We start from the raw sequence: 57,671 nt of genomic DNA on the forward strand, positions 1-57,671 counted from the left end.
CCGCGCGCCCGCACCGTCCTGTTCACCACGCTGGCCTGGGCACTCGCCGCGCTCTTCCTCCTGCCCTACGTCGAGATGCTGATCACCGCCGGCCGTCCGGCCGACCAGCTGCGCAACAACTCCTACCTGCCAACGGGCTTCGACTGGTCCTCGTTCACCAAGGTATGGACCGACACCACGCTCGGCCAGAACCTCCAGGTCACGCTGACGGTCGCCGGCGGCTCCACCCTGCTGGTGCTCCTGGTCGCCCTGCCCGCCGCGTACTACACCGCCCGGGTCCGGTTCCGTGGACGCAAGGCGTTCCTGCTGCTGGTACTGGTCACCCAGATGTTCCAGCCCACCGCCCTCCAGGTCGGCCTCTACCGCGAGTTCTACACGATGGACCTGCTGGACACCCCCATCGTCCTGGTGCTCGCGAACGCGGCCTTCAACCTGGCCTTCGCGATCTGGATCCTGAGCGCCTACATCGGCTCCATCCCGATGGAGTTGGAGGAGGCCGCCATGATCGACGGAAACAGCCGGATCGGCGCGCTCGTCCGGGTCACCCTGCCGCTCGCCCTGCCGGGCGTGGTCACCGCCGTGATCTTCACGTTCATCTCGACCTGGAACGAGTTCATCATGGGCCTGACCCTGACCAACTCGCCCGACCGGCAACCGCTCACCGTCGGCATCAACAACATGATCGGCGCCTACAGCGTGCAGTGGAACTACGTGTTCGCCGCCTCGCTGGTGGCCATCGTGCCGGTGGTCGTGCTCTTCGCGGTGATCGAACGCCACGTCGTCTCCGGCCTCACCGCCGGCTCCGTCAAGTAGCGCGGCGCGCCCGGCCCCTCGCACCACGCCCTCATCACCCGATGGGCGGGACGGCCTCCCCCGAGGGGCTCCCGCCCATCGGCGTCGCAGAAGGTGAACGATCACGCGGAAGCGGGCCGGCGAGCCCTTCGTCCACATGGACCATGACGTCCTCCTGGGGTGCGGTGCACGTTCGTGCGTCGGGTCGGAACGGATGGGGTGCCGGGCTCCCGGGGTGGCAGCCCCGGGAGCCCGGCGTCAGACCCGCCCCCCGGGCGGGCCGGTCAGGTGATCGACCACCGCTGCAGCGGCGAGCCGGTGTCCGGCTGCTGGGTCACCGGGGCGCCGTCGGTGGTCGAGGCGGTGGTGAGCGGCAGACCGCTGTGGGCCGAGGTGACGGCGTAGGAGCCGTCGGCCGTCAGTCGGACGTTCCAGTGCTGGTTGGCGGCGCCGGTGCACGGCCACTGGATCACCTCGGCGCCGGCGGCGGTGGAGCCGCCGCTGACGTCGGCGCACATCGACGAGAGGCCGTTGACCAGCTCGTACGAGCCGTCGGGCTGGAGGCGGAACTGCCAGAGCTGGTTGCTCGCGCCGGACGCGGCCCGGGTGACGAGCTGGTTGCCGGCGGTGGTGCTGCCGTCTGCGTCGTCGAGCGCCTTGCCGCCCGTGGTCAGCGTGCGGTTGCCGCTGAGGTCCGGCTCGACGGTCCAGGTGAAGGTGGCCGAGGCGCTCGCGCTACCGGAGGCGGCCGTGACGATGACGGTGGACAGGCCAGCGCCGCCCGGGGTGCCGGTGATCAGGCCCGAGGGGCTGACGGAGAGCCCGGCGGGCAGGCCGGTCGCCGCGAAGGCGAGCGGCTTTCCGGCGCTGTCGGTGGCGCCGAGCTGCACCGAGACGGCCCTGCCCACGGTGCCGGACTGGTCACCGGGAGCGGTGAGCAGGACGGTCTCGGGGGCCGTCCCGGTCGGGGCGAAGGCGAGGGCCTGCTCGGCCGCCGTGCGGCCGCCGCCGACCGTGCTGCCGGTGGCATCGCTCCAGGAGCGGGCGGGCACGGTCTCGGCGAGCCGGCCCGAGGCGCCGGACATGCCGACCACCAGGCCGCTGTAGCGGTTCACCAGCTGGAACCGGCCCTTCCCTGCCTTGCTGGGGAGGATGAACCACTGCTGCCCGACGGTGGCGTTCCCGCCGGCGGCGCCGGCGGCGGTCAGTCCGGAGCCCCAGGCCCGGCCGGCCGTCGAGGCGGAATCGACGCCCAGCAGCTGACCGGTGGCAGCGTTGGCGATCCGGTAGGAGCCGTCGCCTTCGGCCAGGAACCTCCAGGACGCCCGGGCGGAGCCGCCGGCCTTGGCCGTGGAGGTGACCGCGGAGGCGCCCGCGGCCTGGACGAGCACCCGGCCGTTTCCGCTCTGGATCCGGTAGGTCCTCGTCAGGTCGACCGGCGGGGCGGCCGGCGCGGAGGAGCCGATGGTGATGTCGGCGTACTCGCCGTCGGAGGTGGCGCAGGCGATGGAGCAGTAGGACCGGAAGGTCCTGCCGATGACGGTGCCGCCGGTGCGGCTGGCCGGGTCGAGGATCCAGCGGTACCAGGAGCCGGAGGTGTAGCCGCTGCCGCTGTCGCCGATCAGGCTCCACTGCTGGGTGGCAAGGTCCTTGGTGGCGTAGAACTGCTGCGGGGCGGTGCCGGAGACCACCTCGGGTTCGCCGATGTACAGGCCCAGGTACGCGTCGTAGGCGATGTTCATGATGAACAGCGGTGACTTGGGCGGGAGTTGGCCGGCCTTGACCTGCTGGTCCACCGAGCCGGGGGTGCTCGGGTGGTAGTCGTTCACGGGCGGGGTGTACCCGGTCGGCGCCGTCGGGGTGACCGGCACCATGTTGCTCTCCAGGCCGCCCTGCCCGGGCTGGGACCAGGTGCCGTCGTACCACTTCTGCCACGAGCCGGGCGCCATCTTCGCCGAGATCGGGGCGCGCGCGACGTGGGCCAGGCCGCCGTTGCCGCCGCCCACGCCGGCCTTGGGGACGATCCGGGAGCCGTAGTAGACGTAGAAGTAGCCCGAGGCGGTGTCGACGAACAGGCGGGGGTCGCCGTCGCCGTAGTCGTAGGTCTGGTTGGGGAAGGCGGTGTTGTCACCCCGGGCAGTGCTGTACGGGGAGCTGATGACGTGGTCCTTGATGGTCCAGGTCCGGCCCTGGTCGGTGGAGACGGCGTAGTCGATGGCGTCGTAGTGCAGGCCGTCGCCGAAGGGCTGCGGGGTGAACTCGTTGTGCACCAGCCCGTACCAGTCGCCGGTGTCCGGGTCGACCCAGACACCGACCAGGTCGCAGAAGTTGCGCTGGGAGTAGCCGGAGCCCTGCGGTGCGGCGGTGGACCGCACGCCGGTGACGCTGTTGTTGCACCGCGAGGTGGTGTCGTCGTTGCGGTCGTTCGGGTCGGCGGGGTCGACGGCGTCGCTGATCGGTGACCTGGTGGCGCTCTCGAAGTCCGCGCCGGTGTAGAAGCTCCACTGCCGGGAGTCCTTCGCGCCGTACAGCGAGTGCGACTGCTGGAAGTAGAAGGCGCCGTCCTTGTCGGTGTAGACACCGGCCGGGGTGTCGTCGGGGTAGGCGTACGAGCCGGTCCCGCCGATCGAGACCGTGTACGTGGCGGAGGCCGGTTTGCCGGGGGCCGGCTTGTCCGCGGCCGCAGGGGCGGCGGCCAGGGCGCCGGCGCCGAGCGCCGCCAGCACGGTGGCGGTGAGGGCTCGGGCCCATCGGGTGCGTAGAGGTGACACTGGTACTCCTCTTCCGTGACGGGGCGCACCGTTGCGCCCCTGCTGTGGGGGTGCGGAACGGGAGAGTGGTCCTGGAGGGGTGGCGGGCGGTCAGCCGTCCGCCATGCGGAAGTCGTACTGCGGGGGCACCGCGGTGCCGGGGTGGACGGCGAGCCAGAGGGTGTCCAGGGAGAGCTCGCCCTCGCGCATGGTGTCGACCTGGATGCCCTCGGCGAGCAGTCGCCGGACCCGGTCGTCGTCGCCGCAGGCGTACGCCGCCTCCGCCTCGGCCAGCCTGATCCGCCCGTGAGCCCGGTCGGCCGGGGACAGCTCCCCGATCAGCGCGAGCGCCTCAGCGGGACGCTCGGCGCGCCGCAGCGAATCCAGCGTCTCGATCGTCAACTCCCTGAGCTCCGGGCGGAGTCGGTGGGCAGAACGCATCAGGTCGGCGGCCTCCTGCGGGTCCGGGTCGAGGAAGGCGAGCGATCGCAGCGCCCAGGGCGAGGCCTGCGCGGCGACGGAGCGTTCGAAGGCCTCGCGGGCGGCCGCCCGCTGCCCGGCGGCCAGGCGCAGCAGGCCGAGCTGGTACAGGGCGTGCCAGTCGGCGGCGTTCCCTTCCAGCAGCAGCCGCCAGTGTGCCCCGGTGACCGGTTCGGCGGGTGGGTCGCACACCGGGAGGGTGCCGGTCTTCAGGAGTTGCAGCCACGGTTCCTGGGCGGCGGCGGGGTCGCCGAACGGCAGGGCGCGGGAGGCGGGCAGGGCGCCGGCCTCGATCTCCAGCGCGGCCCAGCCGCCGCCCTCGGCCAGCACCTCCTCGGGCTCGGCGAACCCGTCGGCGAGCGCGTCGGCCTGCTCCAGCGCCGACGGCGGGACCAGCCGGTCCAGCGCCGCCCCTGCGGCCGACCGGGCGTCGTCCCAACTCCCGTGCACGGCCTCGGGGTCGGCTTGCAGCAGCCCGTACGCCTCGGTCCAGGACCAGGTGGCGCCGGCGGGCAACGGCAGGTGCTCCAGCTGGGTGCGGGCCAGGCCCGCCTGGATCTCCAGGTAGGCGGCGTCGGGGCCGGAGAGCCACTCCTGCCAGTGCTTGCCGCCGGTGCCGGTGCCCCAGCAGAAGAGTTTGCGTCCGCGCAGCCGTGCGGTGGAGGTCTGGACGAGTCCGGTGCCGGCTCCGTCCAGGGCGGCGATCCAGGGGCGTTCGCCGGCCGGGAGGTCGAGGAAGTAGTCGGCGGCGCGCGGTGTCCGGCCGGGGTAGCTGCGGTCCGCGCCGTCGACCTGCGGGAAGGGGACGCGGCGCAGGTCGCTGACGTAGTCGCAGTGGAAGGCGTGGTCGGCCGGGCCGAGGACACGGACCTCCTCGTGTTCGGGCACGGCGATGTTGGACCACCAGTAGACCGGGGTCTCGGTCGGCGCGGGATTGTGCACCGCGATGTGGACGTACAGTACCGGGGAGCCCGCGGGCAGCCAGGCGTCCATCCGCAGGACCAGCCGCCGCAGCCGCTCGAAGGCGTACATCCGCAGCACCGGGGTGCCGTCCGGCGCGGTCAGCCGGGCGGCGTGCAGCGGCTCGCAGGTCAGCGGCCAGTGCCCAGTGGTGCCGAGGTTCCACTCCACGCCGCCGGCCACCCAGGCGTCGCGCAGGGCGAGGTTCGCGGGCTGCAGGATCCGGTTTCGGTGCAGCAGCTCCCGCCCGGTGGGGCGGTGGACGAGGGACCACAGCCGCCCGCCGAGGGAGGGCAGGAAGGTCGCGGTGAGGGTCTCGTTCTCCAGTACCGCGCAAGGGAGTTCGCGTTCGGTGCGGACGCGGCCGTAGTCGCCCTGCCGGGTGTACGGCAGCAGGGTGCCGGGCACCCCGTAGGCCAGGTTGCGGCGCATCTCGTCGTCGACGCCGGCGCCCGCGCCGGCTTGCCGGGGGAGGCCGTGCAGGATCGGCAGGGTGCCCCCGACCGGGTCGGGGGTGCCGTCGATTCGGAGCGGGCCGGTGCGAAGAGTCGAGGTCACGCGGGAAGACGTCACTTTCCGATCCCAACCGTCATGCCCTGGATGATCCGCGAGCCCATCCAGGAGAAGAGCGCGATCATCGGGGCGAGGATGATGCAGACCCCGGCGAACATCGTGCCGAAGTCCAGTCCGTTGAACTGCTGTGCCGCGACGAACGAGGAGAGCGCCACCGGGAGGGTGATCGTTCCCTGGCTGTTCGTCAGGACGAGGGCGAACAGGGTCTCGTTCCAGGCGGTGATGAACTGCAGGAGGAAGGCGGTGACCAGCCCGCCCCGGGCGACCGGGAGCACCACCTGGACGAAGGTGCGCACCGGGCCGGCGCCATCCAGGACGGCGGCCTCCTCCAGCACACCGGGGATGCCGCTGAAGAAGCCGGTCAGCAGGAAGACCGTGAAGGGCATGGCCAGGCCGACGTAGACCAGCCCGAGGCCGAGGTCGCTGTCCGTCAGGCTCACCCGGGACAGGCCGACGAACAGCGGCACCACCAGGACCTGGCCGGGCACGCCGAGGCCCATGGCGAAGGTCATCGTCAACGCCGAGGAGGTCCGCGAGCGGCGCCGGGCGAGGGCGTACGCGCAGGGCGCCGCGAGGACGACGGCCGCCACCGAGGAGAGGCCGGCGGTGAGCAGGCTGTTCAGGGCCGCCCGCGCGAAGCCGCCCTCGTCGAGCGCGGTGGTGTAGTTGTCGGTCTGCGGGCCGGTCGGCAGGCCGAAGGCGTGGTGCAGGATGTCGGGGCCGCTGCGCAGCGAGGTCAGGAGGATCCACAGGACCAGCAGCAGGTCCGCGGCGACGACGAGCCAGACGGCGCCCGTGCCGATCCTGCTCGCGAGTCCGGCGGCCGGGTTTCTGCGTCGCACGGGTGGTGACCTTTCCGGTTGCGGTGTGGGGGCCGGGGCGCGGCGGGTCAGTACTCGACCGGCTCGCGGCGCAGCAGGCGGCGCAGCACGACGGTGATCAGGGTGACCATGACCAGGCTGGCCATCGCGGCGGCGGTGGCCGTGCCCAGCCGGGGGACGGTGCCCTGCGGGAACGCCTCGGTGTACACGTACACGGCGGTGTTCCAACTGCTCACCGGCGGATAGGCGTTGGTACTGCCGCCGTAGAGCAGGATCAGCTCGAAGATCTTCACCGAGCTGACCGTCCAGAGCACCGCGCAGACCGCGATGACGTCCCAGGCGCACGGCAGGGTGATGTGGCGGAAGCGCTGGAAGGGGCCGGCACCGTCCAGTTCGGCCGCCTCGTAGAGGTAGTCGGGGATCTGGTCGACGGCCGCCATGATGATCGAGGTGTAGTAGCCGGTCGCCGTCCAGACCAGGGTGCCCAGGACCATCGGGAGCAGGTTGTCCGTCGACAGCCACTTGGGCGGCGTGGTCACCCCGAACAGCTTCAGCGCCTGGTTCACCGGGCCGGTGGGCGAGAACAGGAACCCGGCGGCGATGCCGAAGACCATGCCGTTGACGAGCGAGGGGAAGAACAGCACCGACCGGGCGAACAGCCTGGCCCGCATCTCGCGCAGCACCAGGGTCAGCGCGAAGCTGAGCACGAAGGTGATCGTGCCTCCGATGACCATCAGTTCGAGCGTGTTGACCAGGGAGGTGCGGAACCTCGGGTCGCGGAACAGCAGGATGTAGTTCTGCGGGCCGCGCCAGTCCATCGCGCCCATGCCGTCCCACTTGTACAGGCTGGTCCACAGGGCGTAGCCGACGGGTGCGATGAACAGCACGGCGTACACGGTCAGCGCGGGCGCGGTGAACGGCCAGAACATCCGGCGGCGTTGGCGCTCCAGCGGGCCGACGCCGGCCCGGGAGGCGGGCGCGGACCGGCCCCGGGGGGCGCCCGTCCGGAGCGGATCGTCGATCGTCGTCGCCACCGTCAGCCCTGGGTCTGCCAGTAGGAGACCTGGTCGGCCTTGCACTTGGCGACGAACTGGGCGGCCGTCGTCTTGCCGTGCCACAGGTCCAGGTAGTTCTCGTTCAGGACCTTGGGCAGCCAGCTGCCGGCCACCCCGTCGAAGCCGAGGCGGACAGCCGGGGCGTCGAGGGCCTTCTGGACGTCGGCCAGTTCGGCCGGCGCGGGGATGTCGGCCCGCGGCGTGAGGTTGAGCGCGGTGGTGGAGATCCCGGCCAGGTGCTTCTTCTGCAGGAAGAAGGCGATGAACTTCTGCGCGGCGGCGGCGTTCTTGGCGCGCTTGGGACTCGCGAAACCGATCAGGTTGGCGTCCGGGGTCTTCGCGGTGGGCGGCAGCATCGACGCCATCTTCCAGCCGGCCGGGACCTGCTTGGCGACCTCGGCGGTGACGTAGTTGCCGTCCATGTAGAAGGCGGCCTTGCCACTCGCCCAGTTGGTCTCCTGGGTCGGGTACTTGGTGGCGTCGTAGCCCTCGATCAGGTGGCCGCCCTTGACCAGTTGCTCCACCTGCTGCGCCGCGGTGAGGACGGCCGGGGCGTCCCAGGTCGCGCCGGACTTGTCGGCGGCGAGCTGCGAGACGTTCACGCCGGCCCCGTTGAGCAGGTAGTCGAAGTACAGCGCGTTGCTCCAGGGGTCCTCGCCCTCGGAGGCGATGCACGCCTTCCCGGCCGCCTTCAGGGCGTCGCAGACCTTGAGGAGACCGGCCCAGTCGGTGGGCGGGCTCGGCATCGCGGCGGCGATCGCGGGGTCGGCCGCGTTGTAGAACATGGCGTTGGTGACGATCTCGTACGGGATCACGTAGTGGTTGGAGCCGGACGGGTCCTTAGGCAGCATGTCGAAGTACTTGGCCGGGAGGACCTGGGAGACCGGGAAGTCCTCCCCCGGCACCTGCAGCTGGAGCACCGGCGAGAGGTCCAGCGCCTGATCGGCCGCGGCGGTGGTGCCGTAGACCTTGTCGTCGGACTCGTCCCACAGGTCCGGTGCCTGGTTCGCCGCGATCGCCGGGCCGATCTTCTTGGCGATGTCCCGGCCGGCCCAGGTGATGTTCACCTTGGCGCCGGTGGCGGCGGTGAAGTCGTCGATCGCGGCCTTCAGGACCTTGGCCTGCGGCTCGTCGGCGCGCCACATCGACCAGTAGGTGAAGCCGCCCGAGGCCTTCGCGCCGTCCCCGGAGCCCCCGCAGGCGCTCGCGCCGAGTGCGAGTGCGGCGGCGGTGGCCGCGCCGACGACGCGACGTGCGGACATGGTCGTTCTACCCATGGGTGGTTCCTCTCGGAGGCGCGAGATTCCGTGCGGACGGGTCGTCAGCCGGGGCCCGAAGGGCGGGGGGAGGCGCTGGATGGCTGGGACGATACGGGCGGGTTGACCGGTAAATCAAGAGCCCTTGCGAAATCCCGGTTCCTCGTGCGGCATGCGGTCACTGATCGCGCGACGTTTCCTCAAGTCACGAAACGGACATGGCATTTGACTTGGGCTTGACGCCCCCTCACCGGTGTCCTACGTTTCACCGGAAGCAACTTGACCGGTAAACTCGAAGGATCCAGTCATGGTGACGATGCAGGACGTGGCCGAGCGCGCCGGGGTCACGAAGCAGACCGTCTCCAACGTCATCCGGGGGCGGGGGGCCGTGAGCCTGCCGACCGCCGCCCGGGTGCGCGCCGCGATCGAGGAACTGGGGTACACCCCCAACCTGGTCGCGCGCTCCCTCGCCACCGGCGCCACCAGGACGGTGGGCCTGTTCGTCCCCACCGTGACTGGCTCCTTCTACGCCGACATCGTCGAGGAGGTCGAGGACGTCCTCGACGCGAACGGCTACCACCTGCTGCTCTGCACCACCCGGCTCGACGGCGAGCGCGCCAAGCGGCACCTGGCCGGGCTGACCAGCCGTTTGGTGGACGCGCTGCTGATCGCCGGGGACCGGGACCTGATCGACCATCTGCCACTGCTGGCGGAGGCCGCCTTCCCGGTGGCCCTGTGCGCCTGGGAGACCGACGCCCCCGACCGCTTCCCGGTCGTGACCATCGACTACGAGCGGGCGGGCTTCCTGGCCGGGCGCCACCTGCGCGAGCTCGGGCACGAACGCGTCGCCGTACTCGCCAGCCCCGACCACGCCCCCCGGGTGGCGGGCTTCCGGCGCGCCTTCACCGCCGACGGCCTCACCGTCCCCGACGGCGCCGTCCACCTGGCATCCGAGCCCACCCCCGCGGGCGGCTTCGCGGCGGCGACGGCGGCGCTGACGGCCGATCCGAGGACCACCGCGCTCTTCGCCACGCACGACGTCCTCGCCCTGGGCGCCCTGGAGGCCGCCCGGGCCGCCGGCCGCTCCGTCCCGTACGACCTGTCGATCGTCGGACACGACGACAACCCCGAGGTGGGCGTGGCCCGGCCGGCCCTCACCAGCGTCGCCATCCCCAAGCGGGAGATGGCCCGCGAGGCGGTCGAGCTGCTGCTGCGCGCCCTCACCAAGTCGGGGGTCCCGACCAACTCGATGCACCTGCTGCGCCCCGAGCTGGTCGTCCGGGACAGCACTGCGCCGGTCGGCTGCGCGCCGGCCGATGGGCCGTGACAGCCGGGCACGCTCCTCCCACTCCCCGAAAGGGCGATCCACGTGTCGACGGACTCAGTCTCCGGCTACGACCGCCTCCGCTACCGCGGGCCGGCCACCTCCTTCCTGGAGGCCCTGCCACTGGGCAACGGGCGCCTCGGCGCGCTGTTCCACGGCGGCACCGACCGGTCCGGTGCGGCGGAAACCATCCACCTCAACGCCGACACCCTGTGGTCCGGCGGCCCCGGCCCGCGCGACCGGAGCGGCGCGGCGGACCACCTCACGACGCTGCGCACCGCGGTCCTGAGCGATCGCGACTACGCCCGCGCGGAAGCGGTCGCCACCCGCATGCAGGGACCGTACTCGCAGGCCTACCAGCCGCTCGCCACGCTCCATCTGGAGCTCGGCGACGGGACGGTGGACGACTACCTGCGCACACTGGACCTCGACGAGGCGGTCCACCGGGTCTCGTACCGGACCGGCGACGCGGAGACACTGCGCGAGTCCTTCGTCTCCGCGCCGGCCGACGTCCTCGCCACCAGGATCACGTCCTCCGTACCCGGGCGGATCCACCTCACCGCCCGGTTCAGCACACCGCATCCCGACCCCCGCCACGACGGCGCGGACGCGGACGGACTGGTCGTCTCCGGCCGGGCCCCCGCCCACGTGGCGTTCGGGGAGGAGGACCCGGTGCGCTACCGGTCCGGCGAAGGCATGGGCTTCGCGGCCGGCCTGCGGGTGATCGCCACCGGCGGCCTCGTCGAACGGGACCAGGACGCGGTTCGGGTGACCGGCGCCGACGAAGTGCTGCTCCTGGTAGCCGTCGAGACCGGCTACCGCGGGCCGGCCGAGGTTCCCACCGGCCCCGACGACGGGCCGGTCGAGCGCCTCGGGAAGCGCCTGGACCTGGCCCGCACCCAGCCCTACGAGCAGCTGCTCGCCGATCACCTCGCCGACCATCGGCGGCTCTTCCGCACCACGGCGCTACGGCTCGGCGACGGCCCACCGAGCGGGCTGCCCACCGACGAACGGCTCGCCGCCGTACGGGCCGGTCACGCCGACCCAGGCCTGGCCGCCCTCCAATTCGCCTACGGCCGCTACCTCCTGATCGCCTCCTCACGCCCCGGAACCCAGCCGGCCACCCTGCAGGGGATCTGGAACACCGAGACCGCACCGCCGTGGAACTCGAACTGGACCACCAACATCAACCTGCAGATGAACTACTGGCACGCCGAGACCACCGGGCTCTCGCAGTGCCACGAACCGCTCTTCGACCTGATCGCCGACCTGGCCCGGACCGGCGCCCGGACCGCCGCCGCCTACTACGGCGCCGGCGGCTGGACCGTCCACCACAACGTCGACCTGTGGCGCTGCGCCAACCCCGTCTCAGGCTCGCCCTCCTGGGCGAACTGGCCGATGGCCGGCGCCTGGCTGTGCGCGCACCTGTGGGAACACCACCTCTTCACCGGGGACCGCGAGTTCCTGGCCGAACGCGCGTACCCGTTGATGCGCGGCGCCGCGCGCTTCCTGCTGGACTTCCTCACCGAGGACCGGGACGGACGACTGGTCACCTGCCCGTCCACCTCCCCCGAGCACCACTTTCGGCTGCCCGACGGCACTCTCGCCGCCGTCTCCGCCGCGGCCACCATGGACCACTGGCTGACCGCCGAGCTGTTCGCCGCCACCGCCCGCGCCGCCCGTCTCCTCGGGGTGGACGCAGGCCTGGCCGAGGAGTTGGACGCGGCCCGCGACCGGCTGCGTCCCCCGCCGACGGGCGAGGACGGGCGCCTGCTCGAATGGTGGGAGGACCTCCCCGAGGAGGACCCCGGCCACCGCCACCTGTCCCACCTCTACGGCCTCTACCCCGGCAGCGCCATCGACCCGCTCACCGACCCGCAGGCCGCCGAAGCGGCGCGACTCGCCCTGGCCCGCCGCCTCGACCACGGCGGCGGATCCACCGGCTGGAGCCTGGCCTGGGTGACCGCACTCGCCACCCGCCTCGGCGACGCCGACCTCGCCCACCGCGGCGTGCGTGGCCTGCTGACCGACTACTCCGCCCCCAACCTCCTCGGCCTGCACCCACCGGACCTCTTCCAGATCGACGGCAACTTCGGCGCCACCGCCGCCATCGCCGAGATGCTGCTGCAGAGCCACAACGGCGTGCTGCGCCTGCTCCCCGCCCTGCCCGAGGCCTGGCCCACCGGCCGGGTCCGGGGGCTGCGCGCACGCGGCGGGCTCACCGTCGACCTCCGCTGGGACCAGGGCCGCCTGACCGAGGCAGCCGTGCACAGCACCCGTCCGCAGACCCTCGACCTGCTCCTCCCCGCCGGCACGCCGGAGCCCACGGTGACCGACCCGGCCGGCAGACCCGCCGCCGCGACGCTCACCGTCACCCCCTCCGGACCACGCCTGGCCATCCGGCTCGGCCAGGAGGGAACTCACCGGATCCGCACACCCGGCTGAACGGGCCCCGGGTGCGTCCCCGTGCCCCGCACCCCGGCCGGACACCATCAGCGAGCGGCAACACCCGTGCGCGGCACACCCTCGGATGCTCAGCTGAGGGGCGGCGCCGGTCAGCTTGCGCCATTCGGAGGCGGTCGGGCTCCCCGGGAGCCGGGCCGCCTCCGCCCCGGTCGGCGGGGCCTGCCGACCGCGTCCCCCGCGCGGCGCCGATCCTCGCGCGTTCGGCCCACTGCGCGTGCCGGCGCGCACCAGCCGCGTCAGGCTGGCGCCAGATCTTGTTCAGCGGTCGGAAGGGAACGGCGATGACAGCAGCGCCGACGACGGGCGCCTTCGCGGCGCCCGTCGACCTCAACCACCCGGGTCACTACCTGCACTGGGGAGTGGTCCAGATCTCCGTGGCGAACCTGGTGGTCATGTGCCTGATGGTGACGCTCTTCGTCGCCGCACTGCTGCTGCCCTTCCCGCGGGGGCGGCGCGATGACGAGTAGCTGGACCGGGGCGGTGCGGCGGTATGCCCTGCGGAGGCTGCCGTCCGAGAAGCTCATCCCGGAGACCCAGCCGGTCTACATGGCGTCATGGATCTACGTCTTCGGTGTGCTCACCGTGTCGGCGCTGGTGGTGGTCCTGGTCTCCGGCGGTGTGCTCGCGCTGATGGGCCCCGGCTGGTGGCACGTCTCGGGTGTCGGTAGGTACGTCAACAGCGTCCACTTGTGGAGCGTGCAGCTGTTCATGGCCGTCATGGTGATCCACCTGTGGGGCAAGTTCTTCATGGCCGCCTGGCGCGGCCGTCGGGTCCTGACCTGGATGACCGGCGCCGTGGCCTTCCTGGTCTCGCTCGCCACCGCTTTCACCGGCTACCTGGTCCAGCAGAACTTCGACTCCCAGTGGATCTCCGGGCAGGCCAAGGACGCGCTCAACGCGACCGGCATCGGCGCCTGGTTCAACGTCTTCGACTTCGGCCAGATGCTGATGTGGCACGTCCTCCTGCTCCCGCTCGCGATCGGGCTGCTGTCCGTCTGGCACATCCTGCTGGTCCGCGTCCGCGGCATCGTGCCGCCGATCGGCGCCACCGCACCCGGGGACGGGCGGTGAAGTCCGCCCAGGTGCCCGAGTCGGACGCCTTCCCCACCCGCCGCTACGACCTTGTCAAGGAGTTCACGATCGCGTTGGCGGTCACCGTCCTGCTCAGCGCGGGACTGGCCGGCCTGTTCTCCTCCCCGAACGTGCCACCGACCACCCTGGCGTCCTGGTCCACCGCTGCCCCGAACGACTTCACCGCGACGGCTGTGGCCGAACTCGCCGGCACCAGCACCTCCGCGCAGTACGGCCCGCCCTACAACCACGTCCCGGGGGCCGGCCAGAAGATCGGTCCGCTCGGCCTGCAGCGGGCCGCCGGCGTCCGCATCCCCGTCGACCCGGCCGAGGACTTCGTGCTGCGCCCCCTGCGACAGGCCCCGGAGCAGCCGGAGGTCACGGCCGCGCTCGCCCAGTGGAACGCCGCGTCCGCCGACCAGCAGCAGTCCTGGAGCTCGGCCTACGCGGACGCCCTGAACAAGGCACCCGACGGCGATCCGGCCAAGGCGGCCCCTGGCGACTACGGCCCGGTGCCGGTACTGACCGCCCGCCTGCTGACGCTCGCCCGGGCGGGCTCACTCGACGGGCAGTTGCTGTCACCCGGCCGCTTCTACCAGACTGCCTACACCAAGCCGATGCTCTTCCTCGCCGACGGCTCGTACCTGTCGGACCGGGCCACCGAACAACACCTGACCGGCGCCCAGTGGGGGATGATGAACGAGACCGGGAACTACCCCGGGCAGGCGTGGCTGTGGCTCTCCACCTTCTGGTACCAGATCGACCCGTTCAAGAGCTCGAAGAACGCCGATGCCGAGATCTGGGCCATCATGGCCGTGCTCAGCCTCGCCCTGATCCTGGTGCCGTTCATCCCCGGCATCCGGTCCGTTCCCCGCTGGACCCGGGTCCACCGCCTCGTCTGGCGCGACTACTACCGCACGCGGCGCTGACCGACCGGGCCGGCGCCCCGCCGTGGTCCCTCCCGACCCGCGGCCGACGCGGGCCGGGCGGCGGCCGAGGAGTGGCCCCGCCCACGGGCCGGGAGCCGCCTGCTCGGGTCACCGCCGACTTCGGTGACGACCCGGGCGAACCAGCAGACTGTACGGCTCACCTTCCCGGGACCCGCCAAGGTGAAGGAGCTGACGCTCCGCGTGCGACAGACGACGAGCCGGTGTCGAGTGCAGTGCACGCGAGAAGGCCGGGGCCCGGTGGGGCCCCGGCCTACCGGCCTGCGGATCGGTCGGGTCAGCGCAGTTCGAGCGTGCAGCACTTGACGCTGCCGCCGGCCTTGAGCAGTTCGGTGAGGTCGACGCCGATGGGCTCGAACCCCCGCTCGCGCAGGCGCGTCTTCAGCTGGACGGCGGCGTCGGGGAGGAGGACGTGGCGGCCGTCCGACAGGGCGTTGAGGCCGAAGACCGCGGCGTCCTCGGCGGTCGCCAGGATGGCGTCGGGGAACAGCTCGCGCAGCACCTCCTGGCTACCGGGGGTGAAGGCGTCCGGGTAGTACATGATTTCGTTCTCGGAGAGTACGGCCAGTGCGGTGTCCAGGTGGTAGAACTCCGGGTTCACCAGGGTGAGGCCGATCACCGGGAGGCCGAAGTACTCCTGGGCCTCGGCGTGCGAGCGGGGGTCGGTGCGGAAGCCGGTCCCGGCGAGGACCTTCCGGCCGACGACGAGGTAGTCGCCCTCGCCCTCGTTGATGTGCTCGGGCCACAGGACGTCGGTGTACCCGTGCTCGGTGAACCAGGCCAGGTAGGCCGGGCCTTCGGCGGTCCGCTCGACGTGACGGAACCGGGCGCCGAGCACCCGGCCGTTGACGACCGTGGCGCCGTTGGCCGCGAAGACCATGTCGGGCAGGCCCGGCAGGGGCTCGATCACCTCGACCGTGTGGCCGAGGCTCTCGTAGAGGTTCTTGAGTTCGGTCCACTGCGCGAACGCGAGGGACGTGTCCACCGGCTTGGCCGGGTTCATCCAGGGGTTGATCGAGTACGTCACGTCGAAGTGCCGCGGCGGGCACATCAGGAAACGCCTCGGCGTTGCGGTGCGGGTGACGGTGGTCACGTCTGCGACTGACACGGTTCTCCTCGTGGGGGGTCTTCGGAAACGGCGGCGGTGCGGGTTCGCCGCACGGGCGCCGGAGGGGTTGTGGCTCGGGTTCGGGGCCGGGCCGCGTCGTCAGCCGGAGGAGTCCGCGAGTGAGGACGTGGTGCCGACGCGCCCCACCGCGAACCAGGCGGGGATCAGGGCCAGGACGGAGACCGCTCCGATGATCAGCCAGGCGGTCCGGCCGAGACCGCTCCACAGGGCGACGCCCGCGGCCGGTCCGACGGCCGAGCCGATGCCGAACATCGCGTGGGCGGCACCCAGGTAGCGCCCGCTGGCCGCGGACGGGGCCGCGATGGCCGGGTAGGCGAACATCGTCGGGCCTTCGATGATCTCGGCGAGCGTCCACAGCAGGGTGCCGACGACGAAGACGGCGAGCCCGCCCGGCAGGGTGTACAGCGCCATACCGGCGCCGAGCAGACAGAACCCGACGGTCAGGACCGTGCGCACGCGCCAGTTCTGTACGACCTTCGTCATGAGCAGTTCGAAGCAGATGACCACGGCGCCGTTGATCGCGACCATGACGCCGTACCAGAAGGTGCTGAAGCCGGCGTCCCGGACGGCCAGCGGAAGCGTGCTCAGGTACTGGATGTAGACGGCGGCGTTGAGCAGCATCGCCACCAGGTAGGCGACGTACCGCCGATCACGGAGCACGGCGAGGTAGCCGCCCGCCGGACGCTCGGTGGCGGGCGCGGCGGGGGCGGCGGACGCGGAGGCCGCGGCCCGTTCCGGCTTCGCCGGGGCGGAGCCCTCGCGCGGCAGCGCCAGGAGGACGATCAGCGCGTAACCCAGTGCGGCGGCGGCCTCACCGTAGAACAGCAGGTCGTAGGAGACCGCGACCAGCATGGTGCCGAGCAGCGGCGCGGCGGTGGTACCGACGTTGAGGGCCAGCCGGTACATCGCCGAGATCATCACCTGGCGGTTCTTGGGGATCAGTTGGGCGATGAACGCCGCAGCCGCCGGGCGGTACACCTGGCTGATCAGGCCTGCCAGCCCGACGGACGCGAGGAGCGCCGGGTACATCCGGACGTGCAGCACCGCGACCAGCAGCACGGCCGTCCCCACCATGCCCAGGAGGATGGTCCGCCGGGCGCCGATGCGGTCGGTGAAGGTGCCGCCGAGCAGCACGCCCAGCACCGACCCGGCACCGTAGACACCGAGCGCCACACCGCCCTGGACGTCGCTGAAGCCCCTGCTGGTCATGAACAGCACCAGGAAGACCTGGATGAAGGACCCGAGCTTGTTGACCAGGACGCCGAAGAGCACGGCCTTCACGGCGAACGGCGACTCGGCGAAGGTGGCCAGGACACCTGCCTGACGGGTGTCGGAAGGCCCGGCGGTGGCAACGTCCGTCATGACGCCCCGCCACCGGCCCGACCGTCGGCGGCCCGCTCGACGATCCGCAGTGCCGCCGCCGCCGCGTCCAGCGCCGTCTCGCACTCCGCGGCCGTCGGTGCCACCGCCGTGGCGAGGGCTACCCGACCGGTCAGCAGGCCGCGCGGCGGCGGCGAGACGACGTCACCGGGGGCCGCGAGAACGACTGTGCGGTCGATCTGCGGGGGCAGCGCCGACGCGTCGAACTCCACCCGGTCGATCACCGTGTCGTCGTGCTCGACGTAGAGGAAGCGCACGGCCCCCACGAGGTTCCGGTCCGCGGTGAGGTCCGGCTCCCGGCCGCAGGCCACCGCGGCCGCGACCAGACCGGGGTCGATGCCGGAGGCGAGCCGGCCCAGGTAGGGGATGAGGTCCCCGCCGAGCCGGGCGTTCACCTCGATCACCTTGGCGGCGCCGGAGGGCGACAGCTTGAGCTCGGTGTGGGTCCAGCCGGTGGTGAAGCCGAGCGCGGTGTGGACGTCCTGGAGCACGTCGAGGAACTCCGGGTCCGCGAGCAGCGGGTCGTCGTGCGAGACCGTGTGCCCGGTCTCCTCGAAGTACGGCGGGAAGCCGGTGCGCTTGTGGCCGACGAACAGGGGCCGCACCTTGCCGTCGACGATCACCGAGTCGACGCTCACCTCGGGGCCGTCCAGGTACTCCTCGACCAGCACCGCCTGGTCGTAGTCGGGCATGTGCGGAACGGTCGCCTCGTCGGCGAAGTCGAAGCACGCGGTCATCGCCTCGGCGGAGCGAACCAGGGACACGCCGTAACTGGCAGCCGCAGCACGGGGCTTGACCACGACCGGGTAGCCGATCCGGTCCGCCGCGGCGAGCGCCTCGGCGGCCCCGCCCACGAGCGCGAAGCCTGGCTGCGGCAGGTCGGCCGCGGCCAGGGCGGCCCGGGTCTGGTGCTTGTCACGGCACCGCCAGACCGCGTCCGCGTCGGTGGTCGGCAGGCCCAACCCGGCCGCGACGGCGGCCGCCTGGTGCACCCGGGCCTCGTCCCAGCTCAGCACGCCGTGCACGGGTTCACGCGCGGCGACGGCCGCCGCCGCGGCGGACACGTGCTCCAGGTCGGTGGTGGGGACGACGGTGCTTCCGACCAGGTAGGAGCTCTCCCAGCTGGGTTCCGTGGTGTTGACGAGGTGGATCCGGTAGCGGGTGCTGATGGAGGCGAGCAGGTACTCGCGGTACTTCTGCGGACCGGTCGATATCAGAACCAGCAGGGGGGAGGTTCCGGCCGGGTGCTCGTGGGGTGGCTTCATGGGTTCTCCAGGTTGGGCGGGGCGGGGACGGGCTCGCGGTGGGTCACGACGGCGCCGGCCGGGTCCGGACGTCGCCGAGAACGGTTCTCGCGTGGCTGGTCAGCCGTCCGTTCCGCAGCACGTGGAAGGCGAGCGCGGGCGGGGCGTCCAGGGTCTTCCACAGCTGCCCCGGCTCCTGCTCCCAGGGCATGAGCGCGCTCGAGGCGACGCCCGGTGCGCAGACCAACGGCAGGTCGGCGAACCGGGTCACGGCCATCGTGTGGGCGTGACCGCACAGCACTCCGGCGACCTGGGGGTGGCCCCGCAGGACGGCGGCGAACCGGTCCGCCTCGCGCAGCCGGATCCCGTCGATGTACGGGAGGCCGAGTTCCGCCGGCGGGTGGTGCAGGGCGACCAGCGTGGGCCGGTCCGGTGCCTCGGCCAGGGTCTCGTCCAGCCAGCGGAGGGTCTGCGGCCGCAACAGCCCGTCGGCGCGGCCGGGCACGGACGAGTCGCACAGGACGATCCGGGTGCCGGCGACGTCCCGGACCTGGTCGACCGGCGCGCCGTCCCCGGTGCCCTCCCCCTCGCCGCCGCCGTCGAGCAGGATCCTGCGCAGCGCCCGCGCCTCGTCGTGGTTGCCGGGGCACACGAGCACCGGGAACCGTTCGTACAGCGGGGCGAGCACGGCCCGCGTCCGTACGTAGGCCTCCTCCGTGCCGCGGTCCGCGATGTCACCGGTGATCAGCACTGCGTCGATCTCGCCCGGCAGTTCCACCAGGTAGCGCACCATCCGCCGGACCCGCTCCTCGGCCCGGGGCCCGTCGTCCAGGTGGAGGTCGCTGAGGTGGGCGAGCACGGTCGGACGGTCGGCGTCGTCCGAGGGGCTAGGCGACATCGTAGAAGCCCTCGCCGTCGAGGTAGCGGGCCGTCATGTAGTCGTGGGTCACGATGCCCTCGACCTCGTGCAGGAGGTGGACCAGCATCGGGTAGGTCATGTCGTTGACCGTGCGGGCGACCCTCTCACCGGGCCGGACCTTCAGCAGCAGGTCGTGATAGCTCTCCAGGGCCTGCAGCTCGGTCAGCCGCGGGTAGCCCAGAAGCTCTCCGGTGTGCGGGGAGACCATGTTGACGCAGACGGCGTGCCGGGCGACCTCGTAGCCGGTCTCCCACCGCGACAGGAAGGACTCGGGGTCGACGTACGCCGCCACCGTCCACTCCAGCTGGCTCTCGCCGATCGCCGCGCGGGTGAGCAGCGGCAGCATCGCCCCGCACACCCGGGCGCCGGTCTCGACCAGCCGCGGCCCCTGGGGCGTCAGCTTCAGCTCGGTGTGCGCGGGTCCGTTGTGCACCCCGAGCGCGTCCAGCACCTGGCCGGCGTAGGCCACCAGCAGCTCCTGCTCCGGTCCCTCACGCACCATCAGCTGCGAGCCGCCGAGGAGGTCGTGCACCCCGTTGACACCGAGGTGCTGGGTCTTCCAGATGTCGCACACGTAGTGCTTGCCGTCGAGGCTCACGGTGTTGACGTAGTACTCGGCGCCCACCAGGTACTCCTGGGCGACCACGGCGTCGTTGTGGTGTCCGGTCGCGCTCTGCATCCCCATCAGGCGCTCGAAGGCGGCGCGGACCTCGTCGGCCGTGTCGCAGAAGGAGACCCCGTCGTTGAGCGCACTGCGCACCGGCTTCAGCACGACGCGCCGCGGCTGCGGCCCGTACCAGGCCAGCAGGGCGTCCAGGTCGGTGGCGAGGATCTGGTCCGCGGCGGGCACTCCGGCCGCCCGTACGGTCTCGACCATCCGGAACTTGTCGCGCCGCGCAGGGCTCAGGGCGGTGCCGTTGGTGCGCAGGCCGAGCGCCTCGCTGAGGGTGTCGGCCAGCTCGACGCCGATCTCGGCGCCGGCCAGCAGGGCCACCGGGGCGTACGGCTCGACGGCTGCGAGGGTCTTCTCGGTGTCGCCGCCGTGCAGGACGGTGCCGATGAAGTCGTCCGGGTTGAAGGAGGCCGTGAAGACGGCGGGCGGGCTCTCCTGGCTCTGGACGTGCAGGCAGTCGTAGCCCCGGGCGTGGAAGAGCGGGGCCAGGTGGCTGGCGGTGGAGTAGGCGTCGACGATGGCGACGACGGGTCGGGACTGCGCTGCGCTGGTCATGACGGGGTCTCCTTGCGTACGGGGTGAGGTCGGGTCAGTCGACGAGGACCGGGTCGGCCGGGGCGGTCTCGGTCGCGATGGCGGTCTTGGTGTCGATGGCGGCCTTGACCAGGCCCGCGAACAGCGGGTGCGGGCGGGTCGGGCGGGACTTCAGCTCCGGGTGGGCCTGGGTGGCCACCAGGTACGGGTGCACCTCGCGCGGGTACTCCACGTACTCGACCAGATCGCCCTTGGGCGACAGGCCCGAGAACTGCAGGCCGGTCTTCTCCAGGTCCGCACGGTAGGCGTTGTTCACCTCGTAGCGGTGACGGTGGCGCTCCTCGACGTACTGCTCACCGCCGTACACCTCACGCACGATCGAGCCCTCCGCCAGCTTGGCCGGGTACAGGCCCAGACGCATCGTGCCGCCCAGATCGCCCTTGCCGTCCACGATGGCCAGCTGCTCCGCCATCGTGGAGATCACCGGGTGCCTGGCCGCGGCGTCGAACTCCGTCGAGTTCGCCTCCGGCAGACCCGCAAGGTTGCGCGCGGCCTCGATCACCACGCACTGCAGACCCAGGCACAGCCCCAGCAGCGGGACCTTGTTCTCCCGCGCGTAGGTGATGGCACCCACCTTGCCGTTGACGCCCCGGTCCCCGAACCCGCCGGGAACGCAGACCGCGTCCACGTCACCCAGCTGCTCCCGCGCGCCCTCCGGGCTCTCGCAGTCGTCCGAGGTCACCCACTTGATCTCGACCCGGGCGTTGTTGGCGAAACCACCGGCGCGCAGCGCCTCGGTCACCGACAGGTAGGCGTCCGGCAGGTCGATGTACTTGCCGACCAGGGCGACCTTGACGATGTGCTGCGGCTCGTGGACGCGGCGCAGCAGGTCGTCCCAGGTGGTCCAGTCGACGTCGCGGAAGGGCAGGTCCAGGCGGCGTACGACGTAGGCGTCCAGGCCTTCGCCGTGGAGGACCTTGGGGATGTCGTAGATCGACTTGGCGTCGATGGCCGCGACCACCGCTTCCTCGTCGACGTCGCACATCAGGGAGATCTTGCGCTTGATGGCCTGGGGGACCTCGCGGTCGGCGCGCAGCACGACGGCGTCGGGCTGGATGCCGATGTTGCGCAGCGCGGCGACGGAGTGCTGGGTGGGCTTGGTCTTGAGCTCGCCCGAGGGGCCGATGTAGGGCAGCAGGGAGACGTGCACGAAGAACACGTTGTCGCGGCCGACCTCGTGGCGGACCTGGCGCACGGCCTCCAGGAACGGCAGCGACTCGATGTCGCCGACCGTGCCGCCGACCTCGGTGATCACCACGTCGACGTCCTCGGTCGCCATCCGGCGGATCCGGGACTTGATCTCGTTGGTGATGTGCGGGATGACCTGGACGGTGTCGCCCAGGTACTCCCCGCGGCGCTCCTTGGCGATGACCGTCGAGTACACCTGCCCGGTGGTCACGTTCGCCGAGCCGTGCAGGTCGGTGTCCAGGAAGCGCTCGTAGTGACCGATGTCCAGGTCGGTCTCGGCGCCGTCGTCGGTGACGAAGACCTCACCGTGCTGGAACGGGTTCATCGTCCCGGGGTCCACGTTGAGGTACGGGTCCAGCTTCTGCATCGTCACGCGCAGGCCGCGGGCCTTGAGCAGCGCGCCCAGGCTGGAGGCGGTCAGCCCCTTGCCGAGCGAAGAGGCGACACCCCCGGTGACGAAGAGGTGCTTGGACATCGTGGATGAGCGTTTCAGCGTTCCCAAGAGGAGACTCCGTGGTCGGGCGGGGAGGGCGGGGCGGCCGGTGCTAGCGGCCGGCGGTGGAGCTGAGCGGCCGGTCCGGGAGCCGCGCTGGTGGGAGCTCGTCGTCCCGGTCCAGGCTTCCCTGGTTGATGGCGCGTTCGAGCCACCAGCCCGCGAGGAGCGAGGTGACGACCGCGGTGAGCACCAACGAGGTGAACACCGACGGCGAGCCGATCCCCGTGTCGAGGGCGACGGTGGCGAGCACGATGCCGGGGCCGCCGCGGGCGTTCATCGCGACCGCGAGGTGGACGGCGTCGGCGGCCGGCCGCCTGGCCAGCCGGGCCCCGGCGTAGACGCTGACGGCCTTGACGACGCAGGCCACGGCGAGGAAGGCGACGAAGAACGCCGGGTCGAACTGGCGGATCAGGTCGAGCTTCAGCCCGACCACGGCGAAGTAGACGGGGACGAAGAACCCGGTCGCGAAGCTCCGGATGGCCTTGATCGCCTCGTCCGCCGCCGGGCCCGAGGCCGTACCCGCGGCGCCCGCCGTCAGGCCGGAGATCAGTCCGACGACGAAGGCGCCGTACATCGGGGCCACGCCCAGGTAGAGGCAGGCGGCGGCCGAGGCGAGGACGGCGGAGACCCGGACGGCCAGCGGGGCCACCGGCCCGCCGCCGGACGCCGTCAGGCGGCGGCGCAGCAGCAGGCCGACCAGTGCGACCAGTGCGAGGAAGCCCACGGACGCCAGGGAGTGGTAGACGGCCGAGGCGTTCGCCGAGCCGATGCCGAGCTCCGAGGCGAGACCGAAGCCGTTCGTGGTGCTGCCGGCCACGATGCCGACGGCGACCGAGATCACCACGTTGAGGACGATGTCCTCCAGCACCGCGACGGAGAGCACGATCCGGGCGAACGGCGTCCTGGCGATCCCCAGGTCGAGCATGATCCGTGAGATCACCGGGATGCTGGTGATCGCGATGCTGCAGGCGAGCACCAGCGTCAGTGCCGTCCGGTTGCCCGCCGGGCCGAGCAGGTCGGAGGTGTCGAGCACGGAGGTCGCCACCAGGCCGAACGCGAACGGCACCACCATGCCCACCACGGCGATCAGTCCGACCGTACGGCCGTCCTTGCGGGAGAACACCGTCCGCATCTCGACGCCGGCCAGGAACATCAGCAGCAACATGCCCAGCTGGTAGACGAGTTCCAGGCAGACCGCCACCGGCCCCTGCTTGGGGAAGATCCAGTGCTGGACCTGGGGCAGCAGCTGCCCCAGGACCGTGGGGCCGAGCAGCAGCCCGCCGAGGATCTCCCCCACGACGGGCGGCTGCCGGAAACGTCTGAAGAGCCTGCCCGTCAGGTGTGCCGCCAGGAGCAGCAGCACCAGCGCGGACAGGATCTTGAACAGGTCAGTTTGCGCCATGGTGCTGATCCAGGCTCAGGCGGGAGGCGACGGCGGAGCGCGAGCCGGTGTACTTGCCGTGGTAGCCCACGGCCTCGCCCTGCATGGCCCAGAAGGCGAGCTTGCCGATCATCATGCCCGGGTAGACGCGCACGGGGTGGGCGACCTTCATCTCCAGGGTCCAGGGGAAGACGGCCCCGCTGTGCCCCAGGGGCGCCGAGAACTGGATCCAGATGCCGAGGGTGGACGCCGAACGGCAGGCGTAGAGCGTGGCCGCGTAGTTCGGGCTGCCCATGGCCTCCATGGTCCCGCCGAGGTAGAAGCGGCCGGGTTCGAGGACCATGCCCTCGGGGCCCATCTTCACGTGCTCGGCCTTCGGCGGCTCGAAGCAGTCGATGACGTCCTGCTCGTACCAGAGGATGTCCTCGGCGAGCCGGAAGCCGTAGCTGTTGGGCTCGATCCGCTCCGGGTCGTAGTCGTCGATGTGGATCCGGCCCGCCATGACCTCGGCGTGGATCTCAGGTCCGCTCAGGATCACAGCCAGCTCCCCAGCAGCTCGTGGACGGCGGCGCGGTACGCGTCGAGGCCCGCCCCGTTGTCGATGACGGCGTCCGGCTCGATCAGGTCGATCTGCCGGGTGGAACGGTCCGCCCGGGTCGGGTCGTCGCGCTGGTCGAGACGGCTCTGGCGCAGGGCCTCGTCGCACACGACGCGCAGGACGCGGAAACCGTGCGCCCGCAGGGCGGGAGCGTCGACGTGCGGGTCCCGCAGGTCGTCGTTGACGACGAGCTCGGCGTCGGTCCGCGCGAGGCGGCGGGTGAAGTCGTCGGCGAGCGACTCGGGCCGGATGCGGCGCATGGCGTCGGCGAGCGCCTCCATCAGGACCTGGTCCTGGGCGTCCTCGCGCAGGTCGGCGCCGGCCGTGCGGTACACCTGCTCCTGCAGGTGGTAGAGCGGCTCGGCGAGCTTGACCCGGGCGTAGGTCAGGCCCTTGTCCCGGGCGAACTCCTCGATCAGGCCGGCGCAGGTCGACTTGCCGACACCGGCCAGACCGATCACGCAGACGCGCAGCGAGGGGCGGGGCTGGTTGTCGGTCACGAGGTCTCCTGGGGGGCGGGCGAGTTGGCGGTGGCCGGGTCGAGAACGGCGTCCGGATCGATGTCGAGCGTGCCGGTCAGCCGCACCATGGCCACCTGGTCCAGCGCGGTGCGGAGTTCGGCGAGGGACCGGTAGAAGCGCGCGTAGTCGGGCACCAGGTGGGACTGCCAGGTGAAGAAGGTGGTGTCCACCTGGCGGTCCACGATCTTGTTGAGGTGGGCCCAGCGCTCGTTGTCGCCCGTCAGGTGCCGGACGGCGAGCGGCTCGCCGGGACGGACCTCGGGCAGCAGGATCGCGGCCAGCCGCTTGGGCTCGGCGGAGAACTCGGCCCCGAGCCAGGACTCGAAGACGTCCGGGTCCATGAGGATCTTGTGCCCCGGCTCGTGGCCGTCGAGCCCGGGGTCGACCTGCTCGCGGACGAGCTGTTCGAGCCGCGCGTCGGCGCGGATCGTACCGACTCCGACATACGGGTAGTCGCGCCAGGGGTGCACGCTGATCCGGCCGCCGTCGAGCGTGCAGAACAGCTTGTCGCCGGTGAAGTAGGACCAGCCGGGGCGGCGCAGCGCGGACAGCAGGGTGGTGGTCTTGCCGGCGCCCTTGGGGCCGGCGACGATCACGGCCTCGTCCCCCCGCTGGATGCCGGAGGCGTGCAGCACGACGGTGCCGTTGTCCTCCTCGTGCCGGATCACCAGGTCCCGGACGAAGTCGAGCACCTGGACGGTGGAGGCCTCGGTGATGCGCAGCTGGAAGGTGTTGTCCTTGCGCGCGTCGACCGGGGCGTCGAGCAGTGTGGCGCGGTTGACGTACAGCCGGCGGCCGCCGCGGTCGACGATGTGCGCGTCGAAGTTGAACTCCGCGGCGTTGCTGCGCCGGATCACCGACTGCGGCAGCGTCCAGACCTCGGGGGCGACGTCGGCCGACGGGTCGTAGCCGCGGACCTCGATCCGGAAGGTCGGCTCGTGCGCGCCCTGGTCGGCGAGCAGGTGCCGGAAGAACCGCTGGATCGGCGCGAAGGCGGCCGCCGCGTCGTCGGCGAGGTCGAACCGTACGGTGGTGTGCAGGAAATTCAGGTACTGGATCACGTCTGGTCACTTCCGTTGGCGGGCAGTCCGGTCGTCGAGACCACCCGGAGCAGTGCTTCGGCGTGGGCCTGGAGGGACTGGGCCCAGATCGGGTTGAGCAGTGGGGCGAGGCCGTCGATGCCGAGCTCGAAGGAGACGCTGAGGCCGACCTGGGCACCGGCGGAGTTCTCGACGACGCTCCACTCGCCGGCCAGCCGCTCCAGGTCCCCGGCGGTCTGCTCGAAGCACAGCCGCAGGCCGGGCCGGGTGCTCTCGTTCTGGACCCACGTCACCTCGCTGCCGTTCAGCAGCACGGTCCACTCGGTCGAGCGGCTCTCCCGGTTCCCGGAGTCGAGGACCCGGACGCCGATCACGTGCGGGGCACGGGGCGCGAAGGCGGGGCTGTCCTTGACGACCGCCCACAGCTCTTCCGGAGTGCGACCGGGCACCACGGCCGTCGCATGGATCTCGGGCAACTTGATCACACCTCTCTTGCTAAGCGGCCTTCATGAAGGGGGCGAGGAAGCCGATGTCGAGGCCCGCCGCCCGGGCCAGCCGGGCCCAGACGCGCAGGGTCCGGAGCATGTCCCGCTGCCCCTCCGCGACCAGGCGGTCCGGCAGTTCACCGGGGAAGGCCTCCAGCAGCCGCTCCCAGAGGACCTGGATCCGGTCGACCCGGCAGCTGTCCCCGCCGAACTCCTCGTCCAGGGCGAACACCTCGATCAGGTCGGGTCCGGACGCCTGCACGACCTCGTGCATGCCGTACTCCAGCGCCATCGCCAGACAGTGCGCGTCGTCGACCGGGGCTCGGCCGGCCAGCCGCTGGTCGATGTCCAGGAGCTGTTCGAGGAACCGGAGCTTGGCGGCCTGCTGCATCTGCGGCTGCTCGGAGCCGCCCTCCAGGTCCTCCAGGTAGGCGCGCCCCTCGGCGAGCATCAGCCACGCGGCCTGGACCCAGGCCTCCACGGCCTGGGGGCCGGGCATGGCGTGCCCGCCGCGGACCGCGGGGAACGGGACGAGCCGTTCGGCGACGCCGGTCGCGGCGCCCTGCTGCTGGTCCGTGGTCATGCCGGTACCTCCTCGTTGCGGTAGCCGATGTCGAGCCGGGCGGCGCCGGAGCGCAGCGCGCGCAGCAGGGTGGCGGCGTCCTGGGCGTCGAGCCGCCCCAGGTCGGTGAGCGCGACCGGGTCGACGGTGAGCGGGAGGTCCCCGGTGAGTCCGGGCAGGACGACGCTTCCGCCGGGCGCGACGAGGAGTGAGGCGCCGGGCAGGAACGGGCGCAGGGTGCCGGTGACCTCCACGCGCACGGTGACGGCCTCGGCGGTGCCGGTGGCCCGTACGGTGTCCAGGGCGAGCTGGGTGTAGGCCGCCGCGAGCGGCTGGGCGGCCGCCGACGGCGCCAGGGTGCCGGCGATCTCCTTGCGGAGCCGCTCCAGGTCGGCGGCCACCGCCGCCACCCGGTCGCTCCGCCAGGTGCCGTCCGCCACCAGCCTGCTCCAGCGCAGCGCGTACCACTTCCTGGTGGTGTAGACGTCGCCGTGGTGCGAGAGCAGCGCGTCCATCACGTGCAGCAGGACGTTGTACGCGTAGCCGACGCGCCCGCGGCTCTCGCCGGCCGCCTCGGCGAGCGCGGTGTGCGCCACCTGCTCCAGCGCGACCTGAAGGGACGCCCTCGACCAGACCGTGGCGAGCCCGGGGAGTTCGTCGAGGAACGGGGCGGTGCCGTCGAGGGCGATGCCGTTGACGATCCGCTCGGTCTGCTTGCGGCGCGGCTCGCGCTGCTTGTCCCAGCCGCGGAACCCGGCCACCGCCGCCTCCGGCGCGAGGCCCGCGAGGCGCCGCAACTCCGCGAAGTTCGAGGCGAGTTCGGCCTCGCTGAAGGAGACCACCTCGAGGTGGTGGCCGTCCTCGAAGATCTTGGTCGAGATGCGCGGCCCCTCGATCGGGTCGCGCTGGATGCGGATGAAGTCCAGGTCGCTGGTGGCGTTGGCCAGCCCGTGCACGGGGGAGCTGGTCAGCAGCAGCAGGCCCTCGCCGACCCGCTCCCGCATCAGCGCGGACAGCCAGTCGGGGTCGAGACCGCGTCCGGAGAGGAACGCCGACACGTGTCCGTGGCGGCGCGCCGCCAGGTCGTCGGGCGACAGGGCATGGGGAAAGCCGGGTGGTGCACCCATCAGGGTCGATTTCCTTCCTTCGGTCAGGAGAGGGCGGCCGGCTCGGCGGCCTTCGGCTGCTCCACGCCCAGCTCCCGCAGGACCAACTGGGCGGGCAGCGTGTTGTCCACGGCCACCGGTGCCGTGCCGTGCGGGATCCGGGGACCGATCGCGGCGTGGACGGCGTGCAGCCGGCTGTCGCCGGTATAGACCACGTGGGCGCCGCTCTTGGGCTGGCGGCGCACGGTCACGCCGTCGGCCGACAGCGGTGCCGTCGGCTGGTAGTCGTCGTCCAGGACGAGGAACACCACCGGCGGCGGCACGGCGTCCCCGGCCAGCGGCCGCCCGCGGTCGTCCAGGAACCCGCGCACCACCGGCCGCCCGTTCTCCGGGTCGGTCAGGGTGCGCAGCGCCGCCATGGCCCGGGCCATGGCCTCGCCGGCCCGCCCCGGGTCGGCCGGGCCGGTGGCCCACAGCGAGCCGTTGTTCGCCGGGTGGTAGATCACCTCGGAGTGTTCGACGTCCAGCGCGCCGGCGGTGGCCGGGGCGGCGAGCCCGGCCCGCACCAACTGGTCGTTCACATGGACCAGGTGGGTGCAGCCGACCATGCCGTGGTCCGCACCGAGGATCACCGTGTCCTCGGCCCGGGCCCGGTCAAGCACCCGTCCCAGGAGCGCATCGGCGTCCTGGTAGCAGGCCCTGAGGTACGACCAGGCGCGGTCGGCGATGTCCGGCCGGTGCGCCGCGCTCTTCTCGTCGCACCAGCCCAGCAGTTCGTGGCCCACGTCGTCGGTCATCGGCAGGTAGACGACCACCAGGTCGGCCGTGTGCTCCTGGAGCACCGCCTCGGTGGCCGCACCGAACGCCCGGGTGACGCAGCCCACCGAGGAGAGGAACACGTCCTCCGCGGAGCCGTCCCCGCCCTCGGCCAGGCGGGGCCCGAAGACGCCGGCCCGGTAGAGCGGGCCGACCCCCTCGCCCGCGAACGGCGGGCACTGCCGCAGCCGTTGGACGAGCGGACCGTTGCGGCCGCCCGTCCGCGGCTCCCAGACACCGGTGTGGACGAGCAGCGGGCCGCACGCCCCCCGGACGCAGGCCACCCAGGTGGCGTGGCCCGCGTCGTCGAGGAGCAGCGGCTGCCAGCCGCCACCCGGGGTGAGCACCAGTTCGGCGCCCGCGGCCCGCACCCGCACGACGTCACCGGTCGCGCCGGTCTCCACGTCCACCCAGGACTCGGCGATCTGCCAGGCCTGCACCGCCGGCCCGGGAGCGAGCTCCAGGAAGGCGTGCCGGGTCAGGCGCCGGCTGTACGCCTCGACGGCCCCGTCGACGTACGGTCCGACCGCGCCGGCCTCGTCGAACACCCAGGGCGCGTGGACGAAGGCGCTGCGCCGGTCGCGTTCCCAGGCCGTCTCCCAGACCGTCGGGACGGCCGGGAAGCGCGGGTCGAAGCCGCTGACGTGTTCGGCGACCCCGTCGCCGGCCCCGGGCACGGTGTAGCCGGTGACGCCGTGCTCACTCGGCCAGGCGCCGGTGAACAGGGTGGCCAGCGAGGGCGGCGTCTGGCAGTTGGGGTGGGCGGGACGCGCCGCCGCGACGGTGCCGCGCGCCCGCATCCGGGTGACGGCGGGCAGCGCGCCCTCCCGTTCGAGGCGGTCGACCACCCAGTGGGCGGCCGCGTCCCAGACGACCCAGTAGACCGTCATCGTGACCTCAGCTCCGTCAGCAGCGCCGGGAGGTCGGCGACGGAGTCGCACTCGTACCCGGCCCGGCCGGTCAGGCCCTCGGCCAGCTGGTCCGCGTACTTGCCGGTGCGCACCTGCACGGTGGTCAGCCCCGCCGCCTCGCCGCCGGCGATGTCGGTGCCGGCGTCGTCGCCGACCACCACGCAGGCGCTCGGCGGCAACCCGAGCGACCGGGCGGCCAGCTCGAAGAAGTCCGCGGCGGGCTTGCCCAGGATCCGGGCGGTGGTGCCGGCGGAGTACTCCACCGCCGCCACCAGCGCACCGGTGTCCAGGTGGTCGCCGTCCGCCCGCTTGAAGTAGCGGCCGCGCTGCAGCGCCACCAGCTCGGCCCCGCCACGCACCGCGCGGAACGCCTCGTCCAGTGCCCGGTAGTCCAGGACGTCACGGCAGTCGCCGATCAGTGCGTGGGTGTACGGCGGTTCGGCCACGAGGTTCGGCAGCTCCCCGAGCAGCGCGCGGGAGACGAGCGGGTACACCCGGGTGCCGGGCGCGGCGAGGAGCTGCTGCGCCGCGACGACCGGGGTGAACAGCTCCTCCCGGCGGACCGGCAGTCCGTAGTCCACGAGCTCGTCATGGATCCGGGCTGCGGGCTTGGAGTCGGTGTTGGTCAGGAACCGGAGCGCCAGCCCCGACTCCCGCAGCGCCTGGACGGCCGCGGCCGCGCCCTCGACGGCCTTGCCCTGTGCGTAGAGCGTGCCCTCCAGGTCGAGCAGGACGGCACGGATCGCTGCCTCCGGCATCAGACCACCGGCCTGGCCAGCTCGGGGCGGGCGGCGACGGCGTCCTTGAGGAAGGTGCGCTTGGAGTAGAAGCCCCGCTCGCTGTTCAGCCCGCGCTCCCGCAGGAAGGACTCCAGCCAGGTGGCGATCTCCGCCATCTCCTTCGAGACGTCCGCCTCGTCGGGCTCCACCGCGGTGCGGCTGCGCAGGTACTCCAGCTCACACTGGTTGAGGGTGACGTCCCGGGCGTCGACCAGGCTGCAGTGGTCGAAGAAGATCCCGTACACGTGCCCGGTGCGCGCGGACTCGAAGTTGATGTCGTAGCGCACCCTGCGGAAGGACGGCAGCCGGACGGCCTCGACCTTGAGCTCCTCCGTGACGTACCGCTCGAAGCCGCCGTCGTCGGCCAGCGAGAGACCGTAGGTGTGGGTCTCCCGCCGCTCGAAGGCGTCCTCCGCGTACCACTTCCGCTTGAGCAGGTGCTTGCCGTCGGTCGTGGGGATGAAGGAGGCGTAGCCGCGCTCGTCCTCGGTGGGGCCGGTCACCTCGAAGAGGTGGTTGAGGTAGTCCCAGGCCTGGTACTCGTCCCGGTACTCCATCAGGTAGCCAGGCAGCGCGCCACCCTTGACGTCGCGGTACAGCTCCAGGGTGAGCGTCCAGGCGTCCACCGGCGGCGTGAGCGTGTACTTGTACTCCAGCTCCTTGCCGGGGAAGCACTTGCGGTAGTAGCGCTGGTGGTTGTTGAGGAAGAGGAACTGCTCGGCGTGGCGGGCGAGCGCCTGCGGGAGCCAGCCCAGCTCCTCGATCCCGGCGGCCGGGACGGGCTCCTCGGTGATCCGGATGAAGCAGGCGTCCTCGGCCAGGAAGCGGATCTGGCTGTGGAGGTGGGCGGACGTCCCGTCACTGCTCACGTAGAAGAGCGGCACCAGCGGCCCGTTCGCCGCGTCGCTCACCGCGGCCACCGCCGCGCGGAGTTCCGCGCCGGGGAGCATGTCGGGGAACAGGCCGGCGCCCTGCGCGACGGCGCCGTGCGTCCGGGTGCCCGCCACGTCGCGGGCCTCCAGCCGGACGGTGCCCAGCGCGGCCCAGTCGACGACCACGGTGTTGCCGGGGAAGGTCTGCTCGAAGGGCCGGTCGAGCGGCACCAGGACGACGGGGTCGGCGTCGGCGAGCGGGGCGGTCCCGTTCAGCAGGTGCAGTCCGCCGAGGACGAGCCAGGCGGCCTGCGGGCGGCCCGCCGCGTCGGCGGTGCCGGGGGTCGTGCTGCTCACGTCATTCTCCCTTGTGACCGGTGGTCGCGACGGTTCCATTGCTGATCACTGCTTCGGTGCCGGTGACACCCGCCGCCGCCACCGCCGGAACTCCCGCCTCGCGCAGGAGGATCGCCAGGTGGCCGAGGGCCGAGCCCTGGTCGAAGACGAAGCCGGACACGTGCTCGATCAGCACCGAGAGCACCGCGTACGGGCGCGAGGCGACGACGATCGGCTTCTGGTCGAAGGCCTTGACGGCGTCCAGGATGCGGGCGAGGCCGTCGTGCTCGCTCACGTCCTGCGACTTGTTGATGCTCACCGCGGGCCCGATGGACAGGCGGCGCAGCAGCTCGTCGTCGTCCAGGCGCAGCAGCGGACCCTGCGCGGTGCCGGGCGAGATGGACACCTCGCCGTGGGCCACCACGACCGTGTCGTCACCGTCGAGCACGGAGTAGTCGACGAAGAACAGGCCCGGCCCGTCCAGGACCCACTCGATGGTCACCGGACCGTACTTGTCGTGCATCGCGGTGGTGAACCGGGCGATCTCGTCGAGGTGCTCCAGCAGCGCCTCGCCGCTGGGCGCGGCCGACACGTTCTCGGGCGCGTCGAAGCCGAGGGAGATGTCGCCGACCACGATCGTCTCGCCGCCGGCGGTCCCCCGGTTGAGCGCCATCAGGCCCTCGTCGGTGTACTCGACCACGAGGCCGTCGCCGGCCCGGCGGGAGATCACGCCGAGGCTGCCGCGGATGAAGTCCCGGACCACGACGGCGTGCAGGAGGGTGCCGTCGGCCGTGGCACCGGTGGTCAGCGCGAGCTGGTCGAGCACCTCCTCCTTGGGCACGACGATCTGACGCAGGGTGTCACCGAAGTCCAGGACGCACTCGTTCGAGCCGCCCGACAGCTCCTCCCGGAGCCGGCCGGCGGTGGCCTCGTCGTGCAGGCCCCGGCCGTTGAACTGGAGCACCCAGCCGGCGCCCACGGACACCCCGACGGAGTGCGCCATCCGGTGGGCCGGTCCGCGCTTGGCCGTGTAACCGCCGTAGACGGCCGCGACCTCGGCCAGGTGGAACGAGGCGGGCAGCTCGTCGAAGTACAGCCGGTAGGACTCGGCCACCGGCTCCGACGAGACGCGCGACTGCTCGCGGACGGCCGTCAGCGGGCGGACCTGGATGAGGTGCAGGCCCTCGTCGTCCACCGCCCACTCGACGTCGACGTCCCCTCCCTGCTGCTCCCGCAGCGCCCGCGCCAGCTCGACCACCTGGGCCAGGGCCTCCTGGTCACCGGCCGGGTGGGAGGCGTCGGCGTCCGCGAGCTCGGCCGAGTCGGTGCGCTGCGGCACGGCGACACCGGCCACCAGCTCGTCGGCGAGCCCCTCGACGTACTCGATGCTCACCCGCTGGTCCTCGGCGCCGTCCAGCCCGGTGAACGCCACGCCGGCGAGGCGCGGACGCACCAGGCGCTGGACGATGACGGCCAGCCGCGGCGCCGGGTCGAAGTCGCCGGCCCGGATGCGGGCGGCGACGGCGGGGGCCTCGTAGTAGGAGCGCCAGCACTGCTCGACGGCCGCGATCGCCTCGTCCGCGCCGCGCACACCCAGGATCGACTGGTGCACGCCGGCCTGGCTGGAGCCCTCGGTGTCCTCGTCGAGTCCGGAGGAGCGGACCGCGAGCTCCACGTCGGCGTCCTTGAACACCTCGTTGAGGCGGGCCCGGAGCAGCTTGCGGGCGTCGTCGCCGAGCCGGATCTGCGCGCCGGTCTTCTGGATCCGCTCGACGGTGTCGGTGAAGAACGCGCCCACCGTCGCCTTGAGGTCGCTGAACGCCTCGGCGAGGTCGGCCCGGTGCTCGTCGGTGAGCGAGTCCACGAACTCCCCGGCCGGCACCACGAAGGCGGTCGGCACCCGGAAGGCGTGGCTGGAACGGGCGAGCTGCGCGAACTTGGGGCCCACCTCGGCGACTTCGACGCTGGCGCCGAGTCCGGGGAAGCGCTGACGGGCGAACTGCTTGTCGAAGTCGACGTGGATGTCGCTCGACCGCGGGCCTACGGAGCCCTGGTACTTGCCGTCGTAGAGGACGATGTCACCCTGGGGGCGCCACCACATCATCTGACCGATGTTGATGCCGCTGTACACCCGGACCCGGTTCATCGAGTAGAGCTGCAGGGTCCACTGCCCCGTGTAGCCGATGTCGCCCAGGCTCGCGGAGAGGTTGATGAACAGGCCCAGTCGGGCCACCGAGGAGCGCGCCGCGAAGGTGGGCGCGTAGTGCTCGCTGCCGAGCACCTCGATGGTGTGGGCCAGGTAGAGTCTCCCCGGTTCGAGTACGTATCCCTCCTCCGGGATCTCGATCTCCTCGAACTCATTGGTCTGCCGGGCGTCCAGCGGCATAGTCTGGTAGACCCGCAGGGTCTTTCCGAGCCGGAAGTTGTAGCTGTTCGGGTTGACCTGCTCAGGTGTGAACGGCTCGATGGTGATGCGGCCGTTCGCTCGCTCGCGCGCTATCTCGTTACCCGTGAGAATCATCGTTATCCATCCAGTCGCTCCCGATGTGGGGGGCACTACGTGTGCGGGGAGGTCCTTCGGCCGTACGGCTCGCCCGGCGCGGTGGTCCGCCTGGGCGGCTGCCTAGGATCGGTCGTCCGCCGTGACCTGCGCAGTTGTCACCGACGAGGCCACCGGCAGGCCGCCCCAGCCGGTATCGCCGGGAAGGGCGACCATGATCGCGCCCGCGATGAGTGCGAGGCCCGAGAATCCGAGGGCGATTCGTCCGACGAAGCGCCGGGCGAGCTCGCCCGCACTGAGGTTTCGCATGCTGTTCGTCATCCAGTCATGAGGAACCCCTTGCGTCACAAGGGGTGGGGTGTTGATCACCTTGCCACGAGCCCGCATTAAGATACGGCGCGCTGACCGTGCACCTTGCTGCATGGCAACAAGTTCCGCGGCGTGCAGACCGGTTCGAAACGGGGTAATTCCGGCATATGGATAGACGTGCGGTCGACTCGCAGCTCCTCCATCAGCTGTATGGATATGTGCTCTCACGCAAGGATCCCGTTGCCCGGGTTGCCGACTTCGCCACCGTCTACGGGGGTTCGGCCGAGGAGGCCGAGGAACTCGCGGAACAACTGCTCGCCATGGGCCTGCTCGCCCACGACCCGCGCGGAGGCCTGGTCGCGATCTCCCCGGACGAGGCCGTCGCCCGGCGCGTCAGCCCCCTCGAGCGCGAGATGCGCGCGCGACGCTCCCTGATCGAGCGCAGGCGCGGCCAGCTGATGTCCTTCCTGCCCGTCTTCGAGGCGAGCCTGAGCAATCACCAGTCACCCGGACCGTTCGAGGTGATCGAGAGCCTCCCCGCGGCCCTGACCGCGATCGAGGAACTCGCGGCCGGCTGCGAGGACGAGGTGTTCACGGCGCAGCCGGGCGGCGCCCGTGCGGCCGACATCCTCGAGGAGGCCGCGCCCCGCGACGAGGCGATCCTGCGCCGGGGCATCCGGATGCGCGTGCTGTACCAGCACACCGCACGGTTCAGCCCGGGCACCAATGTCTACGTCGAGAGGATCAGTCGGCTCGGCGGCCAGGTACGCACGCTGGACGACCGTTTCACCAGGATGCTGGTCTTCGACCGGAAGACCGCCGTCATCGCGGTGCCCGGCAACCCGAACGCCGCCGCCATCGTGCGGGAACCGAGCATGGTCGCGTTCATCGTGGACACCTGCCAGCGCCTGTGGCTGATCGCCCAGCCCTTCACGGCGGAGTCGAGCTCGCACGCCGAGATCGAGAGCAACCTGCGCGAGGCGATCGTCCGGATGCTCACCGAGGGCATGACGGACTCGTCCATCGCGCTGCGCCTGGGCATGTCCGTACGGACCTGCCGCCGCCACATCGCCGACCTGATGACGGACCTGAAGGCACAGAGCCGCTTCCAGGCGGGCTACGCGCTCGCCATGTCACAGCTGCTCAACACCGACGCGCGGGCCGACACCGGCGAGAGGTGACGTGCCGGTCCCTCCGCGCGGACGTCCGTTCGTCTCCTGGTCCCGCGACGACGACCGGTGATCCGGCCCCCGGCTCCGCCACGCCCTCAGACGCCGAGGCCGACGTCGGCGAAGGGCGGGGCACTCAGGCCGAGCGCGCCGCCCGGCGAGCAGGACGAACCACATCACGCACCCCGGCGTCGGACGCCCGCACCCACGGCTCCAGGGAGTTCCTCCAACTCGCTTGGCGACAAGGTACGTTGAGGCATGACGCAGACAACCCTTCCACCGACGCCGGGGACCGCCGTACTACCCCCGGCGCTGCGCGGGTGGCTCGGACCGGTTGCGGGGTCCGCCGCGTCGGTGGTCGCCCTGCTCGGGGTCCGGTACGCCGGTGAGGGCGGGCCGGGGAGGGCGGACGCGCGGGTCGGGGCCGCGGTGGAGGGGGTGCGGCCGCCGTGGCGGTCCGTCGCACTGCTCCTGGACTCCCTGGGGGAACCGGTGGGGGCCACGGCGCTGGCCATGGCCGTCGTGACGGGCTGTCTGCTGCTCCGGCGCCCTCGCGCGGCGGTGTTCACGGTTGCCGCGGTCGGCGCGACGGTGGGGGCGGCGACGCTGCTCAAGCACCTGGTGGGGCGCACGATCCACGGCGAGAACCTGTCGTACCCGAGCGGGCACACCGCCTTCGCCACCTCGCTCGCCCTCACGGTGGCACTGCTCGCGACCGGCCGCCCCGGCCAGGACGGCCACCCCAGCCGGTACGGGTTCGGGCTGGCCGCGGCGCTGGTGGCCGGTGCCGCCATGGGCTGGGCGCAGGTCGCCCTCGGCGCCCACTACCCCACCGACGCCCTCGCCGGCTGGTGCACCGCCCTGGCGCTGGTACCGGTGACCGCCTGGCTGGTGGACCGGACGGCCGACCGGCGGGCCCGTCGAAGGGCCGACGCCGGTCGACAGCCGGGTCGCTGACACGCCGCTCCCCGAGGCCGCGTCACGCCAGGCGGCGGAACACCGGTTTCACCGGCCGCCCGCCCAGCCAGGGGGTGGGGTCACCGGCGTCCAGGGCCTTCCGGTACACGGCGCACGCCCCCGCCACCACGTCGACGGTGTGGTCGATGTCGGCCTCGTCGAGTGCGCTGCTCACCACGAACGACGGGGCCAGCACCCCGCCCGCCAGGAGCTGTCGCAGGAACAGGGTGCGGTACGGCTGCGACGGCTGTCGCCGCTCGTCGAGGGTGGCGTACACCAGGTTGCTGGCCCTGCCCCGGACCACGACGTGGTCGCCGACGCCCGTGGCGGCGGCGGCCTCGCGGACACCGGCCGCCAGCCGCTCCCCGAGGGCGTGCAGTCGCGCGGTGACGCCCTCCTCGACGTAGGTGGTCTGGACAGCCATCGCGGCGGCCAGCGAGTGGGTCTCCGCGCCGTGTGTGGTGGACAGCAGGAACACCCGGTCGCCGACCCCGCGAAGCCCGCCCCGCTCCATCAGGTCGCGGCGCCCGGCCAGCGCGGAGACGGCGAAGCCGTTGCCCAGCGCCTTGCCGAAGGTGGAGAGGTCGGGGGCGACTCCGTACAGGCCCTGGGCGCCGGCCTCGGACCAGCGGAAGCCGGTGATCATCTCGTCGAAGACCAGGACGCAGCCGTGCCGGTCGGCCAGTTCGCGCAGGCCGGCGAGGTATCCGGGCGGCGGCTCGGTGTGGCCGGCGGGTTCGAGGACCAGGCAGGCGACCTCGCCCCGGTACCGGGTGAGCAGTTCCTCGGTGGCGGCCAGGTCCCCGTAGGGGAAGGCCACGGTGAGTTCGGTGGTCGCGGCCGGGATCCCGGCGGACATCGGCGTGGTGCCGATGAACCAGTCGTCGACGGAGAAGAACGGCTGGTCCCCGCAGACGGCCACCAGCCGGCGGCCGGTGACGGCGCGCGCGAGCCGCACGGCGGCGGTGGTGACGTCGGAGCCGTTCTTCGCGAACTTCACCATCTCGGCGGTCGGCACCGTGGCCAGGAAGTGTTCCGCGGCCTCGACCTCCACGACGGACGGCCGGACGAAGTTGCTGCCGCGGTCGAGTTCCCGCCGCACCGCCTCCAGGACGCGAGGGTGGGCGTGGCCGAGGCTGACCGAGCGCAGGCCGGAGCCGTACTCGACGTAGCGGTTGCCGTCGACGTCCCAGACGTGGGCGCCGCGGCCGTGGCTGATGACCGGGGCCAGGCCGTCGGGGTACTGGTCGTCGCCCTTGGCGTAGGTGTGGGCGCCGCCGGGGACGAGGGCGTGCAGCCTCTCGTTCGCGGACCGCGACCGGGGCAGGGAGAACTCTTCGGCGTCCACGCCGGACCTCACCTCTCCTCTTGGCTCAGGGCTTCGGCGAGGCTCGGTGCCTTCCGGTCCCGCTCGGACATCGATGTGGCCGGCAGCGGCCAGGGGATGGCGAGTTCGGGGTCGTCGAAGGCGATCGTCACGTCCTCGGCCGGGTCGTGCGGGCGGTCGATCCGGTAGGAGACGTCGGCCGTCCCGGTCAGCGCCTGGAAGCCGTGGGCGCAACCCGCCGGGACGTACACGCTCGCCTGGGTGTCGCCGGACAGTTCGAAGAAGGCCCGGCCGCGGTAGGTCGGCGAGTCCGGCCGCAGGTCCACCACGACGTCGAAGACCCGCCCGTACGAGCAGCGCACCAGCTTGGCCTCGCCGGCGCCGGAGCGCAGGTGCAGGCCGCGCAGCACGCCCCGGACCGAGCGGGACAGGCTGTGCTGGACGAAGGCGTTCGGGTCGAGGCCCACCGAGCGGAGCACGTCGGCGTCGAAGGTGCGGCAGAAGAAGCCGCGCTCGTCGGCGTACGGCGTCGGTTCGAACAGGTACGCGCCGGCGATCGCCGGAACTCCGGTCACCTTCACGGCGTCTCCCTCGGAGTGTCGGCCCTCGAGGTGTCGGTCCTCGGGAAGAGGGCGGTGGTCAGGGCGGTGAACTGCTGCTCGAGCTGCCGACTTGCCGTCCGGTTCCGCTCCTCGAGGGTCTGCCGCAGCTCCGCGGACCGTTTCTCCAGCTCCCGGAACTGCTCGAGCAGCCGGTCGGGGTCGACCTCGCGCGCGGGGTGGCAGTACGCGCCCAGCCCCATCCGCTCCATGAGGGCGTCGCTCTTCGCCGCGTAGCTCAGGGCGAGGGTCGGTGTGCCGGCCTTCAGGGCGCAGACCAGATTGTGGTAGCGGGTGGCCACCACGGTGTCGGCGGCGGCCGTCTCCGCCGTCAGGTCGGCCAGTGAGGTCGCCTCGACGGCGGAGGCCAGCGGCGAGTCCACCGCGTCGAGGATCGCGGCGACCACGCGCGCGTCGACCCCGTCGCCGGTGAGCAGCCGGACCGGCCGCCCGTCCTCGACCAGCGCACGCACGAAGCGGGTCGTGCCGTCGAGGTAGCGCCGGTGGATCCGCTCGGCCCGCGCGCGGTCGTCGTTGCCGCCGTGGAAGTCCATGACGCCGACGCAGACCGGGCCCGGGGAACCCGGCGGGCCCGGGGAGGCGGTGCCCGGCGGCGTCGGCAGGGCGAAGGCGAGGTCCGGGTGGACCGCGTCCCGTGCGGTGTCCACGCCCATCGCCCGCACGGCGTCGCGGGACAGCGCGTCCCGGTAGGACCGGTAGGCGGCCAACCGCGCCGACCAGCGCACCAGGGCCCGGGTCGGCCGGTCGGCGATCGCGGCGGCGCCGACACCGACCAGCGCCACCCGGGTGCCGAACAGCCGGCCGGAGGCGCAGAGCAGGAACAGCGCGTACGGGAAGCCCCAGGGCCGCAGCGGCAGCGTGGCCTCCAGGACGCCCATGCCCGGCACGATCACCACGTCGTGCCGGCGCACCCAGGCGGCGGTGCGGACGGGGTCGACGAGTTTGCCCAGGCCCTTCGCCGCGATCGCGCCCGCCCGCGAGGCGGTCCGGTACTCGCCGCGGTACCAGTTCAGCCGGGTGGCGGGGATCCGGTACCGGGCCGCGACGACCTCGGGTCCGCCGCACAGCGCGTCCACGGCCGCCTCGGGGTGCTCGGCGCGCAGGTAGCCGAGCACGGCCTCCAGCGACCCGTCGTTGCCGAGGTTGCCGGAGCCGAGCAGGCCGAACAGCCCGACCCGCACGGGGGTTTGCCTCGTTCGCGCCGGTTGCCTCGTTCGCCTCATGTCCGCCGCCCCTCGCGTCCGGCCACCAGGGCGTCGACGGAGACCGTGAGCCGGGCCGGATCGGCCGGGGCGCGGTCCTCGACCCGCTCGCCCGCGCCCGGCCGCAGCCGGCTGGTCATCCAGGTGGCCAGGTGGCGGCGGCAGGCGCGCCGGTCGTCCGGGGAGAGCGGCGCCCGCCGGATCGCCGAGGCGAAGCCCCAGACGTACTCGGCGAGCAGGCGGGGCGTCGGGTGCAGCGGACCGGCCCGGCGCGGGTCCAGGTTGACGCACCGGGAGCGCTTGGAGGGGTTCGCCCGCTCGGCGCGGGTGGGGTGGTCGCGGCGGAAGTACAGCAGCTCCGGCACCTGGTGGAAGGGCCCGTGCAGGGTGATCTCTGCGACGAAGGTGCGGTCCGCGTGGTGGTAGCTGTCGTGCGGCTTCACCCGGCGCAGCACGTCGGCCCGCATCACGCCGTAGAAGTCGTCTCCCCCGGGCTCGAACAGCAGGCTGCGGAAGCGCTCCGGCGCGTACGGCGAGTCGGTGGCGAGCCCGTACTCGTAGGGGACCTTGACCCGGCCGTTCTCGTCGATGACGGCCTGGCCGGAGTGGGCGAGGATGATCTCCGGGCGCTCGTCCAGCGCCTCCACGCAGCGCAGCAGCAGGTCGCGGGCGTAGAGGTCGTCGTGCGAGGCCCACTTGAACAGCTCGCCGCGGCACTGGGTGAAGACGTGGTTGTGGTTGGGCGCGGCGCCGATGTTCCGGGGCAGTCGGAGGTAGCGGATGCGCGAGTCCCGGGCGGCGTAGCGGCGGCAGATGTCCCGGGTCGAGTCGGTCGAGGCGTTGTCGGAGACGACCAGCTCGAAGTCCTCGTAGGTCTGGCCGAGCAGGGCCTCCAGCGACTCGGCGAGGTACTCCTCTCCGTTGTACACGGGCAGGCCGATGCTCAGCCGGGGAACGGCGGTCACGGTGTCCTCACTTCGGGGATGGGTTCGTGGTGGCGTTCGCGCAGGGCGGTCCGCAGTTGCAGCCACCACAGGGCCGAGCCGCAGGCGGTCGCGGCGGCGACGCCCCAGGCGGAGCCGACGGTGCCGGCCGCGGCCGCCCCGCCGAGCCCGCCGCCGAGGTAGCAGGCGGAGGCGAACAGTTGGCAGCGCAGGCTGCGCCGGGCCGCGGCGAGGGCGCGCAGCCCGGCCGCCGCGCCGCTGCCGAGGCCGGCGCCGGCCACGCCGAGGGTGGCCGGGACGATGAGCTGGGAGGCGGAGTGCCAGACGTCGCCGAGGACGAGTTCGCCCGCCCGGTCCGGCATCAGCAGCAGCGCCGCGCCCCACAGCAGCGCGGCGGCGGCCTGTCCGCCGCCGAGCAGGAGGCAGAACCGGCCGAGCCGGTTCGGTGACCGCCGCAGTACCCGGGCCGCCTCGGCGACGGTGACCAGCGACAGTCCCATCAGCAGGGCGAGGAACGGGCCGAGCAGGAGCTCGGCGCCCCGGACCGCGCCCACCGCGCCGACCCCGGCGATCGCGCCGAGCCCGTACGCCCGCAGCTGGCCCGCGCCGCTGAGGCTGACGTTCTCGACCAGGTACCGGCTGCCGAGGTCGCGCTGCTCGCGCAGCCAGCCGCGGGCCCGGGCCACCCGGGGCCGCAGACCGGACTGGAGGCAGCCGTACCCGGCGGCGACCGCGGCGGAGGCGCCCCAGGCGAGCAGGAAGGCGGCCACGGTGCCCACCCGGGCCGCCAGCACCATGGCGGGGACGAGAACGACGCCCTGCACCAGGTCGTTGCTGAAGGCCTTCTTCCCGCTTCCGGCGGCGAAGAACGCGAACCGCCAGGCGTCCTGGAGCAGCAGCGCGGGCAGCGCGACGCCCAGGCAGGCGAAAGCGGGCCCGACCCGGCCGCCGAGGCCGAGCCCGACCAGCAGGCACACCCCGCCCAGGGTGGCCCCGACGGCGAGCGCGGCCCCGGTCGCCCGGGCCGCGGCCGCCCGCCAGGGCGCGTCCGGCACGCCGCTGAAGCGCACCACGAGCGGGTCGGTGGCCAGCCCTCGGGCGACGTTGAGCACCACGCCGTAGGTCAGCCAGGCCAGGCTGAACACGCCGAAGGCGCTCACTCCCAGCTCGCGGGCCACGTAGATGCCCACCGCGAAGTTGGTCATGCTGGAGGCCGCCTGGTCGGCCAGCCCCCAGGACAGCCGGCCGACGACGGCCCGCGCGGCGCTGCGCCGGGCCGGCGCCGGCGCGGGCCCGGCGGCCGGCGCCGGTGCCGGTGCCTCCACGCCCTCGGTGGTCATCGGCGTCAGGCCTTGATCAGCCCGGCGCCCCGGAGGGCGTCGGCCGCGACGGCGACGGTGTCGAAGGGCAGCCCGGAGCGCTCGGCGACGTCCAGCAGGCTGTGCCGGCCGTCGGAGAGGCTGAGCACCCACAGCATGGCCATCTGCGCCTCCTTGGCGTCGCTGCGCCCGCCGAGCGAGTCGTACAGCCCGCGCCGGCCCAACTGCGGTTCGCCGTACGGGCTGAGGTTGAGGTAGCTGCGGTTGCGGTCGAGCAGGGAGAAGGCCTCGCGGCAGACGGCGAGGGTGTCCGCCATCGCCTCCGGCCGCACGAAGTCCGGGTTGTCCGCCGAGGTGTGGTACTCGGGGTACCCGGCGTACGGGGTGCGGCTGAGCGAGCCGACGCCGAGGTCGAAGCCGGGCGAGCAGAACTGCCGCTCGTCGTAGCCGTACGGGGTGAACTCGGTGATGCGGTGGGGGCGTCCCGAGGCGGCCAGGACGTGCCGCAGCACCCGGTCGATCTCCGCGTCGCCGCGCCGGCTCTGCTTGTACGTCAGCTGCCCCCGGTCCCCGGCGCAGGCCAGCACCAGGCCGTGCTTGACCCGTTCCACCCGCTCGGCGTTGCGGGCCAGCCAGGTGATCGCCCCGATGGTGCCGGGGGCGAACAGGAAGCGGTAGGTGTGGTACGGCGTGCGCTGCGCCAACTCCCTTGCCAGGAAGGTCGCCACGGCGATGCCCGCCAGGTTGTCGTTGGCCAGCGACGGGTGGCAGACGTGGCAGGAGACGATCACCTCGTCGGCGACCTGCCCGGGGACGACGTGCTCGGCGTAGGTGAGGTGGCCGTCCGCGAGCGTGGAGTCGATGCGCACCTCGTAGTCGCCGTCCGGCAGCGCGTCCAGGGTGTCCTGGGCCAGGCAGAACCCCCAGTCGGCCGTGTAGTAGCTGGTCCGGTACGGCACCCAGCTCGGGTGGTCCGGCAGGGTGTGGAGGTGCCGGCGCAGTTCGGCCAGCGGCACGGTGGCCGCCACCGGCACGCTGTAGCCGACCACGTGCAGGCTGGACGCGGCGAAGTCGACGACCCGGCGGCCGGTGGCGTCGGCGATGTACGCATCCCGGATGTTCCACTCCTGCGGCACCGTCCAGTCGAGCACCTGCGTCCCGGTCGGCACCTCGTGCACCCGCAACGGAAGGTACTCGCCGACGATCTCCAGGGTGGCGCGCACGCCGTCGCCGGTGATGCTCCGGCAGAGCGGGTAGAGCCGCTCCACCAGCGCGTGCATCTCCTCGCCGACGGTGGTCACCGGCGCCACCGCAGGGTGCCGTCGACGGTGCCTGCCTCGGCGGCCCGGCGCAGCACGGCCAGCCGGGTGTAGCGGCCTTCGAAGTCCTCCTTGGTCAGGGCGAACTTCCGGTAGGCGTCGGCGAGTTCGAGGGCTCCCCGCTTGACCGTCCACTCGCAGTCGAAGCCGGGGACGGCGGCCCGGAAGCGGGAGAAGTCCACCCGGTACGAGCGGGGGTCGGCGCCGGACTCCCCGGTGATCCGCACCTTCGAGCCCTCCACCGCCTCGGCGACCTGCTCGGCGATCTCGGCCACCGTGACGTTGTTCGTCTCGCTGCCGATGTTGAACGCCCGGTCGTGCACCGCCTCGCGGGGCGCGACCAGCGCCGCCGCGAAGGCCCGGGCGATGTCGGCGGCGTGCACCAGCGGTCGCCAGGGGGTGCCGTCGGAGAGCACCAGCACCTCGCCGGAGAGCAGGGCGTGGCCCACCAGGTTGTTCAGCACGATGTCGGCGCGCAACCGGGGCGAGTAGCCGAAGGCGGTGGCGTTGCGCATGTACACGGGGGTGAAGTCGCCGTCGGCCAGGTCGTGCAGGTCGTCCTCGACGCGCACCTTGGACTCCGCGTACGGCGTCACCGGGCGCAACGGCGCGTCCTCGCCGACCAGTTCGTCGCCGCCGGCGGCGCCGTACACCGAGCAGGTGGAGGCGTACAGGAAGCGCTTCACCCCGGCCTCGCGGGCCAGTTCGGCGAGCTTCACCGAGGCGTGGTGGTTGATGTCGTAGGTGAGGTCCGGGGCCAGCGAGCCCAGCGGGTCGTTGGAGAGCGCGGCCAGGTGGATCACGGCGTCGACCCCGGCCACGTCCTCGGCGGTGACGTCGCGCAGGTCCACCCGGCGCCCGGGCGGGTCGGCGGGGGTGGGGCCGAGGACGCAGTCCGCGAACAGGCCGGAGTCCAGTCCGACGACCTCGTGCCCGGCCCCGGCGAGGACGGGGGCCATCACGGTGCCCAGGTAGCCCTGGTGTCCGGTCAGCAGTACGCGCAAGGGTCAGCCCTCCAGGTCGAGTGTCAGTTTGGTGGCGGCGAACGCCTCGGCGTAGCGCGCGTGGCATTCGATGCCGCGGATCCGCGCCAGTCCGAGGAAGGCCTCCCGGTCGTACCAGGGGCGGTGGCGCTGCGAGGCGTAGTGCTCCTGCAGCAGCCGCGCCTTCAGTTCGGCGGTCTCGGTGGACAGCGGCTGGTAGGCCGTGGGACGGCCGAGGTCGGCGTCCCACTTGACGATCTCGTAGCCGAGCACCAGGTGGTCGCGGAAGGCGGTGGGCATCAGCTCGGCCAGTCCGCAGTGGTCCTGGTGCGCGTCGTCGGTGCGCGGGGCGAGCACTACGTCCGGCTCGCACCGCGCCCGCAGCTCCTCCACCGCGGCCTTGGCCTCGTCCCAGTGGGCGGGCAGCCGGCCGTCGGGCAGCTTGAGCACGGTCAGGCGCAGGTCGGCGCCCGGGCAGAAGGCGGCGAGCGCGGCCCGCTCCTCCTGCTCCCGCTCGCTGCCGCCGCCGGAGAGCACCAGGGCGTCGACCCGCAGGCCCGGGTTCGCGTGACACACCGTCAGCAGGGTGCCGCCGGCGCCGATGGCGATGTCGTCGCAGTGCGCCCCGACCGCGGCGATGCCGTTCAGGGGCCCGGCCCCGAGGCGGATCACGCCGCGCCCTCCCGCTCCCAGACCGCCCACGGGCGGTCGCCGTGCGCGTAGGCGGCGTCCAGGGCGGCCCGCTCCTTCACGGTGTCGGTCGGCTTCCAGAAGCCGCGGTGCCGGTGCGCCACCAGCCTTCCGCGTTTGGCGAGTTGGGTGCAGCCGTCGGCGACCAGGTCGCCGTTCTCCGGAATGTGGTCGAAGACCTCCTGGCGGAGCACGAAGTACCCGCCGTTCTCCCACAGCGGCATGTCGCTGACCGCGGTGATGCCCCCGACCAGGCCGTCCTCGCCGAGGTCCACGCAGTGGAAGGAGGACTGCGGCGGCACCACCATCATCGAGGCGCCGGCGTCCCGCTCGGCGAAGCGGTCGATCATCTCCGGCAGCGGGGCGTCGGTGAGCACGTCGGCGTAGTTGGCGAGGAACATCTCGTCGCCGTCCAGGTGGTGGCGCACCCGGCGCAGCCGCTCGCCGATCGGCGACTCGATGCCGGTCTGGGCGAAGGTGATGGTCCAGGAGGCGATGTCGGTGGACAGCAGCTCGGTCCTGCCGCCCCGCAGCACGAAGTCGTTGGAGGTCGTCTCCTCGTAGTTGAGGAAGAAGTCCTTGATGTGGTGGGCCCCGTAGCCGAGGCAGAGGATGAACTCGGTGTGACCGTAGTACGCGTAGTAGCGCATCACGTGCCAGATCAGCGGCCGCGGGCCGACCATCGCCATCGGCTTGGGCACGTCGTCGGAGGTTCCGCTGCGCATGCGCAGCCCGTAACCGCCGCAGAACAGGACGACCTTCACCGCTTGGCCTCCACGATGCTCAGTTCCGGGACGGGGAAGACCAGTCGGCCGCCCCACTCGTGGACGAAGGACAACTGCTCGACCAGCTCGGCCCGCAGGTTCCAGGGGAGGACCAGGACGTAGTCCGGCCGGTCGACGGCGATCTGCTCGGGTGCCAGGACCGGGATGCGGGTGCCGGGGGTGAACCGGCCGTGCTTGTAGGGGTTGCGGTCGACGGTGTACGGGAGCAGGTCGGGCCGGATGCCGCAGTGGTTGAGCAGGGTGTTGCCCTTGCCCGGGGCGCCGTAGCCGACGACCGTCTCGCCGCGCTCGGCCGCGTCGATGAGGAACCGCAGGAGGTCCCGGCGCACCTTGGCCACCCGGGCGGAGAACTCGGTGTACCCGGACAGCTCCTGGAGTCCGGCGGCCTTCTCCCGGTCCAGCACCTCGGCCACCCGCCGGCCCGGCTCGCCGGCCGCCTCGGCCGGGCGGGCCCACAGCCGGACGGAGCCGCCGTGGGTGGGCAGCAACTCGACGTCCACCAGGGTGAGTCCGCCGCTCGCCAGCGCCCGGGCCGCGGAGGCGACCGTGTAGTACTGGAAGTGCTCGTGGTAGATGGTGTCGTACTGGTTCTCCTCGATCAGGGTCAGCAGGTGCTGCACCTCGATCGAGACCCAGCCGTCGTCGGCCACCAGGGCGCGCAGCCCGCGGGTGAACCCGACCACGTCGGGGATGTGGGCGTACACGTTGTTGGCCACGACCAGGTCCGCCGGGCCGTGCTCGGCGCGGACGGCCGCGCCGGTGTCCGGGGAGAGGAACTCGGTGAGCGTGGGCACGCCCGCCTCCCGCGCCGCGGCGCCGACGTTCACCGACGGCTCGATGCCCAGGCAGCGGATGCCCCGGTCCACCACGTGCCGGAGCAGGTAGCCGTCGTTGCTGGCGACCTCGACCACGAAGGCGTCGGGGCCCAGGCCGAGGCGCCGGACGGCGCCGTCGACGAAGCTGCGGGCGTGCTCCACCCAGGAGGTCGAGTAGGAGGAGAAGTACGCGTACTGGGTGAAGGTCTCCTCCGGCGTGATCAGCGGGGGGAGCTGCGCGAGCCAGCAGTCGGTGCAGACCCGCAGGTGCAGCGGGTACGCCGGTTCCGGCCGGTCGAGTTCGTCGGCGGCGAGGAAGCTCTCGCACGGCGGGGTCGCCCCCAGGTCGACGACGCTGGCCAGCGCCGCCGAACCGCAGAGTCGGCATCGTGTCATGTAGTGCCCCCATTCCCGCCCGCGCGGGTTCCCCGCGGCGGGCCAGCGTTCGTGTTCCCTACCGGCGGCGCGCCGTCCGCGCCGCCGGACCGACCCGCGATCGCGGTGCGGTACCCCTCCAGCAGGCGCTCCAGCCCGACGGCCGGACCAAACCCCTGCTCGTAACGGCGCCGGGCGGCCCGGCCCATCTCCCGGTTGCGGTCCGGCTCGGCCGCGATCCGGCGGATGCCGGAGGCCAGCGAGGCCGCCTCGCCCGGCCGGTGCAGCAGCCCGGTCACCCCGTCCTCGACCAGTTCGACGAAGGCGCCGTGACCGGCGGCGACGACCGGCACCCCGGCCGCCATCGCCTCCACGACCACCAGGCCGAACGCCTCCAGCCAGGTCGAGGGCGCCAGTACGGCGACCGACCGCGCGACGGCCTCCCGGCACCGGGCCTGGTCGTACAGCCCCGCGTACCGGACGTCGTCCCGGCCCGCCGCCCAGGCGGCCACCTCCCGCTCCAGCGGCCCCGCGCCGGCGACCACCAGCGGCACGCCCACCCCGCCGTCCGCGGCGAGCCGGTCCCAGGCGGCCATCAGCAGCCGCACGCCCTTGGCCTCCGCGAGCCGGCCGAGGTAGAGCAGGTGCTCTCCGGCACCGGTGCGGCCGACGCCCGGCTCCGGCACGAAGTTGTGCTTGACCGCCAGCCGTTCGGGCGGCAGGCCGGCCCGCACGAGGACGTCGCGCTGCGCCGCGGAGATGCAGAAGAACCGCTCCACCCCGGACCACCAGCGCCGCCGGTTGACCGCGAGGCTGACCGCGAGCGGCACCGTCGCCAGCCGGGAGCCGCGGTAGCAGCCGTGCCGGACGGCGGGCAGCGGCGAGCCCCCGACGCATTCGGTGCACGGCCGGCCGTCCCGCTGGAGCGTGCCCGGCGGGCAGATCTGGGTGTAGTTGTGCAGGGTGGCGACGGCGGGCACCCCGGCGTCGGCGCAGGCGGCCAGCACCGCGGGCGACAGCAGCGGGAAGACGTTGTGGACGTGCACCACGTCCGGCCGCCCGGCCCGCAGCCGGCCGGCGAGTTCGGCGCGCACCGCCGGGTTCCACGGCACCAGCAGCGGCACCGCGGCCCTGCCCGGCAGGGAGCGGGCGGCGATGTCGTCGCTGCGCCGCTCGAACACCTCGACCCGGTGGCCGGCCCCGCGCAGCAGCGCCACCTCCTGGTCGACGACCTTGTTCTCCCCGCTCGGCTGCGCCGAGCCGTAGCGGTTGTGCACCACGAGGACGTGCATGGTCAGGTCACCTCTTCGGGCGTCGGGAGGGGAGCGGCGGGGGCCGCCAGCAGCGAGGCGGCCACGGTCAGGTGCAGCAGGTACGGCGAGGCGTCGCCGAGCCCGGCCTCGGTGTACGAGGCGATGGCGCAGTAGCTGATCAGGAAGACCGCGCAGGCCCTGGACAGCGACGGCGGCCGCAGCAGTGCGACGCCGCCCAGTGCGAGGAAGACCGCCGCCACGATGGCCGTGCCGGTCAGGCCCTGTTCGTTGTAGACGGCCAGCCAGCTGTTGTCGATCGGCAGCCCGCCGAAGGACTTGTCGCCCAGGCCGGTGCCGAACAGCTGCTCCAGGGTGGTGCGGGGCGCCGCCAGCAGGGCGTCCCAGACCTTGGCCCGGCCGGTGAGGTTGGAGAAGTTCTCCTGGCTCTGGCCGCGCAGGAACCACGCCTCCAGCAGGGAGCTCAACCCGACGGCGGCCGCGGTGGCGCACAGCACCGCCCAGCCGAAGAACCTGCGGGCGGCGGCGCTGGTCAGGACGAGCGAGCCGATCGCCAGCGCCAGTCCGAGGATCAGGCCGAGGGTGGCCGTCCGGGTGTGGGTCAGTGCGAGCAGGACGAGTGAGGGCACGATGATCGCCGCCGCGCTGGACCCGGTGGTCCGGCGGCCCAGCAGGAGCAGCACGGTCAGCCCGACGATCACCGCGGCGTACTGGCCGATCTGCGGCGGGGTGAGCGGCCACAGCGCACCGACCAGCCGTCCGCCGTAGAGCTCGGGCATCGCCGCGCCCGGGGAGACGACCAGGCCGGCGGCCACCGAGACCAGCACCGCGAAGTACATCCGGACGTGGTACCGGACGAACGCCGGTCCGCCGTCCCACCAGCGGCTGAGCAGCCACAGCGTGCCGACGAAGAGCGCCAGCCGGAAGCAGCGGAACAGCGCGCCGAACCCGGACTCCAGGTGGGCGCTGGAGACCACGCTCAGCACCAGCAGCAGGGTCAGCAGGCACAGGTAGGCGCTGGCCCGGATGCGCAGCCGCAGGTTGAGGACGAGCGCCAGCGTGAACGCGGAGACCAGCGCGCCCATGGTGGCCATCTGGATGAGGGAGCGGGGCAGCGGGATGACGGTCACCGCCCCGGCGGAGCCCAGGGTGTTGAGGATGAGCAGCCCCCAGATCACCTCGACGGTCCTGGGCGGGGCGGCCGGGTGCGGCGCGGGGCCGGGGCGCACCCGGCCGGTGTCCTCGGCGGCCGGCCCTCGGCGGGTCGGTTCCCGGCCCATCTCAACCACCCGCCCGTGGCCGGAGGGTGCTGCCCGCGTCCTGCTGGTACGGCCGGCCCTGCCACTGCCCGAAGTCGAGCGTGCGGCTGGGGTCGTGGGCGACGAAGCTCCACGGCCCGAGGTAGGTGTTGTCGTGCCAGCGGTTCTGCTGCCCGCCGGTGATCGCCTCGGCCACCGGTTCGCCCTTGTACGGCGACCAGTCCGGGTAGGTGCCGTAGTTGGCCAGCACGGCCATCCGGCCGCACTTGACCGTGCAGCCGACCACGGAGGGGTCCAGTTCGAAGCGGTTGTCGTGGATGTCCACCCGCTGGGTCTTCCACCGGCAGTCGCCGTAGAGCGGCGGGGTGGCGATCGTCGGCTGGGAGCAGCTGTCGGTCCTCTTCACCAGCAGGGTGCAGTCGCCGGAGGAGGTGTTGGCCGGACTGTTGCAGAACCGGTCGGCGTTCTCCCACAGGGTGATCCCGGACCAGTTGTCCTCCAGCACGTTCCGGGAGACCTCGATCCGGTCCGTGCGGGCCGGGATCCGCGGTTCGCCGCCGGACTCGGACAGGTAGACGGTCGCGTACGGGAAGTTGTCGCCGCGGTCGGCGGCGTTGCGGCCCTCGACCCAGTCGTTGCGCCGGATCGTGTTGCCGCGGACGACCGCGTTGTAGCTGGTCTCGTAGATCAGCGCGGCACCGTCGTTGGCCTCCAGCACGTTGTCCTCGATGCGGAAGTCGTTGTTGTTGGTGTCCGCCCACAGCCCCGGGCCGCGGTTGTCGTGCACCCAGTTGCCGCGCACGTCGGCGCCGTTGACGGCCCAGAACTTGACGCCGCCGGTGCAGCCGCAGCCCGGCTGCCGCCGCTCCCACTGGTCGGTGTCGTTGCCGGTGATCTCGTTGCCCTCGACCAGCAGGTCGCTGACGGGGGCACCGGACTTGTACGCGTTGATGCCGTACTGGCCGTTGCCGCGCAGGCAGTTGGCCCGGACCCGCTGGTGGGCCCCGGCCATCAGCCCGGCTCCGGAGTTGCCCTGGATCGTGGTGTGCTCGATCACCCATCCGTCGGCCGAGTCGTGGTTGACCACGCCCTCGTTCTGCGGCGCGACGAAGCCCTGCACGGTGAGGTACCGGACGCTGACGTCGGTGGCGGCGCCGCTGAACGCGTACTCGTTGGTCCTCCGGCCGTCGAGCACCGCGCCCGGCGCGCCGAGGTAGCTGTCCCCCTCCTTGGGGACGACCTGGGCGTACCGGTCCGCATCGAGCGTGTGGGTCCCCGGCCGGAGCCAGAAGGTGGTGTGCGGGGGGCTGTTCCTGGTCTTCGCCGCGAGGTCGCCGACCACGGCGGGGTCGACCGTGACCGCGCCGGCCGGCGGGTCCGCCGGACCGGCCCCGGGGCCGGCGCACACCCGGGCGACGGCCGCCGACCCGGTCGGCGCGGCGGTCGGCTCCGGCGGGGCGTCCGAGCCGCTCGTGCAGCCCGTGGCCGTCAGCAGGGCGAGCGTCAGCGGCGCCGCCGCCCACGCCCCACCGTGCCGCCTCGTGATCCCCACGCTCGCCGCCCCCTAGCCCCGGAACCCGAGGACGGTGGTGAACCCCTGCGTGCCGTCGGCGAAGCCGGTGCCGACCAGCGTGGTGGCGGGTTCCCTGCGTCCGAAGCCGGCGGAGTACCAGCCCAGTGGCGGGTCCGTCTCGCCGCGGTGCGCCTGCCAGGAGAGCTGCCCGGGCAGGTCGAGCACGGCGGAGCGGTCCTCGCCGTCCCGGGTCCAGGTCAGTACGGCCCGGTGGCCCGTCAGGTCCGCGGTGACCTCCGGGCCCAGGTGGAACGCCAGGCGCACGGCCCGGCGCGGGCCGCGCAGTTCGTCGACCACCCGCAGCTCCCGGCTCGCGGCGGTCAGTTTCACCCGGCGGCGGTGCACCGAGGGCCGGTAGCCGTCGTGTTCGGCGCACCAGCGGGCCACCCCCGGGTCGGAGGTGTCCGCGACCAGGACGCGGGTGCGGGCGTGCCGGGTCCACAGGAACGGCCCGCCGGAGAGGGACTGGTCCTCGCCGTCCACCTCCAGGGTGTTGTGGCCCCGGGTCGAGCGGAAGTAGCGCCGCCATTCGGGCTGCCCGTGGTAGCAGTACGTCCCCGGGTCCGCGAGCACGTCGACGCCGTCGTGCCGGACCTCCAGGGACAGCGCGTCGGCGTGGGCGTGCGCGGCGATGGACAGGTAGCCGTGCGGACCGCCGTCGCAGCGGCACCAGATCTCCCCCGGCCCGCGCAGGATCGTCATCCCCGCGTCGGGGAAGTGGACCGGGCGGCCCGCCGGGCGGGACACGGCCGTGTCCCGCCCGTACGGGCGGATCAGCGCGGCCAGCAGCGGGGTGCGCGCATCGGCGCCCGCCGTCTCCGGCCACCAGGCGAGTCGGCCGAACACGGCGTCCCCGGTGGCCAGCAGCGAGGCCCAGCGGTCGGTGCCCGCGCCGTCCAGGACCAGTCCGTGCCCGTCGTCGGCGTCCCCCTGGCGCGGCGGCCGCAGCCGGTCGTCCACGACGGCCGCGAGGGCGTCGGTCATCCGCAGCAGCACCACCCGGACGGTCGCGGGGACGGGCACGGCGGCGGCGTCCGCCTCGGCCAGCGCGGCCAGGCCGAGTTCCAGGACGAGTCCGTGGTACTCGGTGGCCAGCTCGCGGTTGAGGCCGGACAGGAAGGTGTTGGCGCGCAGGTGCCGCTCCAGGGAGCGCAGCGCGCCGGAGCGCCAGCGCGCCGAGGAGGGGAACCACCCGAAGGCGCAGGCCGCGGCGAACTGCCCGGCGGCCTCGGCGATGACGTGGTTGTTCGCCGAGGACCCCCGGCTGGGGAAGGCGGCCAGCCAGCGCTGGTGGTGCCAGATCTGGTCCAGCGCCACCGGGTTGCGCTCGAACAGGGCGGCGGCGCCCGGCCAGCCGTCGAGCAGCCGGCGGATCCACACCCAGGACAGCAGCCGGATGCCCAGCTCGATGCCGCTGATCCAGTGCACGCCGCGCAGCGGCGGGTTGGCCGCCCACCAGGACCGCAGGTGCTCGGCCACCCGCTCGGCGTAGCGATCGTCGCCGGTGAGCGCGTGGGCGGCGGCGAGCACGGTCAGGTACTGGTGCCGGGAGGGCTCCCAGATCTGCTTGACGTCCCCGACCGCGTCCTCGTCGCGGTACGGCACGTCGAAGGCGTAGCCGGCCGGGGCGCGGCGCCCGGTCCTCGGGTCGCGCCACCAGTCCGGGGCGACCAGGTCGTCGCGCTCCACCCCGAAGAACTCGGCGTGCCCGTCCATCAGCCGGTCCGCCTCGGCGAGCAGGCGCTTGGCGGCCTCCGGCGGCACTGCGGCGAGCGCCCCGGCGGGCAGCACGGCGGTGAACCGGGCACCGGGCGCGCCCGGGCCGTGCGGCGGCACCGAGGACCGCCACCGCCGCCGGCGCACCGCGTCGCCGACCCGGCCGCCGACCTCCTGCGGCCCCATCCGCGACAGCCGCCGCAGGTACCAGCCCGCGCTCATGGTCACAGCGACCTCGCCAGGGTCACCGGCGCGCCGCCGACCAGGGCGGCCTGGACGGCGAGGGTGGCCGCGGTGGTGGCGACCAGCGACTCCAGCGGCACCGGCATCGGCCCACCGGTCCGCACGGCCCTGACGAAGGAGGCCAGTTCGGCGGACTGTCCCTTGTCCCTGGCCTTGGGCAGCCGCGAGCTGACCCACCGCTTGCTCCCGTAGACGGACGCGCGGACGAAGTCGTCGAGCTTCAGCACCTTGCCGTCCGCGACCAGGTCCAGCGTCTCCTTGGGGAAGCCGGGCGCGCCGGCCGTGACGTAGCTGAGGGTGGCGGTGGAGCCGTCCGGGTAGCGCAGCACGATCTGGAGGTCCTCGTTGCCGGACGGGGCGACCGCGTACACCGAGACCGGGTCGGCCCCCAGCAGCCAGCTCGCGGTGTCGACGAAGTGCCCGCCCTCACCGGCGAACCGCGAACCCTCGGTGCCCTGTTGGAGGTACCAGCTGCCGGGCTGCAGCCGGCCCGCGTTGACCAGGTAGCGCAGGCTCGCCGGGCCGGTGCGGGCGCCGAAGCGGGCCTTGGCCTCCCGCAGCAGCGGCGCGAACCGGCGGTTGAAGCCGACCTGCAACCGGTCGTTGCCGGACTCCTCCACCGCCGCCAGCACACCGGCCAGTTCGTCCTCGGTGAGGGCCAGCGGCTTCTCCACGAACACCGTCTTGCCGGCCAGCAGCGCCCTGCGGGTCAGTTCGGCGTGCGAGCTGTGCCGGGTGACCACGAACACCGCGTCGACGGACGCGTCCCCGAGCACGGCGTCGAGGTCGGTGGTCGCCCGGGCGAAGCCGAACTTCCGCTGGGCGTTGGCGGCGGACAGCGCCGTCGTGGTGACGACGGCGGACAGTTCGACGCCCTCGCGCCGGGCCAGGTGCGGCAGCAGCATCGAGGTCGCGTAGTTCCCCGCGCCGACGAAGGCCAGCCGCACGGGCGACCTGGAGGGCCGGGCCGGGGCGGCCGCCGTGCCGCGGCGCACCGCCGGCACCGCAACCGCCGGAGCCTGTGCCTCCCCCGCCCCCGCCTCCCCGGGGTAACGGAACAGCACGGCGACGGCCTTCAACTCGCCGTCCTTCAGCTGCCGGTAGGTCTCGACGGCGTCCTCGAAGTCGGCGATGCGGGAGATCAGCGGTTCCACGTCGACCCGGCCGCGGGCGGCGAGGTCGAGGAAGCAGGCCAGGTTGCGGCGCTCGGTCCAGCGCACGTAGCCGATCGGGTAGTCCCGCCCGTCGAGCTCGTACTCCGGGTCGTAGCGCCCGGGGCCGTAGGAGCGGGAGAAGCGGACGTCGAGCTCCTTCTCGTAGTACGCGTTCCACGGCAGGTCCAGTCGGCACTTGCCGATGTCGACGACCCGGCCGCGGTCCCGGGCGAGCCGGGCGGCCAGCTCGACGGGCTGGTTGCTGCCGCCGCCGGCCGCCAGGTACACCTGGTCCACGCCGTGGCCGCCGGTCAGCTCGGCGACGGCGTTCTCCACGGCCGCGGAGCCCGGGTCGCCGCAGGCCACGGCGCCCAGCCGCTCGGCGAGTTCGCAGCGCACCGGGTCGGGGTCGGCCCCGACGACCCGCACCCCCGCGGCGGCGAGGAGCTGCACCACCAGCTGCCCGATCAGGCCGAGGCCGATGACCAGCGCCACCTCGCCCAGCTGCGGCTCGCCCTGGCGCACGCCCTGCAGCGCGATCGACCCGACGGTGCCGAAGGCCGCGTGCCGCGGCGCGAGGCCGTCCGGCACCGGGACGTAGAGGTTCCTCGGCACCCAGTTCACCTCGGCGTGCAGCGCGTGCTCGTTGCCCGCGCAGGCCACCAGGTCGCCGACCTTCACGTCGTCGATCCCGGCGCCGACCTGTTCGACCACCCCGCACAGCGAGTAGCCCAGCGGCGTGTAGGAGTCCAGCTTGCCCATCACCTTGCGGTACGTGGCGGGCAGCCCGTTGACGGCCACGCTCTGCACGACCTTGGCCACCTGGTCCGGCCGGGAGCGGGCCTTGCCCAGCATCGACATGCCGGCCTCGGACACCTTCATCAGCTCGGTCCCGGTGGAGATCAGCGAGAAGGCGCTGCGCACCAGCACCCCGCCCGGCTTGCACCCCGGCACCGGCACGTCGAGCACCGACAGTTCGCCGCTCTTGTAGTTCTGCACAACCTGTTTCACCGGAAGTCCCCTTGTTCCTAAGCCGTCGGCCCGGCGCCCCGGCCGGAGCCGGAGGTCGCGCCGCGGTACCAGTACTCGAGCGTCAGCACGTGCCACAGGTGCTTGGAGAAGTCCCGCTGCCCGGCGGCGTCCTCGGCGGCCAGCCGCGCCAGCGCGTCGCGGCGCAGCAACCCGGACCGCACCAGCTCGCCGTCGTGGATCACCTCGCGCACCAGCGGTGCCAGGTCCCGGCTCATCCAGGCCCGCAGCGGGGCGCTGAACAGGCCCTTGGGCCGGTACACGATCTCCCGGGGCAGGACCGAGCTGGCCGCCTCCTTGAGCACGGCCTTGCCCTGCCGTCCGACGATCTTGCGGTCGCCGGGGACGGTGAACGCCGCCCTGACCACCTCGACGTCCACGTACGGCACCCGCACCTCGGTGGAGGCGGCCATGCTGGAGCGGTCCGTGTAGGCGAGGTTCAGGCCCGGCAGGAACATCCGGGCGTCGCCCAGGCACATGCGGTTGACGAAGTCGTCGAGCTCGTTGTCCCGGTAGACGTCCGCGTGCTCGGTCAGCACGTCCTCGACCGCCCCGGCCAGGTCCGGATTCACCAGGGCGAGCAGTTCCTCCCGGTCGTACATGGTGTAGCTGCGCCGGAACGCGGTCTCCTCCGGCAGGTCGGCGAAGGAGAGGAAGCGCTTGGCGAACCGCACCGAGCGGAACCCCCGGTTGGCGGTGGCGACCGGCAGCCGGTCCACGGCGGCGGCCAGGCCGCGCCGCAGCGGGCGCGGGATGCGCTGGTAGCGCAGCGCGAGCCGGTTGGCCAGGTGCTTGCGGTAGCCGGCGAACAGCTCGTCGGCCCCCATGCCGGAGAGCAGCACCTTGACCCCGGCCTCCCGGGCGGCCGAGCAGATCAGGAAGGTGTTGATCGCGGCCGGGTCGCCGATCGGCTCGTCCAGGTGGTACGTCATCCGCGGCAGCAGGTCGAGCACGTCCGGGGCGATCTCGATCTCGTGCAGGTCGACGCCGAACCGCTCGGCCACCCGCCGGGCGTAGCGCAGGTCGTCCGGCATCGCCTCGAACCTGGCGTCCTCGGCGCGGAAGCCGATGGTGTAGGCGGAGATCCCGGGGTGGTCGCGGGCGGCCAGCGCGGTCAGGTAGCTGGAGTCCAGCCCGCCGGAGAGGAAGGTCGCCACCGGGACGTCGGCGAGCAGGTGACGCCTCGTCGACTCCTCGACGACGGCGGCGAGGTCCGGCAGCTCGCCGGCCCTGGCCCGTTCCCGGCCCTCCGCGGCGACTTCCCGCAGGTGCCAGTACCGGCCGCGTTCCACCCGGCCGTCTGGCCGGCAGCGCAGCCAGCTGCCCGGCGGCAGCTTCTCCGCCTCGCGGAACGCGCAGCGCGAGTCCGGCACCCAGTAGTACAGCAGGGAGGCCACCAGCGCCGCCGGGTCCACCTCCAGGGATCCGCCGGTGGCGGCGGCCAGCGCCTTGAGCTCCGAGGCGAACACCAGGCCCCCGCCGCGCCGGACCAGGAAGAGCGGCTTGATGCCCAGCTGGTCGCGGGCGAGGACCAGCTCGCCGGTGCGCTCGTCGAAGATCCCGAACGCGAACATGCCGCGCAGTCGGGGCAGGCAGTCCGTGCCCCAGCGCCGCCAGGCCTCCAGCAGCACCTCGGTGTCGGAGGTGCCGCGGAAGCGCACCCCGGCGGCCGCCAGTTCGGCGCGCAGCTCGGGAGCGTTGTACAGCTCGCCGTTGTACGTCAGGACCAGGCCGTCCGAGACCATCGGCTGGGCGCCGGTCCCGGACAGGTCGATGACGGCCAGTCGGCGGTGCCCGAGGTGCACCTCGCCGTCACCGAGGGGGTGGCTGTACCGGCCCGACCCGTCCGGGCCCCGGTGGGCGAGGGTGTCGGTGAGCAGGTCGGTCACGGCCTTCCCGTCCGGCCATCGGTACGTGCCCGCGATGCCGCACATGTCCTACCTCGCCTCCTGGTCGTTGTCGGGGACCCGTGCGGTCCACATCGGTAGTCGTTCCGTCCGCCGCCGGCCCGTCCGGTTCTGCCGGGCCTGCGGTCCGTTCCGGCCGCGCGGCGCGGTGTGCGGGCCGTCCCACAGGGTGCCGTCGGTCCGGTCCCGCGGATCGGGGTCGATCAGCACCACTCCGAGCACCGGGATGCGCTGGTCCGCGAGCTGACGCGCCACGGTGTGCAGCCAGGCAGCGCTGCCGTGCCCGGCGCGCACCACGAGGACGGTCCGGGTGCCGAGGTGGCCCAGGTCGGTCCAGGCCGTGCCGGGCGCCACGGAGCCGACGCCGAGCCGGCGTTGACCGGGCGGCAGGGCCCCGGCCCGTTCGCCGTCGACCACCACGGTCGGGCCATCCGGTCCGGGGCGGCGCCGGGAGAGCCGGGAGCCGGGCAGGCCGTCGACGACGACCACCGGCCCCTCCTCGGCCAGCGCCCCGGCGAGGTCCAGGGCGATCGCGCCGGTGCTGTGCGCGCAGCCCAGTTCCAGCAGCGACACCGCCTCGGCGCAGCCGCGCACGGTGCGGGCCAGGGTGGTGGTGAGCCTGGCCCGGGCCGCCCTGGTCCGCCGGAGCCGCCAACGGCCGGCCGGGTGGCGGGGCACCC

The 57,671-nt window shown here is 72.8% G+C and carries 48 protein-coding genes (2 of these 48 only partly in view); 8 read left to right on the forward strand and 40 right to left on the reverse strand.

What is annotated here, in order from left to right:
* Positions 1-813 carry the 3' portion of a carbohydrate ABC transporter permease gene (locus tag BOQ63_RS09955; RefSeq protein ID WP_072654092.1) on the forward strand. The gene continues 36 nt to the left of window position 1, outside the view, so the window shows 813 of its 849 coding nt (coding positions 37-849); its start codon lies off the left edge, out of view; the stop codon is at positions 811-813.
* Between the two features lie 263 nt (positions 814-1,076).
* On the opposite strand, the gene BOQ63_RS09960 is transcribed toward BOQ63_RS09955, so the two are convergent.
* The 5 genes from BOQ63_RS09960 to BOQ63_RS09980 all read right to left on the reverse strand — a co-directional run bounded on the left by BOQ63_RS09960 (position 1,077) and on the right by BOQ63_RS09980 (position 8,708).
* Entirely contained in the window at positions 1,077-3,563 is a 2,487-nt protein-coding gene (locus BOQ63_RS09960; protein WP_030290469.1) for an RICIN domain-containing protein, read from the reverse strand.
* A gap of 90 nt (positions 3,564-3,653) precedes the next feature.
* The gene (locus tag BOQ63_RS09965; protein WP_072654094.1) at positions 3,654-5,540 is read right to left on the reverse strand and encodes a DUF5107 domain-containing protein; all 1,887 of its coding nucleotides are present in this window, start codon (positions 5,538-5,540) and stop codon (positions 3,654-3,656) included.
* Between the two features lie 11 nt (positions 5,541-5,551).
* Complete coding sequence (locus BOQ63_RS09970) at positions 5,552-6,397, reverse strand: carbohydrate ABC transporter permease (RefSeq protein ID WP_197697955.1); 846 nt, start codon at positions 6,395-6,397, stop codon at positions 5,552-5,554.
* Positions 6,398-6,444: 47 nt separating this feature from the next.
* Positions 6,445-7,410 carry a carbohydrate ABC transporter permease gene (locus BOQ63_RS09975; RefSeq protein WP_223885887.1) on the reverse strand — a complete coding sequence of 322 codons (966 nt, stop codon included), beginning with the start codon at positions 7,408-7,410 and terminating at the stop codon, positions 6,445-6,447.
* Between the two features lie 2 nt (positions 7,411-7,412).
* Positions 7,413-8,708 (reverse strand): ABC transporter substrate-binding protein, encoded by a 1,296-nt coding sequence (locus BOQ63_RS09980; protein WP_143174690.1) that lies wholly within the window; start codon positions 8,706-8,708, stop codon positions 7,413-7,415.
* 286 nt (positions 8,709-8,994) lie between these two features.
* On the opposite strand from BOQ63_RS09980, the gene BOQ63_RS09985 reads away from it, so the two are divergent.
* From BOQ63_RS09985 to BOQ63_RS10005, 5 genes are all read left to right on the forward strand, one after another.
* Positions 8,995-10,014 carry a LacI family DNA-binding transcriptional regulator gene (locus BOQ63_RS09985; RefSeq protein ID WP_072654095.1) on the forward strand — a complete coding sequence of 340 codons (1,020 nt, stop codon included), beginning with the start codon at positions 8,995-8,997 and terminating at the stop codon, positions 10,012-10,014.
* Positions 10,015-10,056: 42 nt separating this feature from the next.
* A complete protein-coding gene (locus BOQ63_RS09990) occupies positions 10,057-12,456 on the forward strand; it encodes a glycoside hydrolase family 95 protein (protein WP_072654096.1) in 2,400 nt (799 codons plus the stop codon).
* Positions 12,457-12,758: 302 nt separating this feature from the next.
* Positions 12,759-12,944: a hypothetical protein gene (locus BOQ63_RS09995; RefSeq protein ID WP_030290462.1), complete on the forward strand. Its 186-nt coding sequence runs from the start codon at positions 12,759-12,761 to the stop codon at positions 12,942-12,944.
* Entirely contained in the window at positions 12,934-13,548 is a 615-nt protein-coding gene (locus tag BOQ63_RS10000; protein ID WP_030290461.1) for a cytochrome b N-terminal domain-containing protein, read from the forward strand. The genes BOQ63_RS09995 and BOQ63_RS10000 overlap by 11 nt, the downstream gene beginning before the upstream one ends.
* Complete coding sequence (locus tag BOQ63_RS10005) at positions 13,545-14,477, forward strand: hypothetical protein (RefSeq protein ID WP_030290460.1); 933 nt, start codon at positions 13,545-13,547, stop codon at positions 14,475-14,477. The genes BOQ63_RS10000 and BOQ63_RS10005 overlap by 4 nt, the downstream gene beginning before the upstream one ends.
* 295 nt (positions 14,478-14,772) lie before the next feature.
* Here BOQ63_RS10005 and ddaH read toward each other — a convergent pair whose 3' ends face one another.
* The 18 genes from ddaH to BOQ63_RS10095 form a co-directional block, all read right to left on the reverse strand.
* Positions 14,773-15,603 (reverse strand): dimethylargininase, encoded by an 831-nt coding sequence (gene ddaH / locus BOQ63_RS10010; protein ID WP_030290459.1) that lies wholly within the window; start codon positions 15,601-15,603, stop codon positions 14,773-14,775.
* Positions 15,604-15,702: 99 nt separating this feature from the next.
* On the reverse strand, positions 15,703-16,986 hold the full coding sequence (locus BOQ63_RS10015) for an MFS transporter (RefSeq protein WP_072654097.1): 1,284 nt from the start codon (positions 16,984-16,986) through the stop codon (positions 15,703-15,705).
* Entirely contained in the window at positions 16,983-18,269 is a 1,287-nt protein-coding gene (locus BOQ63_RS10020; RefSeq protein ID WP_150475790.1) for an ATP-grasp domain-containing protein, read from the reverse strand. Before BOQ63_RS10020 ends, BOQ63_RS10015 begins: the two co-directional genes overlap by 4 nt.
* A 43-nt stretch (positions 18,270-18,312) precedes the next feature.
* Entirely contained in the window at positions 18,313-19,146 is an 834-nt protein-coding gene (locus BOQ63_RS10025; RefSeq protein WP_072654099.1) for a phosphodiesterase, read from the reverse strand.
* Positions 19,136-20,395, reverse strand: a complete 1,260-nt coding sequence (locus BOQ63_RS10030) for an ATP-grasp domain-containing protein (protein ID WP_030557981.1) — start codon at positions 20,393-20,395, stop codon at positions 19,136-19,138. The genes BOQ63_RS10025 and BOQ63_RS10030 overlap by 11 nt, the downstream gene beginning before the upstream one ends.
* Positions 20,396-20,429: 34 nt before the next feature.
* The gene (gene pyrG, locus BOQ63_RS10035) at positions 20,430-22,097 is read right to left on the reverse strand and encodes a CTP synthase (RefSeq protein WP_150475791.1); all 1,668 of its coding nucleotides are present in this window, start codon (positions 22,095-22,097) and stop codon (positions 20,430-20,432) included.
* A gap of 70 nt (positions 22,098-22,167) precedes the next feature.
* The gene (locus BOQ63_RS10040; RefSeq protein WP_030553492.1) at positions 22,168-23,520 is read right to left on the reverse strand and encodes a cation:proton antiporter; all 1,353 of its coding nucleotides are present in this window, start codon (positions 23,518-23,520) and stop codon (positions 22,168-22,170) included.
* Positions 23,507-24,037 carry a dCTP deaminase gene (locus tag BOQ63_RS10045; protein WP_030283427.1) on the reverse strand — a complete coding sequence of 177 codons (531 nt, stop codon included), beginning with the start codon at positions 24,035-24,037 and terminating at the stop codon, positions 23,507-23,509. Before BOQ63_RS10045 ends, BOQ63_RS10040 begins: the two co-directional genes overlap by 14 nt.
* A complete protein-coding gene (locus BOQ63_RS10050; RefSeq protein ID WP_030283426.1) occupies positions 24,034-24,597 on the reverse strand; it encodes a hypothetical protein in 564 nt (187 codons plus the stop codon). Before BOQ63_RS10050 ends, BOQ63_RS10045 begins: the two co-directional genes overlap by 4 nt.
* On the reverse strand, positions 24,594-25,679 hold the full coding sequence (locus BOQ63_RS10055) for a hypothetical protein (RefSeq protein WP_072654102.1): 1,086 nt from the start codon (positions 25,677-25,679) through the stop codon (positions 24,594-24,596). Before BOQ63_RS10055 ends, BOQ63_RS10050 begins: the two co-directional genes overlap by 4 nt.
* Positions 25,676-26,143 (reverse strand): type II toxin-antitoxin system RatA family toxin, encoded by a 468-nt coding sequence (locus BOQ63_RS10060; RefSeq protein ID WP_223885888.1) that lies wholly within the window; start codon positions 26,141-26,143, stop codon positions 25,676-25,678. The genes BOQ63_RS10055 and BOQ63_RS10060 overlap by 4 nt, the downstream gene beginning before the upstream one ends.
* Before the next feature lie 10 nt (positions 26,144-26,153).
* Positions 26,154-26,726 (reverse strand): DUF6031 family protein, encoded by a 573-nt coding sequence (locus tag BOQ63_RS10065; RefSeq protein WP_030553496.1) that lies wholly within the window; start codon positions 26,724-26,726, stop codon positions 26,154-26,156.
* A complete protein-coding gene (locus BOQ63_RS10070; protein WP_030283417.1) occupies positions 26,723-27,832 on the reverse strand; it encodes a DUF6001 family protein in 1,110 nt (369 codons plus the stop codon). The genes BOQ63_RS10065 and BOQ63_RS10070 overlap by 4 nt, the downstream gene beginning before the upstream one ends.
* A 23-nt stretch (positions 27,833-27,855) precedes the next feature.
* Complete coding sequence (locus tag BOQ63_RS10075) at positions 27,856-29,517, reverse strand: alkaline phosphatase family protein (protein WP_072654103.1); 1,662 nt, start codon at positions 29,515-29,517, stop codon at positions 27,856-27,858.
* Complete coding sequence (locus BOQ63_RS10080; RefSeq protein ID WP_030283414.1) at positions 29,514-30,296, reverse strand: HAD-IA family hydrolase; 783 nt, start codon at positions 30,294-30,296, stop codon at positions 29,514-29,516. The genes BOQ63_RS10075 and BOQ63_RS10080 overlap by 4 nt, the downstream gene beginning before the upstream one ends.
* The gene (locus tag BOQ63_RS10085) at positions 30,296-31,546 is read right to left on the reverse strand and encodes a hypothetical protein (RefSeq protein ID WP_191093545.1); all 1,251 of its coding nucleotides are present in this window, start codon (positions 31,544-31,546) and stop codon (positions 30,296-30,298) included. Before BOQ63_RS10085 ends, BOQ63_RS10080 begins: the two co-directional genes overlap by 1 nt.
* Position 31,547: 1 nt before the next feature.
* Entirely contained in the window at positions 31,548-34,046 is a 2,499-nt protein-coding gene (locus BOQ63_RS10090; protein WP_030283412.1) for a dCTP deaminase domain-containing protein, read from the reverse strand.
* A gap of 102 nt (positions 34,047-34,148) precedes the next feature.
* Positions 34,149-34,346 carry a hypothetical protein gene (locus tag BOQ63_RS10095; protein WP_030598029.1) on the reverse strand — a complete coding sequence of 66 codons (198 nt, stop codon included), beginning with the start codon at positions 34,344-34,346 and terminating at the stop codon, positions 34,149-34,151.
* Between the two features lie 206 nt (positions 34,347-34,552).
* On the opposite strand from BOQ63_RS10095, the gene BOQ63_RS10100 reads away from it, so the two are divergent.
* Positions 34,553-35,515 carry a helix-turn-helix domain-containing protein gene (locus BOQ63_RS10100; protein ID WP_046385539.1) on the forward strand — a complete coding sequence of 321 codons (963 nt, stop codon included), beginning with the start codon at positions 34,553-34,555 and terminating at the stop codon, positions 35,513-35,515.
* Positions 35,516-35,761: 246 nt separating this feature from the next.
* Positions 35,762-36,460: a phosphatase PAP2 family protein gene (locus BOQ63_RS10105; protein ID WP_030283409.1), complete on the forward strand. Its 699-nt coding sequence runs from the start codon at positions 35,762-35,764 to the stop codon at positions 36,458-36,460.
* Between the two features lie 22 nt (positions 36,461-36,482).
* On the opposite strand, the gene BOQ63_RS10110 is transcribed toward BOQ63_RS10105, so the two are convergent.
* The 17 genes in view from BOQ63_RS10110 to BOQ63_RS10190 are tightly spaced (at most 17 nt apart) and all read right to left on the reverse strand, a layout consistent with a single transcriptional unit that may run on beyond the window.
* Positions 36,483-37,808, reverse strand: coding sequence for a glutamate-1-semialdehyde 2,1-aminomutase (locus tag BOQ63_RS10110; protein ID WP_030283408.1), 1,326 nt, complete (start codon positions 37,806-37,808; stop codon positions 36,483-36,485).
* Between the two features lie 8 nt (positions 37,809-37,816).
* On the reverse strand, positions 37,817-38,368 hold the full coding sequence (locus BOQ63_RS10115; protein ID WP_030283407.1) for a dTDP-4-dehydrorhamnose 3,5-epimerase family protein: 552 nt from the start codon (positions 38,366-38,368) through the stop codon (positions 37,817-37,819).
* On the reverse strand, positions 38,365-39,630 hold the full coding sequence (locus tag BOQ63_RS10120) for a polysaccharide pyruvyl transferase family protein (RefSeq protein WP_046385704.1): 1,266 nt from the start codon (positions 39,628-39,630) through the stop codon (positions 38,365-38,367). Before BOQ63_RS10120 ends, BOQ63_RS10115 begins: the two co-directional genes overlap by 4 nt.
* Entirely contained in the window at positions 39,627-40,574 is a 948-nt protein-coding gene (locus BOQ63_RS10125; RefSeq protein WP_030283405.1) for a glycosyltransferase family 2 protein, read from the reverse strand. The genes BOQ63_RS10120 and BOQ63_RS10125 overlap by 4 nt, the downstream gene beginning before the upstream one ends.
* Complete coding sequence (locus BOQ63_RS10130) at positions 40,571-41,893, reverse strand: MATE family efflux transporter (protein ID WP_150475792.1); 1,323 nt, start codon at positions 41,891-41,893, stop codon at positions 40,571-40,573. The genes BOQ63_RS10125 and BOQ63_RS10130 overlap by 4 nt, the downstream gene beginning before the upstream one ends.
* Positions 41,894-41,898: 5 nt before the next feature.
* Positions 41,899-43,182, reverse strand: coding sequence for a DUF4910 domain-containing protein (locus tag BOQ63_RS10135; RefSeq protein ID WP_030283403.1), 1,284 nt, complete (start codon positions 43,180-43,182; stop codon positions 41,899-41,901).
* Positions 43,170-44,195, reverse strand: coding sequence for an NAD-dependent epimerase/dehydratase family protein (locus BOQ63_RS10140; protein WP_030283401.1), 1,026 nt, complete (start codon positions 44,193-44,195; stop codon positions 43,170-43,172). The genes BOQ63_RS10135 and BOQ63_RS10140 overlap by 13 nt, the downstream gene beginning before the upstream one ends.
* Before the next feature lie 3 nt (positions 44,196-44,198).
* On the reverse strand, positions 44,199-44,846 hold the full coding sequence (locus tag BOQ63_RS10145; RefSeq protein WP_072654105.1) for a PIG-L deacetylase family protein: 648 nt from the start codon (positions 44,844-44,846) through the stop codon (positions 44,199-44,201).
* Complete coding sequence (locus BOQ63_RS10150) at positions 44,843-45,628, reverse strand: sugar phosphate nucleotidyltransferase (protein ID WP_030283396.1); 786 nt, start codon at positions 45,626-45,628, stop codon at positions 44,843-44,845. The genes BOQ63_RS10145 and BOQ63_RS10150 overlap by 4 nt, the downstream gene beginning before the upstream one ends.
* Entirely contained in the window at positions 45,625-46,860 is a 1,236-nt protein-coding gene (locus BOQ63_RS10155; RefSeq protein ID WP_030283394.1) for a class I SAM-dependent methyltransferase, read from the reverse strand. The genes BOQ63_RS10150 and BOQ63_RS10155 overlap by 4 nt, the downstream gene beginning before the upstream one ends.
* Positions 46,857-48,131, reverse strand: a complete 1,275-nt coding sequence (locus tag BOQ63_RS10160; RefSeq protein ID WP_037829370.1) for a glycosyltransferase — start codon at positions 48,129-48,131, stop codon at positions 46,857-46,859. The genes BOQ63_RS10155 and BOQ63_RS10160 overlap by 4 nt, the downstream gene beginning before the upstream one ends.
* A gap of 2 nt (positions 48,132-48,133) precedes the next feature.
* A complete protein-coding gene (locus tag BOQ63_RS10165; protein ID WP_030283389.1) occupies positions 48,134-49,390 on the reverse strand; it encodes a membrane protein in 1,257 nt (418 codons plus the stop codon).
* 1 nt (position 49,391) lies between these two features.
* Positions 49,392-50,921: a right-handed parallel beta-helix repeat-containing protein gene (locus BOQ63_RS10170; RefSeq protein WP_030553510.1), complete on the reverse strand. Its 1,530-nt coding sequence runs from the start codon at positions 50,919-50,921 to the stop codon at positions 49,392-49,394.
* Positions 50,922-50,933: 12 nt separating this feature from the next.
* The gene (locus BOQ63_RS10175) at positions 50,934-52,880 is read right to left on the reverse strand and encodes an alginate lyase family protein (RefSeq protein WP_107488483.1); all 1,947 of its coding nucleotides are present in this window, start codon (positions 52,878-52,880) and stop codon (positions 50,934-50,936) included.
* Positions 52,881-52,882: 2 nt separating this feature from the next.
* Positions 52,883-55,066 (reverse strand): bi-domain-containing oxidoreductase, encoded by a 2,184-nt coding sequence (locus tag BOQ63_RS10180; protein WP_150475793.1) that lies wholly within the window; start codon positions 55,064-55,066, stop codon positions 52,883-52,885.
* A 17-nt stretch (positions 55,067-55,083) separates the two neighbouring features.
* Positions 55,084-57,018, reverse strand: a complete 1,935-nt coding sequence (gene asnB / locus BOQ63_RS10185; RefSeq protein WP_030283378.1) for an asparagine synthase (glutamine-hydrolyzing) — start codon at positions 57,016-57,018, stop codon at positions 55,084-55,086.
* 3 nt (positions 57,019-57,021) lie between these two features.
* Positions 57,022-57,671, reverse strand: the 3' portion of a protein-coding gene (locus tag BOQ63_RS10190; RefSeq protein WP_030283376.1) for a Wzz/FepE/Etk N-terminal domain-containing protein. 880 nt of this gene lie beyond the right edge of the window; the window shows 650 of its 1,530 coding nt (coding positions 881-1,530); the start codon falls outside the window, past its right edge; its stop codon occupies positions 57,022-57,024.

Origin of the sequence: Streptomyces viridifaciens, assembly GCF_001888885.2 — a bacterium.
GTDB lineage: Bacteria > Actinomycetota > Actinomycetes > Streptomycetales > Streptomycetaceae > Kitasatospora > Kitasatospora aureofaciens.

What these genes read in the sequence shown, in the direction of transcription:
- BOQ63_RS09980 (WP_143174690.1), bottom strand. Translation starts at nt 8,708, where the DNA reads ATGGGTAGAACGACCATGTCCGCACGTCGCGTCGTCGGCGCGGCCACC.
- BOQ63_RS09985 (WP_072654095.1), top strand. Translation starts at nt 8,995, where the DNA reads ATGGTGACGATGCAGGACGTGGCCGAGCGCGCCGGGGTCACGAAGCAG.
- BOQ63_RS09995 (WP_030290462.1), top strand. Translation starts at nt 12,759, where the DNA reads ATGACAGCAGCGCCGACGACGGGCGCCTTCGCGGCGCCCGTCGACCTC.
- BOQ63_RS10000 (WP_030290461.1), top strand. Translation starts at nt 12,934, where the DNA reads ATGACGAGTAGCTGGACCGGGGCGGTGCGGCGGTATGCCCTGCGGAGG.
- BOQ63_RS10015 (WP_072654097.1), bottom strand. Translation starts at nt 16,986, where the DNA reads ATGACGGACGTTGCCACCGCCGGGCCTTCCGACACCCGTCAGGCAGGT.
- BOQ63_RS10020 (WP_150475790.1), bottom strand. Translation starts at nt 18,269, where the DNA reads ATGAAGCCACCCCACGAGCACCCGGCCGGAACCTCCCCCCTGCTGGTT.
- BOQ63_RS10025 (WP_072654099.1), bottom strand. Translation starts at nt 19,146, where the DNA reads ATGTCGCCTAGCCCCTCGGACGACGCCGACCGTCCGACCGTGCTCGCC.
- BOQ63_RS10030 (WP_030557981.1), bottom strand. Translation starts at nt 20,395, where the DNA reads ATGACCAGCGCAGCGCAGTCCCGACCCGTCGTCGCCATCGTCGACGCC.
- pyrG (WP_150475791.1), bottom strand. Translation starts at nt 22,097, where the DNA reads ATGTCCAAGCACCTCTTCGTCACCGGGGGTGTCGCCTCTTCGCTCGGC.
- BOQ63_RS10040 (WP_030553492.1), bottom strand. Translation starts at nt 23,520, where the DNA reads ATGGCGCAAACTGACCTGTTCAAGATCCTGTCCGCGCTGGTGCTGCTG.
- BOQ63_RS10065 (WP_030553496.1), bottom strand. Translation starts at nt 26,726, where the DNA reads ATGACCACGGACCAGCAGCAGGGCGCCGCGACCGGCGTCGCCGAACGG.
- BOQ63_RS10070 (WP_030283417.1), bottom strand. Translation starts at nt 27,832, where the DNA reads ATGGGTGCACCACCCGGCTTTCCCCATGCCCTGTCGCCCGACGACCTG.
- BOQ63_RS10075 (WP_072654103.1), bottom strand. Translation starts at nt 29,517, where the DNA reads ATGACGGTCTACTGGGTCGTCTGGGACGCGGCCGCCCACTGGGTGGTC.
- BOQ63_RS10080 (WP_030283414.1), bottom strand. Translation starts at nt 30,296, where the DNA reads ATGCCGGAGGCAGCGATCCGTGCCGTCCTGCTCGACCTGGAGGGCACG.
- BOQ63_RS10090 (WP_030283412.1), bottom strand. Translation starts at nt 34,046, where the DNA reads ATGATTCTCACGGGTAACGAGATAGCGCGCGAGCGAGCGAACGGCCGC.
- BOQ63_RS10095 (WP_030598029.1), bottom strand. Translation starts at nt 34,346, where the DNA reads ATGACGAACAGCATGCGAAACCTCAGTGCGGGCGAGCTCGCCCGGCGC.
- BOQ63_RS10105 (WP_030283409.1), top strand. Translation starts at nt 35,762, where the DNA reads ATGACGCAGACAACCCTTCCACCGACGCCGGGGACCGCCGTACTACCC.
- BOQ63_RS10120 (WP_046385704.1), bottom strand. Translation starts at nt 39,630, where the DNA reads ATGAGGCGAACGAGGCAACCGGCGCGAACGAGGCAAACCCCCGTGCGG.
- BOQ63_RS10130 (WP_150475792.1), bottom strand. Translation starts at nt 41,893, where the DNA reads ATGACCACCGAGGGCGTGGAGGCACCGGCACCGGCGCCGGCCGCCGGG.
- BOQ63_RS10155 (WP_030283394.1), bottom strand. Translation starts at nt 46,860, where the DNA reads ATGACACGATGCCGACTCTGCGGTTCGGCGGCGCTGGCCAGCGTCGTC.
- BOQ63_RS10160 (WP_037829370.1), bottom strand. Translation starts at nt 48,131, where the DNA reads ATGCACGTCCTCGTGGTGCACAACCGCTACGGCTCGGCGCAGCCGAGC.
- BOQ63_RS10165 (WP_030283389.1), bottom strand. Translation starts at nt 49,390, where the DNA reads ATGGGCCGGGAACCGACCCGCCGAGGGCCGGCCGCCGAGGACACCGGC.
- BOQ63_RS10175 (WP_107488483.1), bottom strand. Translation starts at nt 52,880, where the DNA reads ATGAGCGCGGGCTGGTACCTGCGGCGGCTGTCGCGGATGGGGCCGCAG.
- asnB (WP_030283378.1), bottom strand. Translation starts at nt 57,018, where the DNA reads ATGTGCGGCATCGCGGGCACGTACCGATGGCCGGACGGGAAGGCCGTG.